The organism is Photobacterium angustum, assembly GCF_003026365.1.
Lineage (GTDB): Bacteria > Pseudomonadota > Gammaproteobacteria > Enterobacterales > Vibrionaceae > Photobacterium > Photobacterium angustum.
This window is the reverse complement of the sequence record NZ_PYOM01000004.1, coordinates 173,015-230,685: the sequence shown is the minus strand read 5'-3', so window position 1 is coordinate 230,685 and position 57,671 is coordinate 173,015. Positions and strand designations below refer to the sequence as shown.

At 37.9% G+C, this 57,671-nt stretch carries 56 protein-coding genes (1 of these 56 cut by a window edge); 25 read left to right on the top strand and 31 right to left on the bottom strand.

Translation table 11 applies throughout. The features are described 5' to 3' along the window. Window positions 1–544: 544 nt before the first annotated feature. Window positions 545–2,497: a bifunctional diguanylate cyclase/phosphodiesterase gene (locus CTN01_RS06020; protein ID WP_244156136.1), complete on the bottom strand. Its 1,953-nt coding sequence runs from the start codon at window positions 2,495–2,497 to the stop codon at window positions 545–547. 269 nt (window positions 2,498–2,766) lie between these two features. Between CTN01_RS06020 and pdxH the strand changes: the two genes are divergently transcribed. After that, entirely contained in the window at window positions 2,767–3,402 is a 636-nt protein-coding gene (gene pdxH / locus CTN01_RS06015; RefSeq protein WP_005366714.1) for a pyridoxamine 5'-phosphate oxidase, read from the top strand. 41 nt (window positions 3,403–3,443) lie between these two features. On the opposite strand, the gene CTN01_RS06010 is transcribed toward pdxH, so the two are convergent. Both CTN01_RS06010 and CTN01_RS06005 read right to left on the bottom strand, forming a co-directional pair. Then, the gene (locus CTN01_RS06010; protein WP_045128222.1) at window positions 3,444–4,160 is read right to left on the bottom strand and encodes a helix-turn-helix transcriptional regulator; all 717 of its coding nucleotides are present in this window, start codon (window positions 4,158–4,160) and stop codon (window positions 3,444–3,446) included. 373 nt (window positions 4,161–4,533) lie between these two features. Beyond that, a complete protein-coding gene (locus CTN01_RS06005; protein ID WP_045150536.1) occupies window positions 4,534–4,965 on the bottom strand; it encodes a PNPOx family protein in 432 nt (143 codons plus the stop codon). A gap of 557 nt (window positions 4,966–5,522) precedes the next feature. On the opposite strand from CTN01_RS06005, the gene CTN01_RS06000 reads away from it, so the two are divergent. Together CTN01_RS06000 and CTN01_RS05995 are read left to right on the top strand one after the other, a co-directional pair. Beyond that, window positions 5,523–6,011, top strand: coding sequence for a hypothetical protein (locus tag CTN01_RS06000; RefSeq protein ID WP_045150535.1), 489 nt, complete (start codon window positions 5,523–5,525; stop codon window positions 6,009–6,011). A gap of 112 nt (window positions 6,012–6,123) precedes the next feature. Next, on the top strand, window positions 6,124–7,389 hold the full coding sequence (locus tag CTN01_RS05995; protein WP_052666735.1) for a tetratricopeptide repeat protein: 1,266 nt from the start codon (window positions 6,124–6,126) through the stop codon (window positions 7,387–7,389). A gap of 57 nt (window positions 7,390–7,446) precedes the next feature. Here CTN01_RS05995 and CTN01_RS05990 read toward each other — a convergent pair whose 3' ends face one another. The 3 genes from CTN01_RS05990 to CTN01_RS05980 form a co-directional block, all read right to left on the bottom strand. Beyond that, window positions 7,447–7,812 carry a putative hemolysin gene (locus CTN01_RS05990; protein ID WP_005366706.1) on the bottom strand — a complete coding sequence of 122 codons (366 nt, stop codon included), beginning with the start codon at window positions 7,810–7,812 and terminating at the stop codon, window positions 7,447–7,449. Window positions 7,813–7,843: 31 nt separating this feature from the next. Continuing rightward, entirely contained in the window at window positions 7,844–8,107 is a 264-nt protein-coding gene (locus CTN01_RS05985; RefSeq protein WP_045083176.1) for a putative hemolysin, read from the bottom strand. Between the two features lie 241 nt (window positions 8,108–8,348). After that, window positions 8,349–8,720: a DUF333 domain-containing protein gene (locus CTN01_RS05980; RefSeq protein ID WP_244156135.1), complete on the bottom strand. Its 372-nt coding sequence runs from the start codon at window positions 8,718–8,720 to the stop codon at window positions 8,349–8,351. Between the two features lie 193 nt (window positions 8,721–8,913). On the opposite strand from CTN01_RS05980, the gene CTN01_RS22735 reads away from it, so the two are divergent. Continuing rightward, complete coding sequence (locus CTN01_RS22735) at window positions 8,914–9,087, top strand: hypothetical protein (protein WP_155395465.1); 174 nt, start codon at window positions 8,914–8,916, stop codon at window positions 9,085–9,087. Window positions 9,088–9,225: 138 nt separating this feature from the next. Here the strand turns inward: CTN01_RS22735 and CTN01_RS05975 are convergent, their stop codons facing one another. Next, on the bottom strand, window positions 9,226–9,681 hold the full coding sequence (locus CTN01_RS05975; RefSeq protein WP_045150534.1) for a hypothetical protein: 456 nt from the start codon (window positions 9,679–9,681) through the stop codon (window positions 9,226–9,228). 76 nt (window positions 9,682–9,757) lie between these two features. Here CTN01_RS05975 and CTN01_RS05970 point away from each other — a divergent pair, with 76 nt between their 5' ends. Together CTN01_RS05970 and CTN01_RS05965 are read left to right on the top strand one after the other, a co-directional pair. After that, complete coding sequence (locus tag CTN01_RS05970) at window positions 9,758–10,420, top strand: CatB-related O-acetyltransferase (protein ID WP_045150533.1); 663 nt, start codon at window positions 9,758–9,760, stop codon at window positions 10,418–10,420. A 428-nt stretch (window positions 10,421–10,848) separates the two neighbouring features. Then, entirely contained in the window at window positions 10,849–12,054 is a 1,206-nt protein-coding gene (locus CTN01_RS05965; RefSeq protein WP_005366694.1) for an acetate/propionate family kinase, read from the top strand. Between the two features lie 150 nt (window positions 12,055–12,204). On the opposite strand, the gene CTN01_RS05960 is transcribed toward CTN01_RS05965, so the two are convergent. From CTN01_RS05960 to CTN01_RS05905, 12 genes are all read right to left on the bottom strand, one after another. Further along, a complete protein-coding gene (locus tag CTN01_RS05960; protein WP_045128219.1) occupies window positions 12,205–13,059 on the bottom strand; it encodes a tagatose bisphosphate family class II aldolase in 855 nt (284 codons plus the stop codon). Continuing rightward, the gene (nagA, locus tag CTN01_RS05955; protein WP_045083173.1) at window positions 13,050–14,255 is read right to left on the bottom strand and encodes an N-acetylglucosamine-6-phosphate deacetylase; all 1,206 of its coding nucleotides are present in this window, start codon (window positions 14,253–14,255) and stop codon (window positions 13,050–13,052) included. Before nagA ends, CTN01_RS05960 begins: the two co-directional genes overlap by 10 nt. Continuing rightward, a complete protein-coding gene (gene agaF / locus CTN01_RS05950; protein WP_005366688.1) occupies window positions 14,245–14,685 on the bottom strand; it encodes a PTS galactosamine/N-acetylgalactosamine transporter subunit IIA in 441 nt (146 codons plus the stop codon). The genes nagA and agaF overlap by 11 nt, the downstream gene beginning before the upstream one ends. A 69-nt stretch (window positions 14,686–14,754) precedes the next feature. Then, window positions 14,755–15,639 carry a PTS N-acetylgalactosamine transporter subunit IID gene (gene agaE / locus CTN01_RS05945; RefSeq protein WP_005366686.1) on the bottom strand — a complete coding sequence of 295 codons (885 nt, stop codon included), beginning with the start codon at window positions 15,637–15,639 and terminating at the stop codon, window positions 14,755–14,757. Continuing rightward, a complete protein-coding gene (agaW, locus tag CTN01_RS05940; protein WP_005366685.1) occupies window positions 15,629–16,405 on the bottom strand; it encodes a PTS N-acetylgalactosamine transporter subunit IIC in 777 nt (258 codons plus the stop codon). Before agaW ends, agaE begins: the two co-directional genes overlap by 11 nt. Window positions 16,406–16,422: 17 nt before the next feature. Next, complete coding sequence (gene agaV / locus CTN01_RS05935) at window positions 16,423–16,896, bottom strand: PTS N-acetylgalactosamine transporter subunit IIB (protein ID WP_005366684.1); 474 nt, start codon at window positions 16,894–16,896, stop codon at window positions 16,423–16,425. 20 nt (window positions 16,897–16,916) lie between these two features. Next, a complete protein-coding gene (locus tag CTN01_RS05930) occupies window positions 16,917–18,074 on the bottom strand; it encodes an SIS domain-containing protein (RefSeq protein ID WP_005366683.1) in 1,158 nt (385 codons plus the stop codon). Continuing rightward, window positions 18,059–19,381, bottom strand: a complete 1,323-nt coding sequence (locus CTN01_RS05925; protein ID WP_005366682.1) for a D-tagatose-bisphosphate aldolase, class II, non-catalytic subunit — start codon at window positions 19,379–19,381, stop codon at window positions 18,059–18,061. The genes CTN01_RS05930 and CTN01_RS05925 overlap by 16 nt, the downstream gene beginning before the upstream one ends. A gap of 8 nt (window positions 19,382–19,389) precedes the next feature. After that, window positions 19,390–20,166: a transcriptional repressor AgaR gene (agaR, locus tag CTN01_RS05920; RefSeq protein WP_045130444.1), complete on the bottom strand. Its 777-nt coding sequence runs from the start codon at window positions 20,164–20,166 to the stop codon at window positions 19,390–19,392. Window positions 20,167–20,602: 436 nt separating this feature from the next. Next, window positions 20,603–21,379: a transcriptional repressor AgaR gene (agaR, locus tag CTN01_RS05915; protein ID WP_005366680.1), complete on the bottom strand. Its 777-nt coding sequence runs from the start codon at window positions 21,377–21,379 to the stop codon at window positions 20,603–20,605. 501 nt (window positions 21,380–21,880) lie between these two features. Beyond that, window positions 21,881–22,987: a DSD1 family PLP-dependent enzyme gene (locus tag CTN01_RS05910; protein WP_107342116.1), complete on the bottom strand. Its 1,107-nt coding sequence runs from the start codon at window positions 22,985–22,987 to the stop codon at window positions 21,881–21,883. A 353-nt stretch (window positions 22,988–23,340) separates the two neighbouring features. Beyond that, the gene (locus tag CTN01_RS05905) at window positions 23,341–23,715 is read right to left on the bottom strand and encodes a hypothetical protein (protein WP_107342115.1); all 375 of its coding nucleotides are present in this window, start codon (window positions 23,713–23,715) and stop codon (window positions 23,341–23,343) included. A 251-nt stretch (window positions 23,716–23,966) separates the two neighbouring features. Between CTN01_RS05905 and CTN01_RS05900 the strand changes: the two genes are divergently transcribed. From CTN01_RS05900 to CTN01_RS05865, 7 genes are all read left to right on the top strand, one after another. After that, entirely contained in the window at window positions 23,967–24,404 is a 438-nt protein-coding gene (locus tag CTN01_RS05900; RefSeq protein ID WP_045148590.1) for a GNAT family N-acetyltransferase, read from the top strand. Window positions 24,405–24,545: 141 nt separating this feature from the next. Next, on the top strand, window positions 24,546–25,391 hold the full coding sequence (locus CTN01_RS05895; protein ID WP_045148588.1) for an MBL fold metallo-hydrolase: 846 nt from the start codon (window positions 24,546–24,548) through the stop codon (window positions 25,389–25,391). 37 nt (window positions 25,392–25,428) lie between these two features. Further along, window positions 25,429–25,887, top strand: a complete 459-nt coding sequence (locus tag CTN01_RS05890) for a GNAT family N-acetyltransferase (protein WP_045148586.1) — start codon at window positions 25,429–25,431, stop codon at window positions 25,885–25,887. Between the two features lie 155 nt (window positions 25,888–26,042). Further along, on the top strand, window positions 26,043–26,468 hold the full coding sequence (locus CTN01_RS05885; protein ID WP_045148584.1) for a GNAT family N-acetyltransferase: 426 nt from the start codon (window positions 26,043–26,045) through the stop codon (window positions 26,466–26,468). Between the two features lie 139 nt (window positions 26,469–26,607). After that, window positions 26,608–27,072: a GNAT family N-acetyltransferase gene (locus CTN01_RS05875; protein ID WP_045148582.1), complete on the top strand. Its 465-nt coding sequence runs from the start codon at window positions 26,608–26,610 to the stop codon at window positions 27,070–27,072. A 478-nt stretch (window positions 27,073–27,550) separates the two neighbouring features. Beyond that, the gene (locus tag CTN01_RS05870) at window positions 27,551–28,927 is read left to right on the top strand and encodes an AlkA N-terminal domain-containing protein (RefSeq protein WP_045148580.1); all 1,377 of its coding nucleotides are present in this window, start codon (window positions 27,551–27,553) and stop codon (window positions 28,925–28,927) included. Window positions 28,928–29,022: 95 nt separating this feature from the next. Further along, on the top strand, window positions 29,023–29,520 hold the full coding sequence (locus tag CTN01_RS05865; RefSeq protein ID WP_045148579.1) for a methylated-DNA--[protein]-cysteine S-methyltransferase: 498 nt from the start codon (window positions 29,023–29,025) through the stop codon (window positions 29,518–29,520). A gap of 374 nt (window positions 29,521–29,894) precedes the next feature. On the opposite strand, the gene CTN01_RS05860 is transcribed toward CTN01_RS05865, so the two are convergent. After that, window positions 29,895–30,419 carry a cysteine hydrolase family protein gene (locus tag CTN01_RS05860; RefSeq protein WP_045148577.1) on the bottom strand — a complete coding sequence of 175 codons (525 nt, stop codon included), beginning with the start codon at window positions 30,417–30,419 and terminating at the stop codon, window positions 29,895–29,897. Window positions 30,420–30,530: 111 nt separating this feature from the next. On the opposite strand from CTN01_RS05860, the gene CTN01_RS05855 reads away from it, so the two are divergent. After that, window positions 30,531–31,466 (top strand): GlxA family transcriptional regulator, encoded by a 936-nt coding sequence (locus tag CTN01_RS05855; protein WP_045148575.1) that lies wholly within the window; start codon window positions 30,531–30,533, stop codon window positions 31,464–31,466. Window positions 31,467–31,881: 415 nt separating this feature from the next. Here the strand turns inward: CTN01_RS05855 and CTN01_RS05850 are convergent, their stop codons facing one another. Together CTN01_RS05850 and CTN01_RS05845 are read right to left on the bottom strand one after the other, a co-directional pair. Beyond that, the gene (locus CTN01_RS05850; RefSeq protein WP_045148573.1) at window positions 31,882–32,169 is read right to left on the bottom strand and encodes a YciI family protein; all 288 of its coding nucleotides are present in this window, start codon (window positions 32,167–32,169) and stop codon (window positions 31,882–31,884) included. An 88-nt stretch (window positions 32,170–32,257) separates the two neighbouring features. Further along, complete coding sequence (locus tag CTN01_RS05845) at window positions 32,258–32,605, bottom strand: winged helix-turn-helix transcriptional regulator (protein WP_045148571.1); 348 nt, start codon at window positions 32,603–32,605, stop codon at window positions 32,258–32,260. Between the two features lie 297 nt (window positions 32,606–32,902). Between CTN01_RS05845 and CTN01_RS05840 the strand changes: the two genes are divergently transcribed. The 3 genes from CTN01_RS05840 (at window position 32,903) to CTN01_RS05830 (ending at window position 34,952) form a co-directional block, all read left to right on the top strand. Then, window positions 32,903–33,445, top strand: coding sequence for a GNAT family N-acetyltransferase (locus CTN01_RS05840; RefSeq protein WP_107342114.1), 543 nt, complete (start codon window positions 32,903–32,905; stop codon window positions 33,443–33,445). Between the two features lie 238 nt (window positions 33,446–33,683). Beyond that, entirely contained in the window at window positions 33,684–34,220 is a 537-nt protein-coding gene (locus CTN01_RS05835; protein ID WP_045148605.1) for an AAA family ATPase, read from the top strand. A gap of 363 nt (window positions 34,221–34,583) precedes the next feature. Continuing rightward, entirely contained in the window at window positions 34,584–34,952 is a 369-nt protein-coding gene (locus tag CTN01_RS05830; protein ID WP_045148569.1) for a DUF2237 family protein, read from the top strand. 102 nt (window positions 34,953–35,054) lie between these two features. Here CTN01_RS05830 and zigA read toward each other — a convergent pair whose 3' ends face one another. Continuing rightward, window positions 35,055–36,266: a zinc metallochaperone GTPase ZigA gene (gene zigA, locus CTN01_RS05825; RefSeq protein WP_045148567.1), complete on the bottom strand. Its 1,212-nt coding sequence runs from the start codon at window positions 36,264–36,266 to the stop codon at window positions 35,055–35,057. A 406-nt stretch (window positions 36,267–36,672) separates the two neighbouring features. Between zigA and CTN01_RS05820 the strand changes: the two genes are divergently transcribed. The 3 genes from CTN01_RS05820 (at window position 36,673) to CTN01_RS05810 (ending at window position 41,982) form a co-directional block, all read left to right on the top strand. Next, complete coding sequence (locus CTN01_RS05820; RefSeq protein WP_045148565.1) at window positions 36,673–38,799, top strand: TonB-dependent receptor; 2,127 nt, start codon at window positions 36,673–36,675, stop codon at window positions 38,797–38,799. Between the two features lie 619 nt (window positions 38,800–39,418). Beyond that, window positions 39,419–40,663 (top strand): magnesium transporter, encoded by a 1,245-nt coding sequence (locus CTN01_RS05815; protein WP_107342113.1) that lies wholly within the window; start codon window positions 39,419–39,421, stop codon window positions 40,661–40,663. Between the two features lie 20 nt (window positions 40,664–40,683). Continuing rightward, complete coding sequence (locus tag CTN01_RS05810) at window positions 40,684–41,982, top strand: hypothetical protein (protein ID WP_107342112.1); 1,299 nt, start codon at window positions 40,684–40,686, stop codon at window positions 41,980–41,982. 137 nt (window positions 41,983–42,119) lie between these two features. On the opposite strand, the gene CTN01_RS05805 is transcribed toward CTN01_RS05810, so the two are convergent. The 4 genes from CTN01_RS05805 to CTN01_RS05790 form a co-directional block, all read right to left on the bottom strand. Beyond that, complete coding sequence (locus CTN01_RS05805) at window positions 42,120–44,360, bottom strand: glycoside hydrolase (protein ID WP_107188432.1); 2,241 nt, start codon at window positions 44,358–44,360, stop codon at window positions 42,120–42,122. A gap of 96 nt (window positions 44,361–44,456) precedes the next feature. Next, window positions 44,457–45,299, bottom strand: coding sequence for a DUF2861 family protein (locus CTN01_RS05800; protein WP_045148563.1), 843 nt, complete (start codon window positions 45,297–45,299; stop codon window positions 44,457–44,459). Then, window positions 45,296–45,943 (bottom strand): response regulator transcription factor, encoded by a 648-nt coding sequence (locus CTN01_RS05795; protein WP_107188431.1) that lies wholly within the window; start codon window positions 45,941–45,943, stop codon window positions 45,296–45,298. Before CTN01_RS05795 ends, CTN01_RS05800 begins: the two co-directional genes overlap by 4 nt. Beyond that, on the bottom strand, window positions 45,940–47,286 hold the full coding sequence (locus tag CTN01_RS05790; RefSeq protein ID WP_249033676.1) for an ATP-binding protein: 1,347 nt from the start codon (window positions 47,284–47,286) through the stop codon (window positions 45,940–45,942). Before CTN01_RS05790 ends, CTN01_RS05795 begins: the two co-directional genes overlap by 4 nt. A gap of 485 nt (window positions 47,287–47,771) precedes the next feature. Here CTN01_RS05790 and CTN01_RS05785 point away from each other — a divergent pair, with 485 nt between their 5' ends. After that, complete coding sequence (locus CTN01_RS05785; RefSeq protein WP_045148603.1) at window positions 47,772–48,170, top strand: RidA family protein; 399 nt, start codon at window positions 47,772–47,774, stop codon at window positions 48,168–48,170. 780 nt (window positions 48,171–48,950) lie between these two features. Here the strand turns inward: CTN01_RS05785 and CTN01_RS05780 are convergent. The 4 genes from CTN01_RS05780 to CTN01_RS05765 all read right to left on the bottom strand — a co-directional run bounded on the left by CTN01_RS05780 (window position 48,951) and on the right by CTN01_RS05765 (window position 53,102). After that, complete coding sequence (locus CTN01_RS05780; RefSeq protein WP_052957880.1) at window positions 48,951–49,850, bottom strand: C40 family peptidase; 900 nt, start codon at window positions 49,848–49,850, stop codon at window positions 48,951–48,953. Between the two features lie 123 nt (window positions 49,851–49,973). Continuing rightward, window positions 49,974–51,029, bottom strand: coding sequence for a hypothetical protein (locus tag CTN01_RS05775; RefSeq protein ID WP_080896183.1), 1,056 nt, complete (start codon window positions 51,027–51,029; stop codon window positions 49,974–49,976). Window positions 51,030–51,111: 82 nt separating this feature from the next. Then, the gene (locus CTN01_RS05770) at window positions 51,112–51,750 is read right to left on the bottom strand and encodes an outer membrane protein (protein WP_052666592.1); all 639 of its coding nucleotides are present in this window, start codon (window positions 51,748–51,750) and stop codon (window positions 51,112–51,114) included. A gap of 446 nt (window positions 51,751–52,196) precedes the next feature. Further along, a complete protein-coding gene (locus CTN01_RS05765) occupies window positions 52,197–53,102 on the bottom strand; it encodes a LysR family transcriptional regulator (RefSeq protein ID WP_045148558.1) in 906 nt (301 codons plus the stop codon). Window positions 53,103–53,216: 114 nt separating this feature from the next. Here CTN01_RS05765 and CTN01_RS05760 point away from each other — a divergent pair, with 114 nt between their 5' ends. The 4 genes from CTN01_RS05760 to CTN01_RS05745 form a co-directional block, all read left to right on the top strand. Beyond that, a complete protein-coding gene (locus tag CTN01_RS05760) occupies window positions 53,217–54,581 on the top strand; it encodes an MFS transporter (protein ID WP_107188430.1) in 1,365 nt (454 codons plus the stop codon). Next, the gene (locus CTN01_RS05755) at window positions 54,578–54,979 is read left to right on the top strand and encodes a hypothetical protein (protein WP_045128214.1); all 402 of its coding nucleotides are present in this window, start codon (window positions 54,578–54,580) and stop codon (window positions 54,977–54,979) included. Before CTN01_RS05760 ends, CTN01_RS05755 begins: the two co-directional genes overlap by 4 nt. Before the next feature lie 688 nt (window positions 54,980–55,667). Beyond that, entirely contained in the window at window positions 55,668–57,143 is a 1,476-nt protein-coding gene (locus CTN01_RS05750; protein WP_045083166.1) for a peptide MFS transporter, read from the top strand. A 457-nt stretch (window positions 57,144–57,600) separates the two neighbouring features. Then, window positions 57,601–57,671: the 5' portion of an ABC-F family ATP-binding cassette domain-containing protein gene (locus CTN01_RS05745; RefSeq protein ID WP_045148556.1), read on the top strand. 1,393 nt of this gene lie beyond the right edge of the window; the window shows 71 of its 1,464 coding nt (coding positions 1–71); it begins with the start codon at window positions 57,601–57,603; the stop codon falls past the right edge of the window.

Genomic DNA, 57,671 nt, shown 5'->3' with positions numbered 1-57,671 from the left:
CTTATTTTGATTTACAGTGTAAATATGTAAATTAGATATTTACACTGTAAATAATATGAATGATGGTTAATTGTTTATTATTTATTATTATTTGCTAGATGCTAGATGCTAGATGCTAGATGCTAGATGCTAGATGCTAGATGCTAGATGCTAGATGCTAGATGCTAGATGCTAGATGCTAGATGCTAGATGTGAAAAATGGAAGTGTTGCATTTACACTGTAAATATATAGTGAACCAATATTTAGAGATTTGCTTTAACTAAAAAAAGATATTTTGAAGTGTCTAAAAGTTTTGAAAAAAAGTGGTCAACAATTAAAATATCGATACGTACTTAGTTGAAAGTGCACTTATTTAATCTGTCCAATTCAAGCTTTGATTCGATTGATTAAAATAAGGCAGAACCTTTACCTTGTCTTATTGATATTAAAAACCATGATAGCGGCTGTATCATATGGTGAATCAGTTAGATAATAAATAGACATAAAAAAACCAGTACCTCTGTACTGGTTTTCATGAAAAACAATATTTACAGTGTAAATGAACTACACCGTTTCTAACTGTGTATGTTTTTCAGTAATAAAGCCTTGATAGCCACTTACGAATAAATCAGATAACCGTTCTAACTGTGTTTCTGTTTCAACTCGAGTTGCAATAGCCTTAATATCTAAACTATGTGCGGTTCGGCATATAGAAGATAACACCGTTGATTTTGTCTGGTCATTTAATTGATAAGTATATGCATAGTCGATTTTGACGTAATCAGGATTAATTTCTTTTAAGTAATTTAATGATTGAAAATGACGTCCATAGTTATCTATCCCCACGCCGAAGTGGTAGCGTTTTATAATGCTGCACAACAGGCTTGTTGCATCTGTGTTTCTGATACAACTGATTTCTTGTAATTCAAAAAATAATCGAGAGGCTATCTGAGTATTATTACTCAATAGTTTATCTAACCAACGAGTGAAACTAGGATCGCCAATACTGCTGTTAGTAATGTTAATTGCAAACGGACCTATTGTTCTATCTGCATTTAGTCGGTTAATGATAGTAACGATTACATGTCGATCAAACCAGCTTCCTATCTTCAAATCTTCAATAGCACCTAAAAACTGACCGGCTGAAAAAAAGTGCTTATTTTTTTGTATCGCAGTGAATACTTCATAATGATAAACACTTTTATCTTCTAATGTTGCAGGCTGAAATTTATATTGAAATAAATCTTCATTAATCGCTTGTTCCAGTAATTGTTTCCACTGTTGCTTACCTAAACTGTTATGACTATTAGGATCTTTTATTAAAGCAATAGATTTATGAGGAGTAAGCTTTGCTTGTGTTAATGCGTTATCTAATTGTGTTAATAATTGGCTCGGAGATATTTGTGCTTCGTTATAAACCAAGCCAATATCTGTGGTTGATGGGCTGACTAATTTTGAATTATTAACGATATCATCAAATATTTTAAGCACCATTTTTCCGAGTAACTCTAACTTTTCAGGAGAAAGGTTAGGGATAAGAATGGCAAATTCATCACGAGATAAGCGTGCAATCGTGGTGTAATTATAACTAATCACATCATTTAAACGTGCTGCAATTTGTTTTATAAGTTTATCACCCGCTTGATAGCCTTCCTGTTCATAATAATCACTAATTAAAGTTGTTTGAATTAGTGCTAATCCGCCTTTATGTGATTCATCCAACCAAGAGCTAATTTGGTGGATAAAGAAACTACGATTACCTAATCCAGAGATAGGATCAAGGTAAGCCTGTTCTCGCAGTTTTACTGCTTCGTTTGCTTGGCTTTTAAAATTCACATCTAACTGATAACTAAGCTTATTAAATGCTCTTACAATTGTTTTAATATCTGATTCATCAGGCAATGCTAAAGGTGCTTGATTGAGATTATCTATGTTATACGCACGGGTTGTTAGTTTGCGTAACGATGTGAAATGCTTTTTACTAATGAGATAAATAGCGCAGCCACCAGTAAGCATGAGTAATAAATGAGAAATGAGGGTGTTACTAAATAATTGCCAATATTTTGTATATACCCAGCGGGATGAAGCGCTCAGCTCTAAGATTCCGACATCAAAATCATCATTATTTATTATGCGTTTTTCATGATGCTCTGGAATTTTAATTAATGATTGAAACCATTGTGGAACATTAGTGATATCACGGTTATTATCTATTCGTATCAAAGGTGTTGAATCTGCAAATAACAACGATGCATGGTTATATTGTTGTGGTGGGAACAAATAATTTAGTGTATCAACAAGTTGTACTTCTTGTTGTCGTGAAATTATTAAACTGTCAAGAATTGATAATTTATCCGGTAATGTAGTAAGCGCACGATTTATATCTTCATGAGCTGTCGCTATATGCTGATCACTAATTACATGATAGCCAGTATACAACTGCGTACCTGCAGAAATGCTAAGTACAGAACACATTAGTGTTGTAATACTTATTATTTGTCGTTTAAAGAGTGTCATAGTCTTAGCACCAAGGTAGAGTACTAGCCCAACATAAACAGTAAAAGAGAGATATCTTATGCTGACTAAATCATTGATTTTGTATTAGTCTAATTTATCAAAAGTCGCATCATGCAACTGTACTCTTTGTTATTTATTGTTGAAATTCGATAGATGTGTCTATTTGTTTTTGCAAACAAGACTAATATTCATAAGAAAATAGTGTTTGCTTCCAAAAGGAAGTCACAATATTGTAGAGAATAAATCATTTATACTTTATGGAGATAAAAATGGAATTATCAGATATTCGTAGGGAGTATGCCAAAGGAGGGCTACGACGAGATGATTTACCGAGTGATCCACTAGTCTTATTTGAACGATGGTTAAAGCAAGCAGTAGAGGCACAATTACCGGATCCTACAGCAATGACAGTTGCTACAGTTGATGGATCTGGTCAACCTTTTCAACGTATCGTTTTACTTAAACACTTTGATGAGCATGGTTTTGTTTTTTATACCAATCTAGGTAGTCGTAAAGCTCAACAACTAGCCATTAATAATAAAATCAGCTTACATTTCCCATGGCATATGTTGGAAAGACAAGTACATATTACCGGCCATGTTGAAGCGTTATCAAAGCGTGAAGTGCTAACCTATTTTTCTTCTCGTCCAAAAGAAAGCCAAGTTGCTGCATGGGCGAGTAAGCAAAGCCAACGCTTAACAGCAAGACAAGCATTGGAAGGGAAATATTTTGAATTGAAACAAAAGTTTCTAGCTGGAGAGGTGCCAGTACCTACCTTTTGGGGAGGTTTTCGCGTTAAATTCAATTCGATTGAATTCTGGCAAGGTGGCGAACATCGTTTACATGATCGTTTTTTATATCACGATCATAGTGAAGAATGGACAATTGATCGATTAGCACCATAACAATAAAGAGCAGATAGCTACTCTTTTATTGTATGAGTTATTTAATCTTTTAAAACGATAGATAACTGGGTTTTCAACATACTTTCTGGAATGTTTGAACCATAGCCTAACTCTAATGCCAAATCTAAAAGCTCACCTTTAGAATTGGCATTAAATTTTTCTCGTAATCGCAAAACATAATTCTCAATTGTTTTTACAGAAACACCTAATGTTTTAGCGATATATTGTGGTTTCTTGCCATGCAATAGAAGAAATAACACTTCAGATTCTCGAGTATTTAATCCTATGTCTTCCTTTTTAATGCTGATTCTTAGCATAGAAGAATTTTTTTGCTGTTGAGTTATCCCTATAGCACGGCATAACCAATGTCCAACTTCTAATACAGCTGTGTCTGTTAACTCAATACCTGAAAAAATAGTTCCTATGACTTGATTATTATGATCACGCCATGGTGTTTTGGTAAAAAGGTGAGCGCGCCATTTACCATCATGATATGGATGAATATCAAGAACACGAATGGTTCTCTCTGTTTCTATTACAATTTGATCTTGTTCAACATACTTATCTGCGTAATCTGTTGTTGTCATAGGCATTTGATAATCGGTTTTACCTATACAATCTAAATGATTATCAAATCCAACCATTCTTCCATATTCAGGATTTACATAAACGAATGTTGAATTTATATCTTTACAGCCCCAGCAACCGGGCAACTGATCAAAAATTTGGGGTGAAAATGAGGCGTTTTTATTATTCATATATTGCCTAAAAATACAGTCAGCGAAGACATTTTAATCACTTTATCGTATTTGTAAATATATAGGTAATAAGATGCTTATATATTAGGCAGAAATATAAAAAAAGCCGGCCATTAAGGCCGGCAAAACAAGAATTGGCTCTAGGAGCATAATTCTGTACGACGTGTAGAAGAGATAATCAGAAAAACGAAGTGAGGGTACATTATCGTTTTCTCTGATTTATCCTTTTGGATAATGCTCGTTTTCTAGATGAAATCACCTCAAATAACGAACAAGTGTAACTATAACTAAGCTTCTATTAACAAAATAGGGGGGAAATCACCTATTGACAAAAATCTAACTATAATAACTATCTTCTAACGATATGACATATTTAAATCTGATGTCTTTGCCAGTTAAGTTTAAACCCAAATTTGATACGATTATCTGTCATTTTTAATTCATCTAATTCTATCTGCCAGATTGAAGATGGCAGATTTTTCGCAATGGGAAATTTTGCATAATAAAGCGCTAATGCTTGTTGTTCATTGCTGGAGTCGATTAAATTAATCTGACCAGAAAACTGTATACCTTGAATATCACTAACGTCACTTGGTTCGGGCGCGATAGTACCTGCAATGCGGTGGTTCTTTAGCATCAAGCTTCCATGACGTGTCTCTGGAGAAGTCATGACATACAACACCATGTTGTCACTATCGAAAACATAGTAGCAGTTAGCACTCCAAATATTATCGTTAAAACTAGCGCATAATGTCAGTAAATGGTGTTCAGCAATAAAGTGTTGAATATGCTTTAATTCGTTCATATTAGTGCCTCTATTGTTTTATTTAGTTAATGATTACCCTACTTCTTTGATAGAACAATATACACAACAGTCTTTTTCGTTCCATAGATGATTTAACTCTTTGTTTTTATAACGGAACGATGATCATGTGAGCTGAGTTAACGGTCAGTGTCAAATGGACTGGAAAGATGATCAAGGATGATCTTGTGAGTAAATCAGACAAAAATAAGTGAAATCAGCGACTTTTCCTATACCTATTTTTGAATATGAATTCAGTGAACTTTGAGATCTGTGGAAGCATGATCATGGAATAGTCCGACATAGATCATTTGTATTTAACGGCACTGTAATTCAAGAAAGAATAAATTCATCCAAGGATCTATTAGTTGATCCGTGTAGGTGAAACCTGTCGTGATCCTAAGATTATTCTTAAATGCGAACGATATATCTCATAAATGAGATCACTCAATAATGTTAATTAAATATACTCAACGTGGCTGAGTGTATTTTCATAATAAAAATAAAATGAAAGAGAATAGCTTTAACTTATTGATTTATAGTCTTGGTGGTTTTTTATTATGCGACGTATTATAAGAGTGATTGCTGCTTTATTTATATTTTCAAATATACTCATTTCGTATCTTCCTCTCGCTTATTCTGCCGAAGATAGTAGTGTTACTGAAAATATATCGAGTCATCCCTCTGAGAGCGGTCAATTAACATTGACGAAAACGGTGCAAAATATCACCCAAAATACACCAGTAAGTAAAAATAGTACGGTAGCAAATCCAGGGGATATTTTAGAATACCGTATCCAATTTACGAATACTGGCGTTGGCGATATTTTAGATATGGTACTGCATTATAGCACGCCAGAATTTACCAGTGCTCAGCAAGCTGTCACTTGTGATGCATTATTACTCCCTTCTTCATTGAGCTGTAAAATAGCAACACCTAATGGCACTAATAGTGTCGGCTATAAAGGCGATATTCTTTGGTCTTTAGAGGGCGCGCTCTCTGGCGGTGAATCAGGTTTAGTGGTGTATCGAGTAAAAATAAACAATTGAAGTGCTTGTCTATATCGCAATACTGGCAATGAAAATACTGGAACAATGATCAAGGTCTAATGCTTATAGACATTAGCTTTAGTTTATCGTGCCTTAGCCGATAATCACTCATATGCGTCCGCGACTTGAGTTAGTGATTATGTTTGATGTTACTTGGCTGTTTATTATTCCTATTATCGTTTTAGGCTGGTTGATTTCACGTTACTTTGTTACCAGAAATATGCAGCAGCAAGAGAAGCAGCAGCAAATACTGAAAGACATTAAATATAAACAAGTGTTAGAGAAGGCCAAACAGGCTGAACGAGAAGAAAAAATTTATAAAGCCAGTACAGGGCATATACCGAGTCAGTTATCTTTAGCAAAAGAATGTGAAGTGACGAATCCTGTTGCGGCAATTGAATGGTACGAAAAAGCGGCGGCGCAAGATAATGAAATGGCGCAATATGCCTTGGCACGTCTGTATCGTCGAGATCCCCTAGATCAACAAGCAATGCTAAAAGCCAATTACTGGCAAGCGTTTATTGATGTAAAGCAAAAATCACCTGAATCATTGTTTCATTTTGGCTTGTTACTGATCCAAGGTAAAGGGGTCGAAACTGATCCTACTTCGGGTATTGATTATATTCAGCAAGCAGCAATTGAAGGTTTTCTTCCTGCCTTACTGTTTCTTTCTGATTGGTATGTAGTTGAAGAAACCGATCATTACTTACCAGAACAAGCCTTTTATTGGCGGATACAAGCAGCCAAACACAATGATCTTGATGGTTTAATGAAAACGGCATTTTGCTATAAAGCTGGGTTAGGTGTTGCAAGGGATGTGGAGCGTGTCAAATACTGGTTAGAGCGAGCAGCGGAACATAATCATCCCGAAGCACAATATTTTGTTGGTAAAATGCATTTAGGTGAATGTGCAAATAATGCCGCGATTGCTTATATTTGGTTTTCAATGGCATATGCTGGCGGTTATAAAAAAGCAAGAGTAGCAAGAGATGAAGCAGCTCCTCTCATTGGTATTGAATCTATCCTAAATGTTCAAAATATAGCGAAGGAAGTCTATAAAGTATTAAAGAAACAGCCAGTTATTCCTCATTCAATTATTTCTTTATTAGACGATTGCTATGGTCGAAAAGGGTATCGTCCAACTCTCGCTGATATTGAATTACTGGGTGAGACTCAAGATCACATGAGTGATGATCAAGAAATATCAATAAAGGAAGATATAGCAATATCGATGACAGAGCCTAACACTATAGAAACGGATAACACAGAGGAAAAGCTTGCAACGAAACAGGATGATTGGACGACATCATGGGGATCATCATCGTCAGATATAATGATTCAAACAACACCGGTAGCTAACGATGAATTAACTAAGTAAAACGAAAACAGCCCAAACCATGTTGAGCTGTCTTTCTTTAATATTATGAATCAAATATTAATAAACTTTTGGGTGCTTATGGTGATGCTTTTTGCAGGTGCCATTGTAAAAGGATTTTAAGCTACACTGTGTGCCTTGTTTATTAAAGTGGCACTTGTTACCAATAGCGGTACCTTTGTGTTTTACGCAATAGTTTACCCATTTTTGCTTCTTGTCTTGTTTATGCTGTGAACACTTGCCTTCTTTATAAGCCCACTCGTCACACATTTGACCGCTAGGTAGACGGCAGTAACCTTGACCATCAACAATAACTGATTGACCACCATGGTGTTCACAATAGATAGAAGCGGGATTACCATGTGGACCGCCAGCACAAGCGGTCGCTGAAATTAATAATCCAATCAGTAATAAAAACTTTTTCATGTTAATTTTCTCTTTTTAATAATGACTGAAATTAGTACAAAATTGGTTTGTCAGCAGCAGGTTTGCACTCACCGCGTAGATATTCCCATCCATCACATTGGCTACCGTTCTTGAAATGACAGACGCCAGCTTGGCTACCATCTTGATTCGTTGTGATTTGATAATTGCCACCATGTTCAACACAGTATGTTGCTGCAGGATTTGCCATGTTTGCAGTTGGTTGAGTCGGTAGTGTTTTACAACCAACCAATGAGGCTGAAGCAATAAGAGAAAGTAGCAATACTGTCTTTTTCATAATCTAATCCTTATTTTAACGATGGCATCGTTTTGCATATCTATTCACGTGATGAATGGTTCGGCCGTATTGTGCATTTAAAACACTGTTCGAATGTCAGCGGAATGACAAAACATGACTATCAGTAAGGTTAAAGGAATGGGAAAATAAGAGGGGAACTGTTTGAATATAATAATACAGCTTAACACTTGTTAAGCTGTATTTTTAAAAAGTGATCAATCAGGGGGAAGAGATTAATCACTTAGTAAACGCGATTACCTTTTTTACGGTTACACTTGTGATTGTAGAAGTCTTCTAGATTACATGTTGTATTCCATTTTGCGAACTTACATACATCACCTGTAGCAAATCCACCTTTTTTAACACAGTGGTCGACTAATTTTTGTTTATGTGTTTTACCTGAAGGCTTACATTGGCCTTTCATAAATGCATATTCTTCACATGAGCTACCGTCGTTAAAGACACAGTAACCTTTTTCACCATCGCCACCCATTGGAGTACGAATATCAACATGACCGCCATGTTGAACACAGAAATCTGATGCTGGGTTACCAAACGCAAAAACAGAGCCTGAAAGCAGTAAACCAACAACAAGTAGTAATTTTTTCATCATTAACCTTCCGATATTAATAATAGAGCGATTGGACAATCAATTATTGTGTTGAACCGTAAACGATGGAGCATCAACCCCAGTTTTACAGTTACCACGCTGGAATGCCCGTGCGTCACATTGGCTTCCGTCCATGTTTTAAATAAGTAAGCATTGACCGTCATTATCAACACAATACGTTGCTGCAGGGTTTGCCATGTTTGCATTTGAGCGAATAGGTAATGATTTACAGCCAACAAATGCTGTTGCAGTAAGTAGAGAAAGTAAGAGTACTTTCTTTTCAAAATCTAAACCTAAACCTCGTCAAACAATAGCCTCGTTTAATAGCGAGTATTCAGCAGCTGAATGTGTTTTATTCATTGTTAATTAAAAACATTGTTCAAATGTCAGGGGAATGAAAGGTCTGGTTATCTGGCTGTGAAAAAAGTATATAGCTTGAAAGGAATTATTTATTTATCAGTAGTTTATTAGAGCAAGGGGGGAGGTGAATCTTGCTCTAATAAAATAATTAGGCGTATTTATTCATAAATGTTGTCAATATATCAAGGGCGCAGTTATCCCCTCGTTGCTCTGCCAGCAAATAATCATAAATCGCATTTTCATGATCAGCGACTAACGTAAATAAATAGCGATGTTCTGTGGCTTCATCAGCCTGTTGTTGGTAGCGCTGCTGATAGGGAGCAACCCATGGCACCATAGTATCGACTAACTCTTGCCAAGGTAATGCAAGCCATTTGTTAGCATCTGCAAGACCTTTATTTTCCATCTCTTGATCGTAATCGGGGCAAGGGTGTCCTAACGCTTCCAGTCCATCTTTTAAACATTTAGCTGTTAGTTCTTCAACCTTTATTAATGTTTGCCATTTGTTGTTATGGCTATCGTCACTATACTTTTCAGCAAAGGTCTTGAAAAAAACAATGCCATAAAGTTCACCTAAATAAGCGTTATAGAGTTGAGCAATCATTGTGGTTATATCCCAAAAGGTTAATGCATCATTAATAATACGCTTTTTACACCAATAAACACAAAGAAGGTTTGATATGGAATCCTCTATTTTTCCCTCTTGGTTAGGAGGGTATGAAATTAACCGCTATATCACTAATCCTAATATTAAAGTTGGAGATTACAGTTATTATTCTGGCTATTACCATCAGCACCATTTTGAAGATCAATGTGTTCATTATCTACTTGGTGATAAATCCACGATTGAAGTTTGGCAGTCAGGTCTGTTTGGTGATGTCGATCAATTAATTATTGGTCGTTATTGCTCTATTGCCACAGGAGTCGTGTTTATGTTGTCGGGTAATCAAGGACACCGACATGATTGGATCTCGACATTCCCATTTGATTTCCAGGAATTTGGAGATGGCGTCAAAACAGGGATCCAAAGAGCGGGCGATACGGTTGTTGGTAACGATGTTTGGTTCGGTGCTGAATGCGTTATTTTACCTGGAGTAAAAATAGCTGATGGTGCCGTGATAGGTACTCGTGCCGTTGTAACGAAAGATGTTGAACCCTATTCTGTTGTGGTGGGTAACCCATCGCGATGTGTTAAAAAACGATTTACTGAGCAGCAGATTGCTTTGTTGCTAGAGATGCAGTGGTGGAACTGGCCAAAGTCTGCATTAAAAGCAGCAATGCCGTTGATGTGTAGTACTCAAGTAGATGAGCTCTATCAATATTATTTAGATTATATAAAATAATTCTGTAAGACTTAAAATTAATTTTAATTATTTTATAAAAGTATTCGTTTTCCGACATACTCCCTTCCTGTATGCCTTTTTGTTATTAATTTCAGTCTAAGTTGAAAATATTACATTGATTTACAATTATTCAATGCTGAAAATTCATATTTTATGGTTAACTCTACTGTAAATGATCAACTAAATTTGAAATTTAGATGAATTTCTATGCTTGAAAAATCGATTTTTAGTTAAAAAATTGATCTGAACCAGTGAAAATTCAAATTTTGATGTTTTTTTAAAACAAAAGTTGAGACATTCAAATTAAATTGAGTAATATGGTTGAGCAAGCTTGTTGAGAGATACCTTTGTCGACATTTTCAGTGAGCTGGCTTCAAGGTGGATAGTGATATCCGAAATTTGCCCTTAAAAATAATGATGAGATAACCATGAGCAATTCTTTAGTTCTTGTAATCAATTCTGGTAGTTCTTCACTTAAATTTGCTTTAATTGATACTGTCAACGGTGAAGCTACGTTAAGCGGCCTTGGTGAGTGCTTCGGCCTCCCTGAAGCAGTGGTTAGCTGGAAAGTTAATGGTGAAAAACATGAGTACAAACTTGACGGTTTAGAAAATCATCACCAACAATCTATTGACCGTATTGTAGACTTAGTAGATGAACTTGGCCTAAAAGAAGATATCGTCGCTGTTGGTCACCGTGTTGTTCAAGGTGGTAACTTATTTGATCGTACTGTTAAGATCGATGAAAAAGTTATCGCTGATATCGAATCATTGAGTGATTTAGCACCGCTACACAACCCTGCACACGTTATCGGTATGCGAGCAGCAAGCAAAGCATTCCCAACACTGTCTCAGTATGCAATTTTTGACACTGCATTCCACCAAACAATGCCTGAAAAAGCATATACTTACGCAATTTCTCAAGAAGTTAGCAAAGAGTACAACATCCGTCGTTACGGCTTCCACGGCACAAGCCACTACTTCGTAACGCGTGAAGCGGCGAAAGTAGTTAATAAGCCAGTTGACGCATCAAGCTTTATTTCTGTTCACCTAGGTAACGGCGCATCAGTATGTGTGGTTAAAAACGGTGAAAGTATTGATACATCAATGGGCTTCACGCCGCTTGCTGGCTTAATGATGGGTACACGTTGTGGTGATATCGACCCAAGTGTACTTGAGTACTTATTGAAGAAAGGTTGGAGTGAAGAGCGTCTTGAGAAAGAGCTTATTAACAATTCTGGCTTCCTTGGTGTTTCAGGCTTTACTAGCGATTGCCGTGGTATTCTTGAAGCAATGGAAGATGAAAATCATCCTCACTTCCATGGTGCTAAGCTAGCATTTGAGTTATTTACTTACCGTGTAGCAAAATACATTGCATCATACATGGTTGCACTTGATGAGCTAGACGGCATCATTTTCACTGGTGGTATTGGTGAAAATGCTATGCAAATTCGTAGTGAAATCCTTCGTCTAATGAAGATCTTTGGTTACCAAGAAGATGTAGAAGGTAATACCGCTGCACGTTTTGGCGCACAGGGTATTATCAGTAAGCCAAATACACCACTAGCAATGGTTATCCCAACCAATGAAGAGTGGGTAATTGCAAACGAATCAATGGCGCTATTGCACGCATAAGTGACAATGACGTACTAGATTTCCGAGAGGAACGGCTCGGGCAATATCTCGGCTTGGAACACTGAGATATTAGGAACGGAAAGACGGCTCTTTGCTTTAGTAAAGAGCCGTTTTTTCGTTCTGATTCTCATCAGAAGGTGACATATACTCTTAGATGCGGCCTTCACTTCCACATACGCGGATCTTATTCATTACTACTTCTTTCATTGCAGCTTTACCTGGAATGATGTACTTGCGTGGATCATTTGCGTCAGGGTGATCGCCGAAGTAGTATTTTACTGCATCCGAGAAAGCGATTTTCAGTTCAGTTGCGACGTTTACTTTGCAAATACCAAGGTCGATACAGCGACGGACCATCTCATCTGGTACACCTGATGCACCGTGAAGTACCAGTGGGATATCTACAACTGAACGGATTTTATCTAGACGCTCAAAATCCAATTTAGGTTCTGCTTTGTATAGACCATGTGCAGTACCGATAGCCACCGCTAGCGAGTCAATACCTGTTCGGCGTACAAATTCTGCTGCTGATGCAGGGTTTGTCATTAGTGCATCTGCGCTGTCGACGATAAGATCATCTTCCTGACCGCCTAGACGCCCCAGCTCAGCCTCAACGCTGGCATCAAAACGGTTACAGTAATTAACGACTGATCGTACGATTTCGATGTTTTGATCAAAGGCATAGTGTGAACCATCAATCATGACTGAGCGGATACCTTGGTCCACTTTATTGTAAATATCTTGCTGATCTTCATGGTGATCAAGATGAAGTACCAAAGGGATTTTATGTTTTTGCGCTGCTGACTTACAAATATTGATCAGGTAATCAGTACCTGCATATTCGTAAGTGCCTGGCGTGCCGGCCAAAATTACAGGAGAACCCATTTCCGATGCTGTTTCAACGATAACTTGAACAGTCTCTAGGTTGTGGATATTGAATGCAGGAACAGCGTAACCGCCTTTTTGAGCACGTTTTAGCATTTCACGAGAAGAAATTAGATACATAAAGCCTCCTGACTTGGTTGCTGCGCCTTAAAGACAAGACGTCCATCAACCCAAGTTTTAACAATTGATAAATCAGATGTAATAGCAACCATAGAAGCGCGTTTACCAACTTCTAAGCTGCCTAATTGGTCTTGCAAACCTAAGGATTTGGCTGGGGTTAAAGACGCCATCAGCCATGCTTGCTCCAGTGGTAAGTCGAGCCACTGTTGAATGTTTTGTACTGCGTGAGGCATCGTGAGAGTGCTGCCGGCTAAACCGCCCGCATCGGTAGTGACCACGCCATCTTTCATATACACAGTGTATTCACCGAGAACGTATTCACCATTTGGCATCCCTGTCGCACTCATTGCATCAGTGATTAGCGTGAGGCGATTGCCACAACAGCGATGGGCCACATCAATAGCTGCAGGGTGAACATGGTGGCCGTCAGCAATCATTTCGACATAGCTGTTGTAGTGCAGCAGACCTGCACCAACTACACCAGGGTCACGATGATGAAGGCCACGCATGCCGTTGAAACAATGCACAATGCCATTTGCGCCAGCGTCTAATGCTTGTTGAACTTGGGCGTAGCTAGCATCGGTATGCCCAAGCATGACCTTGATACCTTGCTGGCGTAAGTATCGAATCGCTTCGATTGCCCCCGCTTTTTCAGGTGCCAGAGCAACCGTAACTAGGTGGTTATCAGCGTATGAGATCCAGTTATCTAACTCTTCAACGGATAAGTCACGAAACCAAGCGGTAGGGTGGGCACCTTTGTTTTTTTCAGTAAAGTACGGCCCCTCTAAATAGGCGCCTAGGATTTCTGCACCATCAACACCTTGCTTCATACTTTTAGCCACTTGCTTTAGGGCTGAGCGAATTTTGGTAACGGGTGCTGTTACGGTAGTTGCCACAAAACCAGTAACACCAAGGCTGGCAAAGTATTGCGACATGGTATTTAAGCTAGCGTGACAGGCATCCATCACATCGCAGCCTTGCGCGCCATGGACATGAGTATCAATCATGCCCGGCATCAGACTCACTTCGCCTAAATCGATAAAGTCGCTGTGCTGTTGGTGGTTAAATGGCTCGATTGCGGTGATAGTGCCATTGTCACAGATCGTCACTAATGCATTGTTAAGCCAAGTATCACCGTGTAACACGTGCTTAGCACGATAGCTTTGATGAGTAGATGAGAGTTGATTAGATACCATCCTCTTCAACCTCTTCCTGGTGTGTTTCTTTCGCTGACATTTCAGCCGCCAGTGAAGTGATCCCGCGGTGGCCACATTTCACAGCTTGGTCACGGAATTCGATAAGCTTGAGTTCGTCGCGTTCAAGCAACATTTCTGCCGCCATTTGTAGGTTCGTACCTGTTACAACTTCGATATCGTCGCGCTCTTGGCTTAGGAGAGATGCAGTACGGAAAGGCGTACCACCCAATAGATCCGTTAGACATACAATGCCTTCACCAGAATCAATTTCTGCGATCGCTTCACGCATTTGTGCTTCAAATTGAAGAGTTGTCGCCTCTTCTGGGAAGTCGATAAATTTGAATTGTGGTTGCTCACCAATAACCTGAAAAATCGCTTTTGCGACGCCTGAAGCAAAACCACCGTGACCAGATAAAATAACAGCAATCATTTGTGTGTCCTTCTTGGGGCTGACGCATCAGCCCCGTTTCTCATTGTTATAGTTTGAAAAGCGTAGGGGTTACAGAAAGCCCATGAAGCGACCCACAATACCCAGTACTACTGTGATACCGATAAGTTTTAATGGGCTCCAACCACGTTTAACTAGTGCGTACATAGCTAAGGTGTAAACCAGTGGTAGGAACGCAGGCATCAGTTTGTCGATTACGTCTGCTTGTAGTTTGACTACTGCGTCACCTGCGGTGATTTCAGCGGTTGTTGATAAGCGAACGTAAGTTGCAACTAGAGCTCCGATTACCGTCATACCCACCATTGAAGCCGCGTGACCTACTTTCTTGGTGTTGGCTTTAATCACCGGAATTGCCGCTACCCCCATTCGGTATGCATAATGTGCAAGACCAAAGCGCAGAGCGAAGTGCACCACGTTAAACAGCACGATAAAGAACACTGCACCCATGATTGAGCCTTGCAGGGCAAGGTCAGCACCGATACCACCACAGATAGGGAGAAGGGTAAGCCAGAACATCGCATCACCGATGCCGCCCATTGGTGCACCAACGGCAATCTTGGTACTTTGGATACTGTTGATGTTCTGTTTAGAACGTTCCATTGCCAACACAATGCCCATAACAAATGTCACTAAGAATGGGTGTGTGTTGAAGAAACCCATATGGCCTTGCATCGATTTTGCAAGGTCAGCTTTATTGGTGTGGATCTTCTTCAGCGCTGGTAATAGGCCGTATAGCCAACCAGATGCCTGCATACGTTCGTAGTTGAATGATGCCTGGAGCAGAAGTGAGCGCCATGCCATGCGGTTAATGTCCGCTTTGGTTAGATCTGCGCCAATCTCTTTGTTTTCGTACTCATCTGAACTCACACCGGGAGCAGGCTGCACCTCAGCGTTATGTTTACTAAGGTCTAGTTCGTTGCTTACATTAGATTCCATCTTCAAAGTCCTCAGCTGGTGCAGTTACAGGAGTTGTTTCTGTTTTACGCATAAAGTCGATAAGTGCCATTGCTGTAGCAGCGGCCGCAATCGCAAGAACTGGAAGTTTTAGCCATGCTGCTGCAACGAAACCTAGAATGAAGTAAGGGATGTAAGCGTTCTTCATCATGATCTTCATCAGTACCGCGAAACCGATAGCTGGCATGATGCCGCCGGCAACGCCTAGACCATCAATGAGGTCTTTAGGTAGTACTTCGACGATTTTTCCTGCGTGTTCAGCGCCTAAATACACAGGTAAGAATGCTGATAGGAAGTAGAAAGAACCGAGAACAGCAAGTGCCAAGTAATTAACGCGTTCGATACCATCGGTATCGGCGTTTTGTGCGAATTCATCACACTTAGACATAACCGCTGACATAGCCGAGAACAGAAGGGTGATACCCATTTGTACAGCAACAGCGAAAGGCACTGCGACACCAACTGCGACGTTAGGATCGACTTTTGTCGTGATAGCGAAAGCCGTACCAACGATAGTGCCGATGATTACGTTTGGTGGCTGAGCCCCTGCGAGTGGCGCTAGACCCATCCAAATCAGTTCTAGCGTACCACCCACTAAAATACCGGTTTGCAAATCACCTAAAATCAAACCAACGAGCGGACCAAGTACCACTGGGCGGTGGAAGTGTGTAAGACCATTAAATAAATCTAGGCCAGCAAAGAAGGCTAGGATGCCGAGCATCAACGCCTGTAAGAGTCCTATTTCCATGATTGATGTCCTTATGTTTAGATAAGAGTAAAGAGGTCTGTTCCACTTTCAGTTGGCACACCTTGAATAGTGCATGTCACGCCCAGTGCTTTTAGTCGTTCAAATTCCGCCACATCATCAGCACCGACTGAGACTGTTTTAGCTATTTGGTTTTTATCTTCTGCGTAGTGCATGTTACCGACGTTGATATTGCTAATTGGCACCCCACCTTCAACCAATTGACGGAAGTCTTTTGGCGTGCGGCAAACCAGTAAAATGCGTTGACGATCTGCCGCTTTGTGGATGGTTTCGATGGTCTTTTGCACTGTCCAGAAACGAATTGCGATGCCGTCAGCAAGAACCATTTCCATCAAGTTTTGTTGAATCGTGTCTTCAGCGACTTCGTTGTTAACCACAACGATAATGTTGGCATCAGCAAAACCTACCCACTGCACACCGACTTGGCCGTGAACTAGACGCTCGTCGATACGACTTAAAACGATATTTGGCATGATGAACTCCTCTAAAATTATTATTTGTTGTATGGGTAGATAGTGACGCCTTGCACCACTCGATTTACTTCACCAGTTGGACAAGGATTATCTGGGCCCAAACCTAATTGAATTGATTTTTCAAATGCCAACATCTGGCAGAAAATGATGTACGGGAAGCAGAGCCATTGGTCACCAAGGTCAAGCTGACCAAGCTCAAATACCGCTTCTTCATTCAATGGCTGTTCAGAGATTGCGATGTGTGCCAGTGCTTGTTTATCGCGACGGATTTCATTAAACAGGTCCATATCGTATTGGCGCGTGTAGGCTTCACTTGAAAGCAATTGGATCACCAGTGCACTTTGATCGATGGTAAATTTTGGACCATGGCGAAAACCAAGAGATGAATCGTAAGCTGTCATTACTTGCCCAGCACTTAGCTCAAGGGACTTAAGTGATGCTTCACGTGCTAAACCTGCAAAACCGCCACTACCCAGTACTATTAGGCGTTGGAAAGGTTGACTTGCTAGCTCTTTAATTGCCGTTTGCCATTGTTCAAGTTTGCCTTCGCAAAGTGCTGCAGTAGCTTCGATTTGCTTGTACCATTCAACCGGTGTTTGCCCACCCAGTAGCGTTAGCGTTGACATCAACATGCAGCTAAAGCTTGACGTCATAGCAAAGCTTTTATCGTTTGAGCCTTCTGGCATTAACATGCAGTAAGCGTTATTTGCTGTTTGTGCATAACTAGACAGCGCGCCATCTGCATTACAAGTCAAAAATAAGTGGTGGCAATCAGGTACGAGTTGATCAACCAAGGCAACGGCTGCCACGCTCTCAGGGCTGTTACCTGAACGGGCGTAAGAGACCAGTAGTGTTGGACGGCTTGGATCAAGATATTTTGTTGGGTTTGACACTAAGTCTGTGGTTGGAATTGATTCAACACGAAAGCCAAGACCTTCATTAATAAATGGTGCTGCAGCATCACCAACGAATGCAGAGGTACCTGCACCCGTTAGAATGATGCGAAGATCTGAACGCGCAAGAAGCGGGTTAAGAAAAGCACTCACAGCATCATATTGTTGTTCTAAAATGCCAGATAGTACACGCCATAAACGTGGTTGGTGACTTATCTCTTGGGCAGTGTGAACGCCGTTATGTTCTTCTAACCATGGCTGTTTATAGCCTAAAAATGATCGCATTTGATAGTCTCCTTAGATACCGCTGTATTTGCGTAACAAGCTTTCGAGTAAACTTGCGTTACCTCCATAATCTTGTGCATCACAATTTCAGCGGGTTGATTTGGAATTTGGTGTTGAGAAATCGCCTTAGCTTGATTTGGTAAATATTGGCTAAGGAGAGTCATAGGCAGCGGTTTAGCAGTTAAGTTGTCAAACAGTGTTTGTTGCGCAGCTTGTACTTCTGGACGAGTCCAGTAGTAACGAATGCGATCGCTTAAGCTATAGCTGCAATCTAAGAATTGTTGATGCCCTAGACTGGCATAGTGTGAGCGCCAATAGTTTGGTTGCTCATGCATCACTTGTTCGATGGTTTCACGTAGATGAGATGCTTTGTGCGTGCCTAGCCACTCTTTTTCCGCGCGGTCTAGGCCATAAAGCGCTTCACGCAGAGCAAATGTTAGAGCTGGGCCGACCTTTAAGATGGCAAAATGGTCACGAACTAATTCATGGTAAGCCACAGGATTTTGGTAATCGGTAGAGTGCGCTTCAAACACAAGATTTGGCTGACTCTTGATGAGGTTGCTCAGTGATTGCGCGGCAATACTGTCATAGTGGTGAACGCTGTGATGGTCAAATTCCACACCTGGTTGAACAACAAGGCCGATAACGCGAGGCCACACATAACCAAGCCCCATATCGCTAAACGCTTGATGGTGAGCTTCAAGTGTCATGATGGCTTCTTCAGGTTTAGTGACTTCAACCTCTTCTTCATCTAAAGATTCGAGTGAACCACCTGGGGTTGGGACTTCAGTCCCCACAACATAAACAGGTGATTCACCGCCTACGATCTTCCATGCATTTTCTGCAACCAAACATAATTTGGCGGCGCGCTCTGCCATGATGGTTTCACTTAGCGGGGTTTGATCGTCAGCACATGACATTGAGCAATCTAGGTGGATTTTCTTAAAACCAGCCAAGACATAGTCATTGATCATCTGTTCTGAATATTCCATTGCTTGGTTTGCTGGTAAATGTTGCCAGCAGTTAGGACCTAAGTGGTCGCCACCTAAAACAATATTTTCAACAGGGAATTTCAAATGCTCAGCCAAGGTAAACACATGTTCGGCGAAGTCTTTTGGTGTCATACCTGTGTAGCCACCAAACTGATTCACTTGGTTTGATGTGGCTTCAATTAAAACAAGTTGATTGTCTTGTGCCGCTTGTTTAATTGCAGCTTCAAGTACAAGTGGGTGCGCAGAACAAACGGAGTAAATGCCAGTAGCATTTCCTTGTTTGTGTCGCTCGATAAGAGAAAGTAGCGCTTTCATTGTTAATCCTAATTTATAGTTCGGTCTGCAAGAATGACGGTAACGCCCATGTCAGTTAAAGCTTGGTGAGTAGCATGTGGAATATTGCTGTCTGTAACTAAAATATCGATTTGGTGTGCCGCTCGGATCATGCAAAAACTCTTGCGTCCGAACTTGCTTGAATCTGCGACAGCAATCACTTGGCGAGCGACGTCGCACATAGCGCGGTTCATTTGTGCCTCATGGTTGTCTGGCGTGGTAATACCCGCTTGTAGATCAAATCCATCAACACCTAGAAACAGTTTATCGAATAGATAAGCACGAACTTGCTCTTCACCTTGATGGCCAGTTAAAGAACATGATGTGCGACGTAAATTGCCGCCAACTACGTGTAGATCAACACTATCGTTGTTGCTCAACTGATAAGCGGTGTTGAGCGCATTTGTCATAACCACCAAATGCTGTTTGTTATTGAGATACTTTGGCATCAGACCTATGGTGGTGCCTGAATCTAAAATGATGGTGTCGCCATCGTTAACGAGCTTTGCAGCAGCTTCGGCAATGTATTGTTTAGCACTGCGATTAAGTTGATCCTTACGGTGTAAAGGTTGTTCGAAAGCAAAGTTCGGGTTTAATGTCGCGCCACCGTAACAACGAAATACACAGCCTTCCTTTTCCAGTAAGTTGAGATCATGACGAATAGTGACAGCTGAGACGTCGTATTGCTGAGTAAACTCATCTACTTTGCCTGAGCCATGGTTGCGAATGTGCGCCATGATTTGCTGTCTTCTCTCTGCACTGGTCATTAACTTATTTCCCTTTCATTACATTTCAATTCAAGGAGTGAAGTGTTTCGATTTCTTTTGATTTGGATTAAAGCAGTAAATAATGGATAAAAATGAAAGGTGGATCACAAACGTTTTTCTTTCGGTTTGTTGGTTTTTGGTCTTTCGTTTGGGTGAGAGTGAAAGCTTTTCTTTCACTTTGAAGAGAGGGGGGTTGTGTTGCGAACCTGTTTTGCATAGGGGGTATGAAGAGAAACAGTGAAAGCGAATTGAAATCATTAGAACTAGAATGGTTTCGATAACCAAATCGACGAAGATCACAAAAATCAAACTTGTGGTAATTTTCAAAAGTGTAGAAAGATAAAGAACAGTCCAAATTGAACTGCTCTTAGCAAGTGAGAGAGTGGATTAATATGCTGGTGGAGGCTTTTTTTTGCAGTCAGTTTGATGACATGTATTAGGTACTAGCATCGACAATATGGACATCAACGCCCATTTCGGTCAGTTGCTCGACATAGTCTTGGGGAATGCCACTATCGGTAATTAAGATATTCAATTGCTCAGGGCGGGCAATTAAGCAAAAGCTTTGGCGATTAAACTTAGAGGAGTCAGTGACCGCAATAACGGTTTGTGCCGCTTCGACCATTTTGCGGTTAATGTTAGCTTCGCCTTGATGAGGCGTGGTAATACCGTCAACTTTATCAAAACCATCAACCCCTAAAAATAGTTTGTTGAAGCGAAAGCCAGCTAAGAATTCTTCCCCACTAGTGCCATGCAATGAATAGGAGTTATGCCGCATTACTCCTCCGCTGACCATAACTTCGATGTTCTCTTGGTTAGCGAGGTGATAGGCGATATTAATACCGTTAGTCATAACAACAAGGTTATGTTTAGGGTTGAGGTAATGGGTGATTTGTTCTGTGGTTGAGCCAGAATCAATGATGATTTTGTCGCCGCTTTGTACCAAAGATGCGGCGTATTCGCCGAGTTTCTCTTTGATATCACAATTTAGCTGCTTTTTATCATTCAGTGGGCGTTCGAAGGCAAACTGGTTGTTGAGTAAGGCTCCGCCATAACAACGAGTCACGCAGCCTTTCTTTTCCAAGTGGTTTAGGTCATTGCGAATCGTCACCTCTGAAACATCGTAAAGTTCAGAAAAATAATTAACTTCACCTTTTTGGTGAATTTGAATGTAGTGAAAGATCTCTTCACGTCTTTGGGCTGTGGTGGTCACAGTGAATTCTCGGTATTGATTAACAACATATCACGTTTTAATTAGAAAATTTTCGTCAAGGTAGAACCAAACATACTCATAAGTACCAGAATAGCAAAAGTAATTGTACATCTGTTTGTTGAAAATGAATGGGTGTTAATATCATGTTAACACGTGAGTTCAACCTGCATATTCTTTAGTTTGATGAAAGTTTGTGGGCTGAATTTACAGCGATCTTCTAAAGCTCGTCATATCTTTATCTATTGTTACGGTTCCAGTCATGGCTTTTGAGTAAAGAAGGGTTATTGACAGCCATCATGTCAGGAAGCCTAGACTGAGATAAGGCGGGATAAAATAGACGATTTAAGTGTCCCGTTTAGGGGGATGTGCGAGGTGCATAATTACAATTACTTCGCATTTTTACATCAAAGAAATTTGCGATAGAACTGATTTCTCACCTGTTTCATAGTGTACAACGCAGCGTTAGTGAAACGCTGCGTTTTTTGATTTTTTTATATCGTTTTAATCAGAACGACCACGCCCAATAATTGGGAATTGCGCTATGACTTCACTTCCTCTTACGGCATACAAGGTGTTGAAGTTGTTCAGCGTTGTATCACAATGACTTGGAAGTAATATGAGTTGTTGTCCTATTTGTAGTGGTTCATGGTCATCGATGAGGTTAATAATACCGTGTTCATCTCCTCCCGTTTTGTAGCTAAGCATGTTGTCACTTTCGACTTTAGGCATGCCAAGATCAATTGAAAGACATTTCATACCTGCATCAATGATCGCTCGCTGTGGGGTTGGGTGGCTAATAACAGTACTTAATACTTTTAGAGCGACATCAAATTGGTTATTTTGATACTGATCCTTTTCATCACCGATAGCTTGATAAGTGGTATCCATGAACAAATATGAGCCTGCTTGAATTTCACTAAATCCTAGCCCTTGATAGGCTTCATATGTGCCCGTACCGCCACCACTCACAATCTCTGGTGCTAACCCTTTAGGTGTTAATACGGTATTAATGTAATTAAAGAGATCTTCAACGACTGTTCTTGCTTGAGTATTTCGCTCTTGATAACCTTTTATATGCTGTAAGTGGCCACTGTATGCCTGTAATCCAACATAGCTTACACCGTCAGAACAATTAATTGTTTCTATTAATGAAATTAAGTCATCACCGATCTCAACCCCACAACGTTGTTGACCACTTTCTACTTCAATCATTAATTCAATACAAATTCCCGCATCTGTTGCTGCTTGTGAGATATCGATGATGTGCTGCTTATGATCAATTACCTGAATAAAGCGATAGTCGGGATATTGCTGATAAAGTTTGACTAAACGTTGAATCTTATTTTTTCCGGCTATAGGGGCTGTTATTAGAATATCGTTAATCCCCCCGGCAGCCATCACTTCGGCTTCCCCAAGTTTCGCAGTACATATTCCTTGTGCTCCAGCATCAATCTGCATTTGCGCGATCGTAGGGCTTTTATGTGCTTTAGTGTGCGGTCTTAGATTTAACTGTAGAGCATCAATACGTTGTTGCATCTCGTGTATATTGTTTTTCATTTTGTCGAAATCAACGATCAAAGCAGGTGTGGGGAGTTGAGCGATATTCATAGTTAACTTTTCTCTATTTTTATTTTTAAGGGAAGCTGTCTTATCCTCGTCCTATCTGGCGAGAATTGAATTTTGTTATTTATTTCATCAGCTTAGTCTTTTGGGCTTATTGAAAATAATATGGCAAAGAGATATATACTTGGCGGAAAGCACCACCAACTTTACCAATATGTGACATTACTATATTGGTAAAAAGTGAAATTACTATATTGGGTTTACACAAAGGTGTACGTGAAAATAGCTTTTTTCTTAAATGAACGTCTTTTATGGTTAACACTTACTAGTTAAGAAATTGATAAGTGTTAACCTAAAATAGCAGTCTTTTATAAGGAAAAGGATTAATCGACATAGTCTTATTTAGTCGGTTTGTTTATATATTTCACAGTTAGATTATCTGCTTTTAATTTTATACTATGATCATGCTCTTGTATTACCGTTAGTTTGTCTGTTCTCACAAGAACTGTTTGTTTACTCATGTTTGATACAGGAAAACTTGCTTCAACATTCCCTTTGTAAACCACTCCATTCGGTTCGTCTTGCGCTGAATCACCGACAAAGTTAATTACTGTATCGCTATTAACTTGCATGACGACATCACCGCTATAACTTTGGTAATCTTTATGCTGTTGTCCATGTTTGGAAGTTATAGTGAATGGATTGATGGTTCCTGCAAAAGCCATCACACTTGCGAAAAAAAAAGAGCAAATTAATACTATCTTGGTTTTCATTTTCTATCCTTATCGTTATTTTATTTAAATAGTAAAACATTCGTATATTTCGGTTCTGTCGCAAAGGTAATTAAAGGTATGACAGACATAACCTACAGATATTTTTTTAGACTTCGAGTGTATTGAATCGTTCAAAGGCCGTCTGAACTTAAATACCTATCTGCTCTTGATAGCGATAATGTATTTATGAGTATATTTTTGCCTGAAAGTAAGAATACTTATTAATACTCTGTTAGGAGGGTGGAGGAAACATGGATATTTCCCTTAGACGGGCGAGTGAGGCAGATATTCCTTTCTTGCTTTCATTACGAGATAAAACGATGAGGCGGTATCTAGAAGAATTAGGTATGCCAACGAGTACTGAAGAATATGAAAAGCGAATACGCTTTGAGTTTTCTCATGCACAGATCGTTGAATTGGATGGTAAGGCTATTGGATTGTTCAAAGCCACATACACCGAAGAACTTAACTATTGGTATTTGGTTCAAATTCAGATTTCTCCAGAGTTTCAAGGTTTGAAAATAGGCAGTAAGCTAATTCTCGACCTAATTGCTGAGGCGGAAACAACGAAATCTAAAGTTGGGTTAAGAGTGATTGAAACGAATCCAGCTAAGCAACTGTATTTGAGATTGGGCTTTGAAATCGTAAAAAGCTCTGGGGCAGAGCAGTTGTTGGAACTACAAGCCTAACGGTTTAAGAGTGATTCGGATACGCGTAGTGTTTTTACAATACATTGAATTTAGTTATGAAGGGGGCTGGGATTGTGTTACTTATTCTTAACAGACCGCTAAGCGTAAATACTCAAATATATATTTATAGGTAGCCCCTTTATGATACTGACATCTTTAATTGATAATACAAGATTGAAAAATCGAACAGATCTTGCGGTAGAAAGGGGGCTCTCTATTCACGCAAGTACAATGGGAAAAAGTATATTATTTGACGCTGGAAGCAGCGAAGCCTTCTGTGACAATGCTACTTTATTGAATATTGATATTAATAATGTAGACGCCGCCGTTATTTCACATCGTCATCATGACCATTGTAATGGAATCACTCACTTTTTAGATCGCAATTCGAAAGCTCAGGTGTATTTTCGTGAATGTGAAGAAACAAATTATGTTTTCAAAACATTTGGTTTTAAAACTAATGTCGGTATAGATAAACAGTTATTAGTTAAGGGAGTTAATAGACTAACCTTTGTTAATCAGATGGTTGAAATCTCTCCAAATATTTTCATTATCACTGATATAAGTAATAAATTTGCTAAGCCAAAAGGTAATAAATACCTTTTCACGGAATCAGATGACTGTTGTATGCCTGATAGTTTTGACCATGAATTATTACTTGTAGTAAAAGAAAATGATGGGCTTATCGTATTCACTGGCTGTGCTCACAGTGGTGTTCTAAATATGATAGATACTGCCGTCAATTATTTCCCAAATATAAAAATCAAAGCAGTTGTTGGTGGTTTTCACTTAGTTGGATTACCACTGTTTAAAAGTATTGGTGGGACTAAAAAGCAAATCGAAGAAATTGGTGAAGCAATCTTGGACTTCCCTGTAGATAAGCTTTACACCGGTCATTGTACGGGCATAAAAGCTTATAAAATTTTAAAAGGTGCACTTGGCGATCGCCTGGAGTATTTCGCTACCGGTCATAGCATTACTATCTAGCGCTATAAGTCATTATCAATTTAGGAAGTACATAAGAATGTTCATAAGAAAGGCAGAGCGTCATGAACTAGATACTATTTACGCAATCGGCTTTGATGTTTGGGGTGATGGTTTATCCTATGAGAAATATGTCGCTGGGTGTCGTGGTAGCAACAAGTATCAAGCTGGAACTTGGTATGTACTCATCGATAATGATCAAATTTTATCGTCCCTCATCGTGTATCAGAACATATTTGGTCTCAAAGAGGGGTGCGCTGGAATTGGTTCTGTTGCAACACCGAATAGTCTTCGTGGACGAGGTTATGCCTTCGATTTAATCAATTCTGTAAAGAAAGAGTTGTTTATTAATCATAATGTTAAAGCTATTTTCTTACACAGTGATATTCCCCCTAAGTTCTATCAAAGGCTCGGCTTCACAACTATTAAAGGCTCTGATTGCATGTATATATCAATGGACACTTATGATTTTGATGGCTCACTACCTGCTTACTTTTAATTTTTTGCTTTAAATATAACAAACAATTCAAGATTGATTCGACAAAGCTTGGCATTTTTACCATGCGTTAAATTAGGTGTTTAAGGCGGTATGCGGCGGCTCAGGCATTGCGTTACTAATACCTAAACGCAGCGTTAGGTTTCGGAAGATGATATATGGAAATCAAAGAATACAGTGATGACTTCTTGGAAGCGGTAAGCGAGCTGTATTTGAGTGCTAGGGTTTCCACATTCACTTGGCTCGAAATAAGTGACTATCAGCTTTCAGACTTTAGCCGTGACACGGAAGGTGAACGTGTTTTGGTCGCTGTTTCTGGTGGTGAGGTATTAGGGTTTATTTCAATCTGGGAACCAGAAAATTTTATACATCACTTATATATTTCGAATAATCACCAAGGGAAAAATATAGGTACTCGGTTGTTAGAAAAGGCTAAGTATTTATATAGCAGTTTGAGTCTAAAGTGTATGATGGAAAACGAAAGAGCGATTGGTTTCTATTCATCCAATGGTTTCATAAAGGTCCAAAAGGGCGCTGACAGCTTGGGCTACTACTATCTCATGGAGTTCAGCGTACAAACCTAACAATCTGTTTAGGAGTGATTCGCAACGCGTGGCATTTTTACTATGCGTTAAATTTAGTCATTAGGGTAGTATGCGGCGGCTTTTTTATTGCGTTATTCACCCCTTAGCAAGGCGTTAACTTTATTACGGAGGAAGTACGATGTTAACAATTAGAGAGTACGTTGAATCGGATGCTCAAGCACTTTGGGATATTCACTTTTACACGATTCGTAATGTTAATCTTCGTGACTACTCCCAAGAACAAGTAGAAGCATGGGCTCCAGATTGTCTTGATTTCTCTATTTGGAAAAAGCGAATGTCAGGTTTATCACCAATTGTTGCTGAGATAGATAATATCATTGTTGGTTATACTGATTTACAATCAAACGGGTTAATTGACCATTTCTTTTGCCATCATGAATATCAAGGGCAGGGAGTGGGTAAAGCTTTAATGTCTCATGTACTTAGCTTGGCAGAAGAACGTGAACTTAAACGTTTGTATTCAGAAGTAAGTATTACAGCTAGACCGTTTTATGAATGCTTTGGGTTTAAAGTAGTTAAAGCGCAAGAAATGGAAGTTCGAGGTCAAAAACTAAGAAACTTCGTTATGGAAAAATACAATTAACATATAAGGATATGTGTTGCGAATATCATAAAGGGTGATACTGACCTTCTTATCTTTAGCATAATTTTCTTAATAACTATCGGCCCAAATAGAAAAAATCTGCTAAAACGTTACTGTCCACATTCGAGCTAGATTCCATGGCTAGCTCAAATTTACCCCTTTATTATTTTCAACGTGACTGCTCGACAGATGAGAACCTATTGGTTTGATAAAACAATATTACACGTGTGAAGAACCACAGCCTTTTCCTTTTTATATTCGATAGGTAGTCTCTGCATCTTTGGCGTGCTAAGTACCTGTTGATGGCGTTGTGGGAAGAGCCGTTTATCTAGATTAAAGAGAGTCGAATTGGATAAAAATAAACCCCTTTTTATGATTAATCTAACCTTCAGATCCGAAAATGGCTAGCGCATGGGGTTATTAACGTTAAACTTTTGCTTAACGAAGCTAAAACCATGGCCAATGGAAAGAACAAAATATGTCGGAAAATATCGATAATAACTGCATGTTAACCAAGGAACAGTGCCATTTGGCTCGATATGCGCGAGACGCGCGCTTTGATGGTAAGTTTTTCACTGCGGTAAAAACGACCGGGATTTTTTGTCGCCCTATCTGCCCAGCAACACCACCTAAAGAAGAGAATGTTGAATACTTTTCTCATCAAGTTCAGGCATTAAAAGCAGGCTATCGGCCTTGCTTACGATGTCGGCCAGATAGCGCCCCTTTTTCACCTGCATGGAAAGGCGTTGAAACCACCTTTCTTCGAGCTATGCAACTTATCGATAGTGGTGCATTGAGCGCAGGTTCGATTACTGATCTCGCTGCGCGTTTGGGTATATCTGACCGATACTTACGAGCTTTATTCAACACCTACATCGGTGTGTCACCTAAGCAATATAGCCTTTACAGCCAGTTGATGTTTGCTAAGCATTTACTGCATACCAGCAGTATGAGTATTACGGATGTTGGCTTTGCGAGTGGCTTTAATAGCACGCGTCGTTTCAACGATGCATTTCAAAAAGAGCTGAAGATCTCACCCAGTCAGATTCGACGAGCCAAACCTACTGACAATTTGAGTAATCGTATCCAACTTGCCTTTCATGGACCATTCGACTGGAACCATTTGTTGGATTTCTATCGACGAAGAATGATTGAGGGTATAGAAGAAGTAGGCGAAGACTATTATCAACGCACGGTGAAGGTTAATGGTTCGAAGGGGGGGTTTAAGGCGACCTTAGCCAAAAAAAATCGATTGGATATCGAGTTTGAGTTGGACGACATAAATCAGCTGAAAAGTTTGATCTCCAATATTCGACGCATGTTCGACCTCGATGTCGACATTGCTAAAATTGAAGCTTTCTTTAAGACGATAGAGCCTAACTTAGTGGTCAGAAGTGGTATTCGTATTCCTGGTGTATGGAGTGCTTGGGAAGCGGGAGTGAGAGCGATCCTCGGACAGCAAGTGTCTGTCAACGCAGCGATTGGTCAGCTTAATCTATTGGTTAGAGAACTTTCTGATACGGATAAGAAAACCTACTTCCCGACACCAAAACAAATTGCTGAGGCTGATGTAAGTTTCCTGAGAATACCGGGAAGTCGTAAGGAGACCTTAAAGCGTTTTGCTGAATATATGGTCGACAATCAAGCTGAGCACCCTTCCAAATGGATTGACCTAAAAGGCATTGGCCCTTGGACTATCCAATACGCGCTACTTCGAGGATTAAGTGAACCGAACCATTTATTGGTGGGGGATTTAGTGGTGAAGAAGTTCATTGAGCATCGCCCTGATATTAATGTGGAAAGTGTTTCACCTTGGGGAAGCTATGCCACCTTCCACTGCTGGAATCAGTCTTAATTTGTTCACTTGTTTGTACAGAAGTGGCGGTCAACTTACAGGCCGATGAATACTGCAATTTATTTAACACAAGCGATTTAAAACTAGGAGAAATCATGGCGAACCGTTTTACTTATTATGACAGCCCGCTAGGTACCGTTACTTTACAGGCTAACGACCAAGGCTTGCTCGGCGTTTGGTTTGAAACAAACACTACGAGGCCAGAGGAATTGGGTATAAAGGAAGATAGTTTCCCGATTTTCCAGTTGGTCATAGAGCAGCTCGATCGTTATTTTACGGGCGAGGTCATCCAGTTTAATGTCCCGATCGCAGCTAAAGGCACCACGTTTCAGCAATCAGTTTGGCAAGCATTGACGACCATTCCTTACGGAGATACATGGAGTTATGCTCAACTAGCTGAGGCGATAGGTAACCCGAAAGCGGTTAGAGCAGTGGGCTTAGCCAATGGAAAGAACCCAGTATCAGTGATTGTGCCGTGCCACCGAGTGATCGGTAAGAATGGTAAATTAACCGGGTACGCGGGTGGAATAGAGAGAAAACAGTCCTTATTAGAGATAGAGGGAACTGGCGAAGACTCAGCACCTAAAACCTGACCTCCAGTAGTTGAGTTGAGCGTTGTTTACTTTTCCTCAAATTAACCAGTCTTAATAGATCAAAAGGTCTAATAAACTTTTATCCAAAACTAGCAAGCTATCTTGGCTAGCTCAAATCTTCCCTTTTCCCGTTTATTGCGATTACTCAGCAGCAGATTACTTTGCTGAGTTTGCGATACAGGAAGTTATAGCAGATACCAGAACGGCACTACACGGAACCTCTCAAAAGTTATCAGGGCACTAGGTTAATTCTACCAACTAATGAATAACCATGCAGTAATGTACAAGGAAGGTCGCCAGCAGTTACGGAGAAATGCCAATCAGATTATGAGTGGCATCATATTGAACAGATTGTCTTGTGAAACTATCGTAATTTATGCGAATGCGTTTTCAATACTCACCATTGGGATACCACGAACTTGCATAGAATTTACAGCTAATGCATGAGCAATAGAATCAACTGTACAACAACACTCCTCAATGACTTTCGGGGTGTATTTTTCTGCTGCTGGAGACAGCGCAGTATGTGTAACACAGTTATGAGTCATCATTCCCGTTAATACGATCTCTTTTACTCCCATGCCCTGAAGTAATTCTTCGAAATTGGTTTTCTCGAAACAATCAGCATGACGCTTAACAACAACTGGTGAGTTAGGTGCTGCTGCCATAATATCTTTATGAATGTTAGCGCCTTCTGATTCATCATAGAAAAATAGACCTTCACCTAGTTCAGGAGATACTAGATGTTGAATATGAATAATCGGGATGTTCTTCGCATTTGCAATGGCCATAGCTTCTAGGATTTTTGCAGTTGTAGTTTCAGGTTGATAAAGAGGGTATTTACCGTCAGCGAAATAGTCATTTTGGATGTCGATTACAATTAGTGCTTGTTTAGTCATGATGTTTCCTTTGAGTGTCTCGTTTTGATGCGTTTATTATGTTGAATTTGAACTTCTAGGACGAGAGGCTAAAATGACACATTAGAAGGCAAATACGACAACGATCTTGAGATGAAAATAGTTAAAATAGAGATCATTAATTACCCGACAGCCAGTCAATCCGCAGTACATGGCTTTGCTGAAACGATGATGCTTGCGAACACAATCTGTCAGCAGTTTGATGCATCCATTAGATTCGATGTGGGTATAAATACGTTGGAACAACTTGATATTGAAAGACATGCTAAGGTTGTGGTGTTGCCTCCCTGCATCAACGACGATTTCTACACCCAACACAATACGTTTTTAAATCAATATCTTTTAAAAATGCAGCAACAAGGCGCTATATTAGCTTCAGCTTGTGTTGGTGCATTTATTCTTGCAAGAGGCGGTTTTCTGGATAACAAGTTTTGTACGACACATTGGCGACTAGGTGAGTCTTTTCGCTCGGCTTTTCCCAGAGCAAAACTCAACGACAATGCGATCATTGTAAATGAAGGTAACATCATTACCGCAGGCGGCCGTATGGCATGGCTTGATTTGGTATTTGAGATAATTTCGTTATTCTCTTCACCCACAATTGCTCTAAGTCTATCAAAAGAAATGGTGGTTGATAGCGGCTTTCGTGAGCAGCGGTTTTACCATCAATTTATACCAAAACTTGACCACGGTGATGAATTGGTTCTTAGGGTTCAAAGTCATTTGGACGAACACTACGCCAAACCTTTTTCTGTAAAAAACATAGCAGAGAGTTACTTTGTTAGCCCTCGAACTCTACAAAGGCGGTTTATAAAAGCCGTTGACTCTACCATAGTCCAGTACTTGCAAAAATTGCGATTACATAATGCATGTCAACTGATTGAACTAACTAAAAAAGGAATCTCTGAAATCTCTTATGATGTGGGGTATCAAGATGTTAGCGCTTTTAGGAAGGTCTTTATGAGGGAGTATGGCCTTACTCCAACAGAGTTCAGAAAACGGTTTAGTACTGATTCAACAGCCGAATAACTTCTCATTAAATTAGCATTTAAAATATGTGGGAGTTCAAAGTCATGGTAACAGCTTTTGTCTAAAAGCTTGCATGGTCGGCATCTCACATAGAGGTGCGATTGTCGTTTTGTAATACCAGAAGTTATCCGACGTGTAGATCGCTGCCGAAGGCCCAAACTCATTACTGTCCAACAATGAGCTAGCTATCTTAACTAGCTCATATATGTCCATTGTGAGTTTCACATAGTCAGGCGTTTGATTCTGCTAGAGGCGGTTACCCTAAATAAACTAATACAAAGATCGTTAGGATGTTTAAGTCGCTTTAGGACAAAACTGAGTCAACGAAGATCATACTGTCTCGAAGATAAACACAAATAAGTTTGCTGTAGATCCATTATGCTGATATTTATTCTATTTAGGTTTATCTAAAGGATTATTTAATTAAAAAAGCAAGTTTTGGAACTGTCTTACTTGGTACAAACTTGGTAATTTCGTAATTGGCTAGATTGTGAATTTTAAAAGGGTCATTGTTTAAGATTACTTCTAGCTCATCAAGGTTTTCAGCCTTCGCGAGTATAACGCCACCATTTCGAGGAACTTTTCTACCAGAAGCAAGGAAAATACCTAACTTGTAGTACTTATCCAAGTACTGAATATGAGCCTCGAGGTGCTTATCAACTTCAGACATTTTACTAATATAAGTTAAAGATACAATGAACATAGTTAGTCCTTGTGTAAGATATTTTTTGTATTAATTACAGTATTGATATAGTTTCAGTTGAAGTGCAACAAGACACGTTGAACTTTTATTATTCCGATTCTATTTTTTGAAGTTGACTAACCCATTGTTCAGAAAGATCTTTTAATGGGTAGAGTGATGTAATGATTTGTTTTCCTAAATCCGTTACTTGATAACCACATTCTCCGCGCTCGAGTAATTTTGCCTGTCTTAAATCTCGAATTCTTGAGTTTAAAACGGCAGGAGAAATTGATTCACAACGATTCTGTAACTCACGAAACGTGCATGGACCACCTGAACATAGCTGCCAAAGAACTCCCATAGCCCACCGGCGCCCCAGTAAATCAAATAATGTCATGATTGGATTACCGGATTCTGAACCACGAACTGATTTTCCTGGATTGTTAAAATGAGTCATTTTGATTTTTATGCTATTAAAAACAGAGCGAAAGTATAATCGAATAAAGAATGGAGCGCTATGCTTTTAATAGCGCGGATTTGGAATTTTTTGAGAAATGACTACTTTTCGTCGTGAGTAAACTAAGGGGACTTTTAATTGGCGTAATGATAAAGTTGTTTGGTGCTCACATTTACAGTTGGCACTTCGCAGATCAGAAGTGCCCCATACCTTGATAGTTGGACTTTGACGTTGACTTAGAGTTTCTAATCAGAAAAAGTATATTTTTTAAAAAACTTATATGGAAGCAGGTACCTTATGGCTATCAATATCGAGACAAAGCGGTTAATCATGAGGCAACTATCCGGCGAGGATTGGTCTTTATACTACGAGCTTCAGACTGATCCCGTGATAATTGATTTGTGTTTTGACCAGCGGAGTGAAACTGATATTAAAACTGGTTTTGAGTCTAGGCTGCCAAACTGGACAACAGATTCAGAACATTGGCTATGTTTAGTAATTATAGAAAAAGAATCTGGAAATAAGGTTGGAATAACAGGTTTTAACTTGGCCGACGGTATAGCGGAAATTGGTTATCTACTATTACCTTGTTTCCATGGTATAGGCTATGCGACAGAATCCCTAGAAGCTTTATTAGCTTGGACACAGAATATTGATGAAGTAAATGGCTATAATGCCGTAGTTACCAAAGGTAATATTGCATCAGAAAGAGTCTTAGAGAAATGTGGATTCAATTTATCAAAAATTGAACAAAACGCTTATGAAATTCGAGGACAGCTGTATGATGATCATATCTACACTTTACAGCTAAAGAGCCACAGGAAATTGACTGTAAAGTAATAACAAAAACTATTCCGTATTTTCCTATCTTAACAAAGAACATAATTCATATATGTCCAAAAACTTTCACAGACTGAGTATTCCCCTTCGAAGTTTTTTCAGTACAGATCGAGCAAACTCAGTCTGAAGGTTTTCAGGGTGTTGATTTTTATGAAAATAAAAATGATTACAAAATTGTTTGATTATAAAGTACGGATGTACCCCTTATAAAAAGTGTTAGCTATATATGGAGTATGATTTGAGTAATCGAGTTATTTTTACAGGTGGGCCTGGCTCAGGTAAGACCTCAGTTATCGATCTGTTATGCCAAATGGGATACCAAAGTGCACCAGAAGTTGGGCGTAAAGTAATTCAAGCCCAAGTAAAATCGCAAGGTAGTGCATTACCGTGGTTAGATAAGGTTGCATTCCGAGATGAAATGGTTCTTGAAGAAATCAACAATTACGAGAACTTTGGTGGTACTGAAATTAAGTTTTACGACCGAAGTATTATTGACTCGTATGGTTACAGTAAGCTTGAGTGCATACCTATTTCGGAACTTTTGTTAGCTAAATGTCGTGAATTAGATTATTACCGTAAAGTTTTCATTTTTCCTCCTTGGGAAGAAATTTATGAAAATGATGCTGAGCGAAAACAAGATTTCAATGAAGCTGTCGCAACATATCATAAAATGGTGAATGCATATAAAAAGTTTAGTTATGACTTAATCGAAATTCCAAAGGTATCAGTTAAAGAAAGGGCGCAGTTTATCATTAGTAAATTAAGTGACGGTTAACAGACTATTTTTGTTTTAAGGTATTTGTTCTAATTCGGCGCAAGTCTTTTAGAGTCCTCTCTCTAAACAACTTCTATCGAAAAACGAGCTAGCTATTTGGGCTCGCTTATATTCTACTGCGTTCAGTGCTGTTGCCTATTGTTTCAAACTACTGTGTCTCATTTAACTCAGTTTTCGTTAAGAAACTATATTACGCCCATTGAATAATCGTTTAGGTAGCGGTGAAAATATTAAGGCACCAGAAGCGGCTTGACTAGCCTTTATCCTATCGTACGTATGTTCAAAATAATCACGGCTTCAGCGCCTTATACCATATGAACTTTACTACACTTTTAGTCGAGTAACCTCATACTAGGAATCATAATGAACACCACAAACAATGTACTTGGCGAGTCATTAGAGCTTTGCAGTTGCAAACCCAAAACTGGATATTTTAGAGATGGCTACTGTCGAACCGCTGGCATCGACATGGGTAAACATACTATCTGCGCCGTCATGACTGAAGACTTCCTTACTTTCACCGAAGCCTGTGGTAATGATCTCTCTACTCCTAGGCCAGAGTTTGACTTCCCAGGGTTAAAACCGGGTGATCGCTGGTGTCTATGCGCATTGCGTTGGAAAGAAGCTTGGCTGGCTGGGTGTGCTCCTCTCGTCGTTTTAGAAAGTTGTGAAGAGAGTGCCCTTGAGAGTGTGCCACTCGAGGTATTGAAAATGTACGCCACTACCTCATAGTAACTTGTAAGATAGTGGCGATTCTATTATGAACGTCTAAGAGTGGTATTGCTGGTTTAAACGTCCTAAATACATTTATGATTAATGATCACAACCCTTATTTTACCTAGCTTCCCAACTTGGGAAGGGATCTTCTAGAGAAAGCCAGTAACTTCGGCCTTTCTCGACCTCCTCTTGAGTTAAAAGACATTCATTTAGCGCAGATCTGAATTTAGCTTCATCCAGCCCCTGACCGATAAACACTAGCTCCTGCCTCATGTCCCCAAATGGTTCTTCCCAGTGCTCATAGATAGCGTCCAAATATTCCACATCAGAAGGCCAACGATCTTTTGGCACTGCCTTCCAGAAGGTTCCAGCTAATCCATATCGAGCGATACCACCAGCTTGGCTCCACTGGCCTACGAGATCAGGCTTAGTGGCTAACCAGAAGTAGCCCTTTGAGCGAATAAGTTTGCCAAAGCCTTCAGTGTTATGCAGAAGATCATAAAATTTTTTCGGGTTAAACGGGCGCCTTGCGGTGAAGTGAAAGCTAGCAATGCCATATTCTTGAGTTTCTGGGACATGCTCACCTCGCATCTCCTTCAACCATCCAGGTGCTTGTTGGGCTTTAGAGAAGTCAAACGACTCAGTGTTAAGCACATAATCAAGCTCGACTTTTCCATTGGCGATTGGGATAATCTTGGCGTGTGTATTGAGAGTCTTTAGAATGGCTACTAGCCTTTCTACCTCTTCCTGCGGTGTCAGATCTGTCTTGCTAATTAAGATCACATCAGCAAATTCCACTTGATCAACTAAGAGATCAGCAACGCTGCGGTCATCATCCTCTCCTAAAGATTCTCTCGTATCACTTAGCTGTTTTGCCTCATCATAGTCTCGTAAGAAGTTAATTGAATCGACCACGGTCACCATGGTATCGAGTCTTGCTACATCATTAAGAGAAATGCCACTGTCATCAGCAAAGGTGAAGGTTTCTGCTACGGGCAATGGCTCTGATATACCTGTTGACTCAATGACGAGGTAGTCAAAGTGTCCATCTTTTGCCAGTTTTGTCACTTCAACTAATAAGTCTTCTCGCAATGTACAGCAGATGCAGCCGTTACTCATCTCGATAAGCTTTTCCTCGCTTCTGTTAAGCGAGACCTCATTTTTAACTATGGCTGCATCTATGTTGATCTCACTCATATCATTCACTATAACTGCGACCTTTTTGTCTTGCCGATTATTCAATATATGACTGAGAACTGTAGTTTTTCCCGCCCCCAAGAAGCCCGACAGCACGGTCACGGGAAGTTGGTTTAGTGTTAAATTACTCATAAAATACAAACCCTATTGTTATGTTATAACATAACAATATTCTAGCGTTTGATTGAAAATTTGTCTGCAAGTTGATTCTAAAGGAGTGAGGTTTTTGTCGTACTGGAGACTATGTTTATTATAAAGGCTTGGGAAGAACCAATAGCTATTTGTAGTTTTTACTTTTAAAAACTAAGTTTCCATTTAATTTTTCTTAACAAATTATCACTTACATGAAACAAAAAATATAATGTAATTTTTTATTGAAAAACAATAGGTAAAGCCTATAAATCTTACTTTTATTAATGATTTACCTTCCCTTAGTTGTTTAAAATTAAACCGCAATAATAGCCTATTAAGTGATAATCATTTGCATTATCATTCGCGCCGCTATGATTTTTGGATAACTTTTAAGGTTGTATCTCCAATGAGTACAAAAACACTCTCGGCTATCACTTTAGCATTAACGTTTAATGCTTCTTCCTATGCATTTGCAGACACGTCAAATGAACAAGATGTTGAACAACTCGATACCATGGTTGTAACGGCTTCAAGAATAAAACAGCAAGCAGAAAAAATCCCGGGTGCAGTAACTGTGATTACGGCTAAAGAGATTGAGCAACAAAAAGCAGTCTCTGATGATTTGACTTCGATCATCGCGACGATGGTGCCAAGCATGACACCAAGTCGTCAAAAAATGTCGAATCAAGGCGAAAGCTTACGAGGTCGAAATGCGTTGATATTAGTTGATGGTGTTCCTCAAAATAACCCTTTACGAAACGGTAATCGCTATAGCTACACCATTGATCCATCAATGGTTGAGAAGATCGAAGTGATTGCAGGTGCCAGTGCAGCCCAAGGTATGGGGGCAACTGGCGGGATCATTAATTATGTGACTAAGTCTGCGAAGCCCGGCGACCATTGGAAACAAACTATCGGCACGCGTGTAACAACCAACCTTCATGATGACGGTACCGGTGGTAAAGTTTATTACGCGCTAAGCCAGTTCGATAATATCTATGACTTCTACTTGTCAGGTTCTTGGGATCGACAAGGGCTATATTATGACGGTAATAATAACCCCGTTGGTATGAACTCTATCCAAGGTGAAACGCAAGATAGCACTGCGAGCGATATTTACTTTAAAGGTGGGTATAACTTTGGTGACGACTTAGATCAGCGGATTGAAATGACGGTTAATCGCTATGACATTGGCAGTAATGATAATTATGTTGCGATTAAGGGAGATTTTGATCAAGGCATCCCCGGCACAGTGGAGAAAGGGCATCCAGTAGGGGATTCTGTGAGGAATGAAGTCGCACTATATAACTTGAAGTATGAGCACAATGATTTTGCGAACGGAATTTTAACCGCTCAAGTCTTCTATCAAAACTATGATGCTGTATTTGGTGATGCTAATTGGGGGGCGACAAGTACGGTTCAAAACGATCAGGGTATTATCTCTTCTGATAAATCAGGGTTTAAACTTTCTTATGAACGCTATGACTTATTAGATTTAGACGACTCATGGGTGTTTGGCTTAGACGGGCTTCAGGATAAAACCGTTCAGAAGTTAGTACATACAGATCTGAATGTAACTCCTAATATGGAATACCAAAGTCTTGCGCCGTTTATACAAGCAGACTTTCTTGCCACTGAAGATTTACGCTTATCAATGGGGGCACGTTATGAAACTATGCGTGTTAAATCTTCAGATGCCAAAACACTTTGGGGATATGGTTATAATGATGTCATCGGTGGTACGAATGATTACAGTGAAACAGTATTTAACCTTGGTGCAATTTATTCATTAACGGATCAAGTCAATCTATTTGCAGCTTTTAACCAAGGGTTTGGTTTACCTGATTATGGACGAGTGCTTCGTGGTAATTGGGGGGATGATCCGGCAGTTAACAAACCTATTGATTTTAACGATCTTGCATCAGCTAAACCTGTTGTCACAGATAACTATGAGATAGGTGCAAACTATACTGGAGAAAAATTAAAATTAAGTGCGAGTACTTACTTATCAATCGCTAAGAACGGTGCAAACCTCGTTCTACGTGGTGATAACTATGATGTTGATCGTCAAAAAACACAGATCTTTGGTTATGAGTTATCTTCTCACTATCAACTCTTTGATGATACTGCGTTACAGTTAATGTACTCCCATGTTGAAGGCCGTGTTGATACTAATGAAGACGGACATTTAGATTCAGATATGGATCTGAAAAATTTAACACCTGACCGTATTTTATTGGCCGTTGATCAACGCGTGAATGACAAGTTATCTGGTCGTCTGCAATATAATTATCTTTTTGACGCGACCAAAGAAGACAATGCAGTAGGTCAAGCGCAACACTTTGATGGCTATGGCCTTACCGATTTATCGGCAAGGTACGATTTAGGTAAGCAGGGGCGTGTATCCCTTGGTGTTGAAAATATCTTTAATAAACAATATGTGAATTACTTCAGTCAAATACGAGCAAGTGACGATTATTACTTCTCCGGTCGAGGCAGAACATTTAGTTTAAATTACGAACTCGATTTTTAAATATCGATGATGAGTATTAAAAAGAGAACGTGATAGAACTTTTTTCTCAATAACCATCTAACTTATGAGCTAATTGGAACATTGACCAGTTAGCTCATTTTTAAATATATATAAAATGAGAGGTTATTCAGGGTTCGTTTACTTAATGGAAAATAAACGCAGAATGAACCTCTACGAGCTTATTTTTCTCTTGTTGAGCGTGTATGTTTAATATAGAAAAACATAAGATATGAAGACTAAATTATTATTGTATTCTTTTCCTTATATAAACTAGGGTGAAATACCTTGAAACATCTGATAGGAGAATTTATATACCCTTGCTGTTGACTAGGAAGAGTAAGCTATCTACTATGCCCCCAGTTTTTAAACAAAGGAGAACATCATGGACAACGACAGTCGGAGGTGGATTACTAACACAATTGCGAGGATATTTTTGAAGTAACTTGGATTAGACTTTATTATTTTTTCCCTCCTCTTTATCCTTTCTCGCTTTTTAATGTTCTATTTTTATCAACGAAAATAGTATGTTACCACGTTAGTAATCACCTGGATATTTCGTATTTATCTATTGCTTTTTAGAAGCAAGAGATTGTTATATTTAATTGAAAGGTGCATTAACATGACCAAAACAATAAATAATTTCGCTTATCAACAATCTATAAATATAGCGAATAGCACAACACCCGTTGATATATCTCTTTTTTTACGCTGGGTTGAAGAAAAAAATATTGCTAATTTAAACGCATTATTTAGTGCGGAGTATATTCAGCAAACACTGTGCTTTATTAAGCAAATATCAACTAAGTCACTTAATATGCTTATTTCTCTTAATGGTTTTGAGTATAAGCAGGATATTGAATGGTTTGTGAAAGCAAAGCATCCCGTTATTCATGCCACTAATTCAGCAGCTATGATTGTATTTCCACAACAGTTAACTGTAGAGAAAACACGACAAGCCTTGCGTCGTCAATCTGTTGAGTTTGGTTGTATTGCTATTACAGATAATCATGGTCGTTTTGTCGGTTTAGTTAAATTAGATGAACTCATAACGGCACACCCTCACAGTACGTTGTTAGATATCGTCCAGAGCGCGATTTGCTGTCATTTTAGTGCTTCGCAAGAGCATGCTGTCGCATTACTGAAACAGAGTCGTTTTGATGTGCTTCCCATCCTTAATGGGATGGGAGTTCCAGTTGGTTTGCTATCAGCAAAATCAGCCATTGATATCATTACCGATGAGCAAACCGAAGATCTGGAGCGATTAATGGGAATACAACAAGATAGTCATTCCAGTGATTATATGAGCCTCTCTGTGATGGAGCATGTAAGTAAACGTATTGTATGGGTTGTGGGTCTTGCCGTATTAGGCCTGTTATCTGGCATGGTCATACATAGCTACGAAGATACCATTGAAGCGATTACTGTATTGGCGCTTTACATGCCAATGATTGCTGATTCAGGTGGTAACTCAGGAACACAATCAGCCTCTGTGATGGTGCGCTCTCTCGCGTTGGGAAATATTAAGCTGCGAGATTGGCTTTATGTTTTGTGGAAAGAGACCCGTATTGCCATTGTGATCGGCGGTGTGTTGGCTATTCTAACGCTCGGTAAAGTCCTCTTTCTGTCTCAAGGTATTGAACTGCCAGCGGGAATAACGCTAACAATGTTAGGTAGTGCCATTGGTTTAGCTCTTTTTTTTCAAATTTTATCATCTACTGTCATTGGTGCGATGCTGCCGTTGATCAGTAAGCGCTTTGATCTCGATCCTGCTGTTGTAGCTAGCCCTGCTATCACGACCATTGTTGATATCAGTGGATTACTGATTTATTTCTTCTGTACCACTCGATTACTCGGTTTATCTTGAAAAAAGAGTAAGGGGTAATCATGAATATTGAATGGAAAAAAAATAATGCGCTAGTGGTTTCTCAGATGTTAGAGAATGGAGCGTCTGGGACTGTTGATATTAAGATTTATATGGATGGTCAGCGTTTTTCAAGCAATGATTTTGAAGAGGGTATTAAAAAAGATCTGTACCGTACAATACATATTTATCACAGTGCTGGTGGTTTGCTTGAAGTCGAAGTTGAATTAAAAGCGATTGCAATGGAGATGAGCCAATGGTGCCCTGAGATAGAAAATCAATTATTAGAATGGCTAAATACCTTTCATAGGGCAGTACGCGCTACATGTTTATCGGTGTCTTGTGAGCAAGATTATCCAAATGTAGCATCATTATGTTGGCATATTGAACATATCAATCAACAATTTGCACTGCTTTTTGAGCGTTGTGCACCTGCTCGTTTATTGCAAAAGCGCTTCTTAGTCATCGCATGTCAAGAGATCTTAAAACTCTACGAAAGGTTGAGAGAGAGTGGTGCCGAATCACCATTACAGCTTGTTTTGTCGTGTCTTGATCGATTGTTAATTGAACGTAATCGTATTTCTGGATGGCGTCCGATTGAACAAAGAAAAAAGGCATATCATGGTTCGGGTTATCACGATGAGATCGAGGAGTTTGCTGCTAATTGGACGATTTGTCAGCATGAATATTTGCACTCTTATCGTAATGCTTCGTTAAACCATTTATTGACTATAGCGTTAAGTAGTATGCTTGCGATGTCAGTAGTATTGACGTTCAAGGATCACTTGATGAAGTTAAGTGATCATTTAACATTAAGTATTCTTATACTGATTTGCTTGCTTTATGGCGGCCGTGATGTTGCTAAGGAATTGCTTAAAACGAAGATCAACAAGCAACTTAAAAAGTTAAACTTTTATCAAAGATATAAACTGATTCGAACAAAACATCGACGAGCAGTGGGAAAACGTAAAACGCGTATAAAGTCATATCATATTGAAGGTATGAGACCTTTTGAGCCATCTAAATTGTGCCTGCAACGAACAGATAGCATTGTCTTTAAAAAGAAAGCGAACAAAGCGGCCGTTTCCATGTATACCGAGACTCACCTATCTCTCAGTTGCTTGGAAAAATACCGTAAAGCGAATCATTTTAGAGTGCTGAACCAAGAAGGAGAAAGTAAGCGTTCAGTAATACATGATAATAGAGACTTACTGATTAAAATTGAAATAAAGCAATCAGGTAGAAGTACTATCACAAAATCATTCCGATGTACTAATGAAGTCAATCCTCGTTGGCTGGAAGTAAGAAGTGAGTGTGAATGATATTTTTCTACATATCTACCATTAAGGAGTTAATTTGATAGGGAAAGTTATACTTATCCCTATCAAATTATCGGATGTGATTGTTAAAAAGTTAATAGAATAATTTTATTAAAAAATCATGATATTCATATTTGTTATCACTCAACTTCAAGCGGAGTCCACAAAAGAGGTTTCTTGTTATGAAGTACAGCTAAGATAGACAGAGGCTTTATATTGTGGTTATCGACAATAATTGGAGCATCTGTAAAATTTGCAATTATTCGACTTCCATCCGAATAAGACGTCTGTTGAACAAGGCCATCTTGAGTTAGCCAATTAAAATCTATTAACTGTTTATTCCATAATACTTCGTGTATCGGTTTGTAGCCTAGCTCATAGTGCTTCAACTGCTTCAATCTCTCACTATCTGGTGAGATCATCTCATCTCTACTTAAGTGAACCATTGCAGGTGTATTATAGAGCATTGCAGTTAGATCACGTTCGATCTTTACATTACTAAATTTTAAACTATCAGAATGCCAGTGATGGCTATTGATTACCTCATCATGGAATACTACCTGATAGAGTGGAATGCGGTATTTAGGTGAAAAAAGTAATGTTTTGTATGGCTCTTTAACTTCTGATTTCTTAAAGAAAAACTCTGGCTTATGATTAGGATACCAACGACCAAGAAAATAAGGTGAGCGTCGATTTTTATACATATCTTTATCTTGCCAGCCAAATCCAACGGTTTCTAAACCATGAGCAAATACAATACCATCGGTTGTGAGAGAATTACCATCTTCTGAGCCTAATACAATATTATGTTTATCGACTATGGTCTGCATTCTTTTATTAAAGCCGTTAAGTATATCTGACTCGCTAGACATTAAATGGTAATCCTCTCTCGCCATTGCAGTACCATCCACATCTAGGAAAAGACTATTGAAGTGACCTATACGAATAATGTCAGATATTCTCTTTTGAACATATTCCATTTCACATAGCGGGTTTAGGTAATTACCATTGCCACGAAACCCTGTTTTTTTAGATCCATCAGCAAGCTCAATGGCACATTCCTTTCGAATTTGATTAGGAATTTGAGCTGTTAACCAACCTTCATTGGAACTAAGTGGAATAGCAGTATTGTAAGAGTCATAAGTCCCTATTAAATAACCTGCTTTTTTAGCTTTTTCTATTGCTTTAGGTTGGTAAAATGCTGGCATCCAATTATCAAACCCTAACCACAAACGCGTTAAGCCTGCTTTCAAAAAGTTATTTACAATATCAGATGAAATAGCTTGTCCCCATTTATCTGGTTCAGTCAAAAATTGACTTGCATTTTTTTCAAGCCAATTTTTTTTATTTTGAGAGGCATTAAATTGGTCTTCAATCGTATTATTTTCCTTAGATGGTAATGGCGCAGAGTACTTTTTACTAAGTGCAAGGTTAATTGAGTCAACCATTAATTGCTTTTGATAATGATTAAGCCAATCTTTACCTTTGACTAAATTTTTTAGTTCTTTTACTTCAGGATTCTCAATCTCAAGTTGCGATTTATTAAATAACCAGTTATGTAACCCCCACCAATCTTTTACATCTTGTACACTTATTCCATCGTAACCAAAAAGATAAACTTGATTAGCTCCAATAAACTTATTTATATCCGGATTTTGCTTTTCTTTATCAATTAAAGTTGATGCATAACCGTGTTCTAAACGCCATTTTCTATAATTCTTTGCACCACTCAGCCAACTTTTTCCTCGAGAGATTGAGACAGTGAAAGGTTTAGTGTAATTAAGGTAAGTAAATTGGTGTGAGCTAGACATATCTAACTTATTACCTTCGTTACTAAACACTAGTGAATTATTTGTTGGAGTAACCATATGCCAGCTAATATACTCACTGCCTTGCTTAGCAGTCCAAAAAGGCATCTTTAAATCTTGAGTTGTATTTGAATTATTATGGTTTTCTGTTAGATATTTAATCCAAGTTTTATTAGATGTTGGAACTCTCATGCCTTCGCTAAAAGGCAAGTATAACTCTTTAGTTTTAATTTCCTCTAAGTTAAACCATGTAAGTGTTAGAGGTTTATTTCTTTCTATTTTATTTTCAGGATCTAGCTTAAAAGATAATGTTAAGTTAGTATTCAATTTAGCATTAACTTTTATGTTACTTGGTTTTAAAATCCAAGAAGCTTCAGATTTTGAGATATTAACGATATTGCTTGCTTTTTGTGGGATACCATTAACGTTAAGAGCCTGTTGATTTATTATACTTTCTTCCCACTTTATTGCGAGAGAATTTGGTTCTATATCAACAGATTTTAATTGAATAGCCTGTGTGGGCATGGCTGATAAACTTGATGAAATAGAGGTTGCTATAAAAACCCCTATCATATAAGAATATTTTACTCTATGTAATGACACGTTTTTATTCCATAATAAATATAACATGTCATCTAGTAGAAACGATAAGTGAATTTAAATTGTCACCTATCTGTCTAAATTTATGAATGGAACTGCAACCCTATGAATATATTGAACTTTAATTCCTGGTTGATACTCATAAGCCATAGTCGTAGCTCTAAGATTATATGCGCCTAACGGGGGATGAAATTCTTTTTTAATCGTGATCTCTTTTCCTTGTTTTTTTATAACTATATTTTTACCTAGCTGATTATAATTAGCATCAAACCATTGAAGGAAAATACTAGGAACTGCACAGTTATTATTTAATTTTGGAAAGTTTAATTTTAGCTTATTACTATTTAATTGCTCAGGAATAAGCCAATCTTTAGTGTTATAGTTAGATATAATCATAGGAATTTCACTATTATTAGAGACTAACTTATAGACACCATTTTTAGGTTGGCTAACAAGATCTTTTGTTTCCCATTCTTGATAGGTAAGATTTTTATTCCATTTCCCCTTAAGGATTATCTCACCACTAGAGTCAAAAAGAATAAAGTTATTATTATTTCCTACTTGTTCTGCCGATATTTTTATTTGATAACCACTACTTGAGTGATTTATTCGGCTAATTATTGATAATGTTAGTTGAGTATATCCACTATTAACATTTTGGTTGAATAGGTGACCACAATTTGATTTTGATAATATGGCCTCTTTAACAGGTAACCATATTTTAGGCTTAATATTATTTTGACTTATCGCTAATAATAACTCTTGCCATGCTTGTTGAGGCATATCATTAAGTAAAGTATCCATTGTTGATCGCATTGGTGTATTACGAAATAATGAGTAGTCTTCAGGTTGACAAAAAGCGTTAATTGAAAAAGTTAACAGCGTAAGAGAAATACATTTATTTAACCTCATAAATGCTCCATTAAGCGATATCCGATACCACGATGTGTCTCAATGTCTAGACAAGGTAATTTGTTTCGTAGTCGTAATATATGATTATCTACTGTACGTGTTGAAGGAAATGCTTGATACCCCCAAATTTTATTAAGTAATTCATCTCGATGAAAAACACGTCCTTGATTTTGTACCAATAATAAGAGAAGTTGAAACTCTTTCGGCTTTAGAATTATTTGTTCATCTATATCACGCACTTCTCGCATAGATGTATCAATTGAAAGTGATTTATAGACAATAGCACTTGAACCTATAGGGCGTAAATGAGTAATGATGCGTGCTAATAGTTCTTCTTGAGAAAAAGGCTTTATCATATAGTCTTTTGCACCGCACATTAACCCTTCAATTCTATCTTCAATATCGACCTTAGCTGTCAAAACAATAACAGGTAATGCTTTTTTTTGTAGCCACCGAGGAAGGTGGCTAAGACTATCACCATCTTGAAGTTGTCGATCGAGAATCACGATGTCAGCATTTATCCATTTTTTTTCAGTATCTTGGGCACTTTCAACCCACGTACAATGATAACCGTTAGATTGTAAAAATGCTTGAAGACCTTGTCCTAGGAGTTGGTCATCCTCTACTAATAGAATTTTATTCATAATGGGAGCTCTAAGATTAAACGGGTAGGGTGTCTTTTTAAAATAACTTTTCCTCCAATATGTTCCATTAAATGGCTAACCAAACTCAGGCCAATTCCCATATTGTTTTTATTCAAAACTTGATTTGAGCTTTTTCGTTGCCAAAAGTAGGGAAAGTTTCCAGAATCCTTAACAATAACCATTAGACGATCTTGAGTTGTAACCTCAATTATTATTGGTGACTTTCCATGCTGTTTAGCATTTATTATAAGGTTGTTTAGACAGATCGTTAGCCAATAATAAGGAAGCTTAAGCGTTTTTTCTTCATCTAAATTGAAATTAATATTATGTTGTTCACAATTGTACTCCAGCCAATCTTTTATATTTGCCTTTTGATATGTGTACTTTTGATTATACTTAGAACTTAGATAACTTTTGCTTGCATCAGTAAGTTGAGAAAGACGTTCATAATCTTCAATCAGTCTCCATAAAGCATTTTGCGAATTATCATTCAGACTATCAAACTCTTGTCGGAAAAGTCCCACTGTCATTCCTAGGCTTGCAATAGGCGTACGAAGCTCATGTGTCAATAACTGTAAAATAAAACGCTTGTCTCGACTCTGTTTACGTTTTAGATATAGTGTGCGTCCTAACAATATGATTAAGAAAAATGAAAGAATCGTGGAAAATAAAACAATGATATTATTTTCAGGTTTGTTGTTTGCTATGCAAAGGTTACTGTATCGAAAGTTACATTGATTCGCATTGATAGATATTTCAAGTTTTTTTGCAAATGGTTGCCACTTATTATTTGGGATACGTTTCCACCCACTACCTCCGTTAAGCCAGAGAGCATCTGGTTCTAACCAAGCACGATAACCTGAAAGAAGAGCATCTCTCCCTTTTTTTGAAATTTTTTTGAATATGTCATTAAGGGGGTGGGATGGATTATCACCAGAAAATAAAGTATTAACCTTATTATCGTATGTTTTAACGTTCTCAAAATAGCGATCAGCAAATGTTCCACCTGCTGGGTGAATTTTCTCATGTGCTAAAAACCATGAGTAAGGTATAGGAATATTTTTACAACGATAAAGTTCAAATTCAATAGCACTTCCTAGTAAGGGATTATAAACGTCCGGAGCCTTACATTCTTGAATTACTTGTGATAATTGTTCTAGATCATGCCATGAAAAATGCTCGAAATCTGGATACTGAGCATTTGTAATAAGTAGTTGGTTAGGATATTGAGCGATTGAGTTTTGAGTTATTACAAGATCACTTTCATTCCATAGTCCATTGTAAAAATCTAGCCATGACTCTAACGTAGATGGTTCATGAGTACTACTCGAGAATAAGCTCACTGAAAGGAATATCGGATAAAGTAACGTCATCTTATAATTAGGTTAAAGTACATACTATTCTAAATATAGCTTAATTTAAGTTGTTAGTGTAACCTCAATGTAAACAAAATTTTTTAATTATAATTTTTTGAATGAATATAATATTTTCTCCTATATGTAGAAATAAAAGGCTTCCTGATTTTTATATATATTTTTTAACCCTAATGAGCTTTCTAATAGAAAACCAATAGCATTTTTTATAATCAATGTTTTATAAGGTGTTATTGTTAATTATTATATTCATCTTATATTCAGATTAATATTTGTTATATTTATAACCTGTTTAATTCATTTATTAATTAATTAATGATTACATTTTAAGGAAAGCATTTATGAAAAAATTTCTTTCAATCACTATTACATTAGCGATTGCTTCTATGAGTCAATTCTCATTTGCAAATAACCTTACACAAATAAAGCATCATGATAATAAAGCTCTCACCACTATGGATCCTCAAGTTATCCATACAGATAAAGCTCCTGCTGCCATAGGTCCATATGTTCAAGGAGTTGATCTTGGTAGTATGGTTTTAACTTCAGGCCAAATTCCTATAAATCCAATCACAGGTGAAGTACCTGTAGATGTTGAAAAACAAGCATATCAGTCCTTAGAAAATGTTAAAGCTATCGTTGAAGGCTCTGGTTTGAAATTTTCTGATATTGTAAAGATGACAATTTTCGTAAAAGATATGAATGATTTCGAAGCTATTAATAAAGTCTATGGAAAGTTCTTCGATACATTAAATGCCTCATATCCAGCAAGATCTTTTATTGAGGTTTCTCGTCTACCAAAGGATGTGAAAATTGAAATTGAGGCCATTGCGGTTCGTAGTAAACGTACTTAAATCGACTCACTTCTAAAACATTAATATTGTTTATAAATGCAGTGCTAATCAATTAAGTGTTGCATTTATTTCATGATCGCTTATCCCTAAGGATTAAAATGCACTTATGAATTTTATGATTTTAATTACTGTTGAACGTGAAAGTGGGTTCAAATCGAGCCGAGTTCCATTAACTTGATTTCCACGCTTTTGATAGAAAGTATGTAAGACTTTGAATTCCTATAGGCTTGTTTATCATTTGACTGAGCAGATAGAATTTGAGGACTTGCTTAGTATGAACAAAATTTTGTTGTGATGGAATCAAGAAAAGGTGTGTAGCTCTCTTGGGACGTATTTGAATAAGAGGTTATCCGTATCTTTAGCTATTACCTCATAACATTATGTTAGAGCTAACATTATAACGACATCATCTTTTTCGGCGCAGTAGTCCTCATTGATTTTGATATGGTTAAACTCAATCAGACGGAGAGTAGTATCACATTACGAAATTATATTAGTTAAAGATAGAGAACTTATTTCGAGATGCTTATGTTTTTATCTATCTTGTATGAAATGAGAGAATAAATTCTGCTTATAGAAAATATTATACTTGAAAATATTTGTGACTAATTCCAAAATTAGATAAAGCTATGCTCACTGATGAGTATAGACATTTCACGTTATTATTTTATCTTAAAAAATGAAAAGAGAGATGGCTTATATTAAATAAAAAATAGCCAACAATAATTTAAATGCAGGCTATCTTTAGTTATCTATCCACTAAATCTCTTTTTGAGCTATTTATGACTTAGAGGGGTTAATTAGTCTTCTAGCACCCAGATAAAGCTTTTTCCAATAGGGAGCATTTAAATTACTGATTTGAAGGTAGGGCGCATTATGACCTAAATTATTTGATACGGTTGCATCAATAAACTCGAGACGTCCATTATTATTAGCTAAAAACATTCCAACATGGGTTACTTTTGTTTCACCAAAAAAGAGAAGGTCACCGGGTTTAAGAGATGCTTTTGATACTTTCCTAAAACCATCCCACTCTGATTGTGGCTTAGAATCTCTGGGTAGAGATACTCCCATTGTTTTATACATTTGTTGAACAAAACCTGAACAATCAAATCCAAAGCTAGATCTGCCCCCCCATGTATATGGAGCTCCAATGAAAGCTTGGGATAAGTTAATCATTTCTGCCATGTTAAGCTTATCAAGACCAACACGTATATCTCCTCGTTGAATCCAAGCTGTTTTACCATCAAGAAGTCGGACTTTTATCCATCTTTGTTCTGTTTTGTCTGTATTGTCTATTGATGTTAACTTTACACCAAAAGGTAGTTTTAATAATGGTTTATACTCCCCTGTACTAGGAGAGCGGTAAATAAGTGGTTCTCTACTTAGCGTAGTAATTATATTACCACTCTCAAAATAGTTGTTAACATCAATAATCTCATCACTTTTGACCCATCCTTGATAGTCATCATTTGACTGTATTAAAAACCAGTTACTATCTTTCTTGATGATTTTGACTTTTTCTGCATATATAGCTTGAGAGACAATTGAACTATTTTCATTCGCAGCCTCATGCATGTTTGCAACTGGAACATTTATTCGTTCTGTTGCAGCAGATATATTGGGGAAAAAGATAATAGAAGTACTTAAAGAGAGGAAAACTTTTAAAAGTTTATTCATATTTTTATTTTTAAAACCAAATATAGTAGCACGCTCAAATATACCTATTTAAGCGTGCGTAATTTTCATCAAATAATTAAGGGTAAAATGCTATATAATATGATTTTTTAATTACTTATGTAATTAATATTCGTAAAAATAACCATTATTAGATCCTTTCTTATCATTATCCGAGCCCCAGAATATACCGTCCTTCATATTATAACCAGTAATCCCCTCGACTTTGTCATGTGGAAAATCGCGAAGTTTCTTTATATCAATTTTTTCTGGGCTACTAATATTTTGAATAAATTGATCATCTTCCAAGTGGAATGGATGAGTGGCTTGATAAATCGTTGAATGAGGTTGTTTAGCACTATCATCACCAGGATCAGAAGAAGCCACACCATATAAAGTATGTTCTTCTGTATTATAGAATAGATCTGAGATGCTTCGTTTTGTATCCCATTCTGATGGTGCATTAATTTGACCAACGAGTTTTAGATCAAGTGCCGTCCTACCATTTGTTAGGGAGTCTTCTAGTGGATCTATTTTAGTTGAATATAATTTTCCTGATTTTCTATCACCAAGAAGTATATTATAAGTTCCCTGAACAACAGTCGATGCTGCGCAAGCTAACCCTTCAAAGCTTGCATCAGCAAAGTCATCTGGATTTATGCCTTGAGTATAGGTTTTTACTATTGTCAATCCTGAGTCTAGTGCCTTAGGAGTAGGATCTCGTTCAATAAGGAATATACGACCAAATTTACCCTGATGGTAACCACTCTCAGCCGCTAGATAATAAGTATTATCTAATTTACAAATAGCTTCAAGGTCGTTAGTTATTCCATCTTCATCATCGTTTAATCCCGTGATCTCTGAATTAGGAATCTCTACCACTACTTGATTGCGCACAGTACCAAACCTTGGTAGATCAACTTCACCATCCATATTTTTATAATCAAAAACAGCTAAAGAACTATCACCTAGATGGTTTTTGGTTACTTCGTTATTATCCAATGCAAGTCCACTAATTGGAAAAAAACTAGTTTTTTGAGTATCAAATGAGCCATGGGATTCTGAATGAGAGTGATCTTCATCCCCACCTCCACTTCCACTTCCACATCCGATCAAACTAGTACCTAATGAACTTAAAATCAAAAGGCTTAATAGTTTCTTTGAGTATTTTTTATATTTCATATTTATTTCCGTGTATACTCAAAACTAGATAACTAAAAGCTTTGAGTTCTTTATTTCTATTAGGTTTTTTTAAAATGTAGTATTAAAAACTATATTTGGTACCAATGGTGAGCATATCAACAGAGGCTATTTCGTTGTAATTATCTTTAGTTACATTTCTATCGGTTAATTTGTTTGGCGTAGAGGCAAATACATGGCTATATTCGGCATTAATTTCTAAATTTTCAGTAATGTTGTAACCAACTCCGAACGCTGCTTTTGGCTTAATTTCTTTGTTATTATCATTTAAATTTTTCTTTGTATCGCCAGTTGTTTTTTGGTTTACATATGCAATGCCGGCTTTTCCGAATAAACTCCATTGCGGGTTGAATTTATATTTTACAACACTCAAAAGATCGAAATTATAACCTTTGTATTTGCTGTTTTGATCATCTAATTTATAAGAGTTCTCAGCGTATGTGTCGAAACCAAACTCAGCACCGTACTCTAATTTTTCTTGTTCCCATAGATAGCCGATATCTAGACCTGCAGCTAATCCCCCTAACTCTTCTTTTAATTTATATTTTGCATTCTCATGCCCAATACTCACAGTGTCCATACGACCAGCACCGACATTTACACCGATATAAGGTCCAGCTTTTGCTAATGCAACATTACTCATGAGAGTGCTTGAAATTAGTATTGCCGCTGTAGTGGCTTTACATGTCATATCATTACTCATTCTTAATTCGTTTAAAGTTCATTTATTAAACAATAACGAATAAGACCATTTGTAACCTATATGTCACTTTTTGTAACTTATTGATACTTCTACGGTATATATGATGCTATTTACCATAAGGTCCTGAAATTCATTTCTCATCCCGATTACGATGTTGCTAAATGGTCGACTCAGAAGGAATAGATGCTCATTTAGTAACATCTATCGCTCTATTAGAGTATAGGGGCAGCCATAAGAGTGGAGAAAAGTAGGGTTATTAGCCTAGAGTCAATCTATAACTTGAGGTTGATGAGGGTTTAATGATACCTGTGACCATTAAAGCTGGCATAGATTAGCTTATTATTAATAGGTACGGTTTTCCCCATATTCAGTTATCAATATTTTTATTAAGCCACGACATCGACAATAACTTTTGCAAGATAGCTGTGTCACTTTAGTTACGAGCATTATCGGATTGGTTCTTCAATAGGACTCTTATCAAATTGGCTTACTAAAAAATCAATCAAAGTTCGTTGTGCTGGCCCCATGAGTCTATTACGTGTAAATAGCAGAGAGATCTGTTGTGGCGGTGGACTATATTGTGAGAGTATTTCAATTAACTCTCCCTTTTTAACTAGATGGTTTGTTTGGAAATCTGGTAACTGAAGAATCCCTTGATCTTGCAAGCAGAACTCTCGTAAAACGTCAGAATCATTCGACTCTATTTCACCATTTACTTTTATTTGAATGACTTTGTCGTTCATCTGATAAGTCCAGCGCCTTGGTGTTTGTCTGTCGCTATTAATCAAACATGTATGTTGCTTAAGATCTTGAGGTATATGTACCTCACCATTGCGTTGAATATAATTTGCAGTGGCAACAGTTTTTATTTTGTATTCCCCTAATGAGCGTGCAATTAATTCTGAATCAACTAATTCACCAACTCGAAGCGCTAAGTCATACCCCTCTTCGATCAGGTTTACATGTCTGTTCGTTAGAAAAAGGGAAAGTTTCACCTCAGGATGTTGTTTTCTGAACAGTGATAATATGGACGGTAAAGTATACTTACCAAGAATCAATGGTGCTGTAATCCGTAATTCTCCTTTCAGTGTTGCTGTTGCTGGTGTCACGCCTTTTAACTCTTCAACGTTCTGACTTATCAACGCCATTTTGGCTAAGTATGCTCGCCCTTCAGTGGTTAAACCTATACTGCGCGTTGTGCGTTGTAACAAACGTACGCCTAACCATTTTTCTAACTCACTCACCTGTCGACTAACAGCCGATGGCACTAAGTTCATAGCATGGGCTGCGCCTGAAAAGCTTTTATGTTCAACAACTAGCTGAAAAGTTTCTATTGATTTAAGCAGATCCATACCATCTCATTATTCAAAAAAAATCACTAATTTTGTGAATTTTAGGTTATTTATTACATCTGGTGAACTATTTAATCTGTTGGTATATATCACTTCAAGAAGAAAGGTATCGATGTGAGTTATCGCTACAAAATAGCATCAGTTTTTTTAATTAGTTTTTTCCTCGACTGTATCAATATTTTTATGTCGGCTATTGCGCTTCCCTCAATTGCGAACACGTTCAATACTGGTACTGTAAATGTCGCATGGGTTGCAAATTCGTACATTCTCGGAATGACGTTAGTTATTCCTATGAGTACTTGGTTAGCCAGTCGTTATAGCTCTAGAAACGTTTTAAGTTTTTCTATGGCCTTATTTGGATGCTCAGTATTTTTCTGTGGTTTATCAACGAGTTTATATGAATTGATAGGTTGGCGATTTATACAAGGTATTGGAGGAGGGTTAATGATTCCAATCGGTCAGTCATTAACGTTTAGTCTTTTCCAACAAAAACAACGAGCTAAGGTATCAACTTTTATTATGATGGTCGCATTAATCGCGCCAGCCATATCACCTACGATAGGGGGACTGATCGTTGAACATTTATCCTGGCATTGGGTATTTTTTAGCAGTGCACCACTCTCAATCATCGTATCCATACTGGCATGGCATTGGGTTGATAATGATAATAAAGCAGACAGTGAACGACCTGATATTAAGGGCCTATTTCTAGTCAGTACTGCTTTGATTGCACTATTAGTTGGTATGTCAATTTATTCGAATAGTCAGTATGGGATAAAAGCAGAACTCATTGGAACCTTTGCTATTGTTGCTGCTTTAATATTGGTGGGTATTTATATCGAACATGATAAAAACCACCACGATCCAATAATTAATTTAAGTTTATTCAAAAATAATAAGCTGACATTATCGATTATTATTTATTACGCCATTCCTGGCGTATTTACTGGCATCAATCTACTTAATATTTTCTTTTTACAAGACGTTTTACATTTTAGTGCAGATAAGACCGGTATGTTTATGATTTTATACGGTATTGGTGCATTTATTGCCATTATTGCTTGTGGAAAAACTTACAATCATATTGGGCCGAAAAAACTGTTTGTTATCAGTTTACTTATACACAGTGCAGGTGTTGCGAGTCTACTGTGGGTCCATTTAGGCTCACCAATATATGTAATTATTTTGGCATACATATTAATGGGGTTGGGAGGAGGCCTAGGGGCAAACTGTGCTCAGACCACAGCATTGATGGACTTTGATGAACATCAGATGCTTAAAGGCAGTGTCATTTGGAATATTAATCGACAGATTTCATTCTGTGTAGGTGCTGCTTTTTTTACTATGTTATTTAATTTGTTTTGTATGAATGCCCATTTCCAAAATGCTGATGCTTACCATCTTACATATTTGATCGCGGTTTTAATTGGTATTTTCACACTTATATTTATTGTAAAAAGACAAAAGGTAACATTATGAATAAAGCAATCATGCTTGCATCAGAAAATATACACACGCTTCATAAATGGATACAACAAGTTTTCACCGATAGAAATGGAAAAGGACTTGAGGTGATGGAGGAGTTAATATCTTCTTTTGAGCCAGAGTTTACAATGATTACTCAGCAAGGGAAGGTAATTGGACTCCCTGAAGTAAAACAACTGTTCACCAGTTCTCTTGGAAAGCGACCTAAACTTGAAATAATGATTGAAGATATTGTTCCTATTTTTGACGATAAAGGGATTGTTACGATTCGCTATTGTGAAATTCATCACGAGTGCCACCAATATAAAAAACGAATTTCAACAGCAATAATTGATACATCAAGTGAAAAACTGCGTTGGTTGTACTTACATGAAACGCCAATATCTGAATGATGATTTGTTATAGATAATTATTTTAATAGAGTAAATTAAATACTTAGATATTTAACTTACACTTTTTAATTCCAAACTAATTTATAATAGTATTATCTTGTTTATAAATATTAAGGCCCCCTTTATAAGGGGCTTTTTTATGTGTAAGTTAAAATTTGCAGGTAGATAATATATAGATACCAATGGGGGTTTATGTTGCAAAAGTGTTGCATTTACAGTCATATAAATTACATATAAATCTAAATGAGAAATATTTATCTTATTTAGTTGAGATTTTAAGGCGAAAAATTCTTTAAATTGGATTTTCCTCACTATTTTTTATAAATGTTAATGGCAATCTAACTTCGCATGCTTAATTGGTATGCGTAAGGGCATTTACGTTTATGGATGTATATAACTTAAGGTAATAAGTAAAGATTCACCTTTTGATTTTTTTGGATGGTGAAATTTCTTAATACTTTGGTTTTATATATTTTTTGAAATTGAAATTATTGTATTTAATGAAGCTTTATTGCTTTTATTTATATCATGATTTTTATCATTCAGACGTCTCTGTAGTTAAATTTATACACTGAAACTTGAGAGAGATGAAAACGTAAGTGATGCAAGTAATGCTATTAATTCTGAGGTGTTAACATTTTAAAGAGATTAATAGCACTAGGGAAAGCACTTATAAAATGAGACGATTATGTGGAATAAATTAAATAAATCGATGATGTTTTGCCAAGCAATGTTTGGCTTATCGTTCTATGGAGTCATGATCATATTGACTCGCTTTTTCTTAGAAGATCTTAATTATAGCGAAGCCGATACAATGATGGTTGTTGGCGCGTTTTCTTCTATTGGTCCACTTTTTGCGATTGCTGGTGGGTTTATTGCTGATAAATTGTTGGGCTCTTATCGATCACTAACGATCGCATATGGGGCATTTGCCCTTGGTTACGCCTTATTAGTAATAGGTGCGTCATCGGCAAATATTCCATTAAGTTTGGTCGGTATCGCTTTAGCAAGTTATGCCCGAGGCATGATGGCACCTTCTTATCCTAGCCTTTATAAGCGTACTTTTAAATCTGAAGCTGATTTTGAAAACTGTTACCCACTAAACTACTCAGTCAACAATCTTGGCGCTCTACTGGGTCAATACCTTTTCCCTTTATTTGTATTTGGTATTGGTTTTAATGGTAGTTTCGGTCTGTCATGTATACTTGCAGCTGTGGCTTTTATTGTACTACTTGTCATGCATAAGCCATTATCTAAACTCTCTTCTGATAATGAACAAGAAAATACTGTCAGTACAAAAAATATAATGTCTTTCATCGTTATTTCAATTGCAATGATAGCGCTTGTTTTCTTCATGTTTTCTAACATGGATGTAGGGCAGTATATTGTGTATATCATTGGTGGTGCAGCACTTTTGTACCTGTTTGTACTTATGTTTCGTGGTACAAAGTCGGAAGGGCTTCGTATTGGTACCATGTTTATTATGACGTTACTAACAACGTGTTTCTTTGTTTACTACGGTCAAATGATGACATCAATGACCATGGTAACAATTAACACTATGCGTGGTGATTTATTTGGTTTCATCCCCATTGCACCAGAATCGGCAATGGCTATGAATCCGCTATGGTGTATCGTTGGTGGCCCACTTGTTACATGGTTCTTCACTTCAATGGAGAAGAAAGGGCGTCCAATCTCTGCTGGCACTAAAATTGCGATTGCATTTGTTCTGGTTGCAATATCTTTTGGCATCTTAACATTAGCAGTAACAAATGTAGGTCAAGATGCAATCATTAGCCCTAACGTATTCTTCTCTGTATATGCCTTTATGTCTATTGGCGAAGTCATTGTGGGAAGCTTTGTAGTCGCGTTTGTTTTATCTGTAGCGCCTAAAGCCATTGAAAATTTCTCAGTGAGCCTCTTTTATATCGCTCAAGCACTAAGTGGTATTCTGGGTGCTGTTGTTTCAACGAGTGTGGCACTAGAAAAAGGACAACAAGTCACCCAGCAAGTGGTACAGAACCTATATGGTAACTATTTCCAATTGTTAACAATCCTTGCTGTGGTAATGGTTTTGATTGCACTGATATGTTCGGCAATTATCCGTAAAATGCTAAAGTCTGCAGATGAGCATCATGCCATTGAATTACAAGCAGCTAATTAGTATTTAGATGAATGTAAGTGATTAATAATTAGTGATTGTTTAATTACTTTTTTAAACGAGCTGTGGCTTAGTATTACGAGTCACAGTTCAATTTTTAAGAGTTATTTGTAAATCACTGTTTCACTACAGATATACATTTATTAATTAAAATAATCGTATATCTAGTTTTTTGAAATTACTAAATAATGCATAATTTTATGTTGTAATCAAAAATAAGATCCATTATCTTAAAAGAGTAAATTCCCCGCATCTAAATAGGAAGCTAAGCCAAGTGAACAAATAACGCCTGTATTCATTTTAAATAACATAATCATTTAATACTGAACACAGGGTTAGTAGGCTTAGCTTAGTAATCTATAAAATCTCGTATTTCAATTATTTATACTTTTACTACGTATAGAAAAATTGTCATATCACCTAAGTTAAGCTGAATTATGCCCTGTCTCTAGGAGGATATATGCATATTCGATTTAATAATTTAGGGTTGTCCAATAATTCAAAAGTGCTATTCAATAATTTTACTACTCA

Bases quoted from the DNA above. Each gene is read 5' to 3' on its own strand.
- CTN01_RS05755 (WP_045128214.1), top strand. From the start codon at position 54,578: ATGAATAAAGCAATCATGCTTGCATCAGAAAATATACACACGCTTCAT.
- agaR (WP_045130444.1), bottom strand. From the start codon at position 20,166: ATGACCAGTGCAGAGAGAAGACAGCAAATCATGGCGCACATTCGCAAC.
- CTN01_RS05770 (WP_052666592.1), bottom strand. From the start codon at position 51,750: ATGAGTAATGATATGACATGTAAAGCCACTACAGCGGCAATACTAATT.
- CTN01_RS06020 (WP_244156136.1), bottom strand. From the start codon at position 2,497: ATGACACTCTTTAAACGACAAATAATAAGTATTACAACACTAATGTGT.
- agaV (WP_005366684.1), bottom strand. From the start codon at position 16,896: ATGCCAAATATCGTTTTAAGTCGTATCGACGAGCGTCTAGTTCACGGC.
- CTN01_RS05970 (WP_045150533.1), top strand. From the start codon at position 9,758: ATGGAATCCTCTATTTTTCCCTCTTGGTTAGGAGGGTATGAAATTAAC.
- CTN01_RS05960 (WP_045128219.1), bottom strand. From the start codon at position 13,059: ATGTATCTAATTTCTTCTCGTGAAATGCTAAAACGTGCTCAAAAAGGC.
- CTN01_RS05830 (WP_045148569.1), top strand. From the start codon at position 34,584: ATGAACACCACAAACAATGTACTTGGCGAGTCATTAGAGCTTTGCAGT.
- CTN01_RS05930 (WP_005366683.1), bottom strand. From the start codon at position 18,074: ATGCGATCATTTTTAGGCTATAAACAGCCATGGTTAGAAGAACATAAC.
- CTN01_RS05845 (WP_045148571.1), bottom strand. From the start codon at position 32,605: ATGACTCATTTTAACAATCCAGGAAAATCAGTTCGTGGTTCAGAATCC.
- CTN01_RS05805 (WP_107188432.1), bottom strand. From the start codon at position 44,360: ATGATAGGGGTTTTTATAGCAACCTCTATTTCATCAAGTTTATCAGCC.
- CTN01_RS05750 (WP_045083166.1), top strand. From the start codon at position 55,668: ATGTGGAATAAATTAAATAAATCGATGATGTTTTGCCAAGCAATGTTT.
- CTN01_RS05775 (WP_080896183.1), bottom strand. From the start codon at position 51,029: ATGAAATATAAAAAATACTCAAAGAAACTATTAAGCCTTTTGATTTTA.
- CTN01_RS22735 (WP_155395465.1), top strand. From the start codon at position 8,914: ATGTTTGCATTTGAGCGAATAGGTAATGATTTACAGCCAACAAATGCT.
- agaE (WP_005366686.1), bottom strand. From the start codon at position 15,639: ATGGAATCTAATGTAAGCAACGAACTAGACCTTAGTAAACATAACGCT.
- CTN01_RS05890 (WP_045148586.1), top strand. From the start codon at position 25,429: ATGTTCATAAGAAAGGCAGAGCGTCATGAACTAGATACTATTTACGCA.
- agaW (WP_005366685.1), bottom strand. From the start codon at position 16,405: ATGGAAATAGGACTCTTACAGGCGTTGATGCTCGGCATCCTAGCCTTC.
- CTN01_RS05895 (WP_045148588.1), top strand. From the start codon at position 24,546: ATGATACTGACATCTTTAATTGATAATACAAGATTGAAAAATCGAACA.
- CTN01_RS05905 (WP_107342115.1), bottom strand. From the start codon at position 23,715: ATGAAAACCAAGATAGTATTAATTTGCTCTTTTTTTTTCGCAAGTGTG.
- CTN01_RS06005 (WP_045150536.1), bottom strand. From the start codon at position 4,965: ATGAACGAATTAAAGCATATTCAACACTTTATTGCTGAACACCATTTA.
- agaF (WP_005366688.1), bottom strand. From the start codon at position 14,685: ATGATTGCTGTTATTTTATCTGGTCACGGTGGTTTTGCTTCAGGCGTC.
- CTN01_RS05780 (WP_052957880.1), bottom strand. From the start codon at position 49,850: ATGAATAAACTTTTAAAAGTTTTCCTCTCTTTAAGTACTTCTATTATC.
- CTN01_RS05870 (WP_045148580.1), top strand. From the start codon at position 27,551: ATGTCGGAAAATATCGATAATAACTGCATGTTAACCAAGGAACAGTGC.
- CTN01_RS05980 (WP_244156135.1), bottom strand. From the start codon at position 8,720: ATGATGAAAAAATTACTACTTGTTGTTGGTTTACTGCTTTCAGGCTCT.
- CTN01_RS05820 (WP_045148565.1), top strand. From the start codon at position 36,673: ATGAGTACAAAAACACTCTCGGCTATCACTTTAGCATTAACGTTTAAT.
- CTN01_RS05990 (WP_005366706.1), bottom strand. From the start codon at position 7,812: ATGAAAAAGTTTTTATTACTGATTGGATTATTAATTTCAGCGACCGCT.
- CTN01_RS05795 (WP_107188431.1), bottom strand. From the start codon at position 45,943: ATGAATAAAATTCTATTAGTAGAGGATGACCAACTCCTAGGACAAGGT.
- CTN01_RS06000 (WP_045150535.1), top strand. From the start codon at position 5,523: ATGCGACGTATTATAAGAGTGATTGCTGCTTTATTTATATTTTCAAAT.
- pdxH (WP_005366714.1), top strand. From the start codon at position 2,767: ATGGAATTATCAGATATTCGTAGGGAGTATGCCAAAGGAGGGCTACGA.
- CTN01_RS06010 (WP_045128222.1), bottom strand. From the start codon at position 4,160: ATGAATAATAAAAACGCCTCATTTTCACCCCAAATTTTTGATCAGTTG.
- zigA (WP_045148567.1), bottom strand. From the start codon at position 36,266: ATGAGTAATTTAACACTAAACCAACTTCCCGTGACCGTGCTGTCGGGC.
- CTN01_RS05965 (WP_005366694.1), top strand. From the start codon at position 10,849: ATGAGCAATTCTTTAGTTCTTGTAATCAATTCTGGTAGTTCTTCACTT.
- CTN01_RS05800 (WP_045148563.1), bottom strand. From the start codon at position 45,299: ATGAGGTTAAATAAATGTATTTCTCTTACGCTGTTAACTTTTTCAATT.
- CTN01_RS05865 (WP_045148579.1), top strand. From the start codon at position 29,023: ATGGCGAACCGTTTTACTTATTATGACAGCCCGCTAGGTACCGTTACT.
- CTN01_RS05785 (WP_045148603.1), top strand. From the start codon at position 47,772: ATGGATCCTCAAGTTATCCATACAGATAAAGCTCCTGCTGCCATAGGT.
- CTN01_RS05815 (WP_107342113.1), top strand. From the start codon at position 39,419: ATGACCAAAACAATAAATAATTTCGCTTATCAACAATCTATAAATATA.
- CTN01_RS05985 (WP_045083176.1), bottom strand. From the start codon at position 8,107: ATGAAAAAGACAGTATTGCTACTTTCTCTTATTGCTTCAGCCTCATTG.
- CTN01_RS05885 (WP_045148584.1), top strand. From the start codon at position 26,043: ATGGAAATCAAAGAATACAGTGATGACTTCTTGGAAGCGGTAAGCGAG.
- CTN01_RS05840 (WP_107342114.1), top strand. From the start codon at position 32,903: ATGGCTATCAATATCGAGACAAAGCGGTTAATCATGAGGCAACTATCC.
- nagA (WP_045083173.1), bottom strand. From the start codon at position 14,255: ATGGTATCTAATCAACTCTCATCTACTCATCAAAGCTATCGTGCTAAG.
- CTN01_RS05900 (WP_045148590.1), top strand. From the start codon at position 23,967: ATGGATATTTCCCTTAGACGGGCGAGTGAGGCAGATATTCCTTTCTTG.
- CTN01_RS05875 (WP_045148582.1), top strand. From the start codon at position 26,608: ATGTTAACAATTAGAGAGTACGTTGAATCGGATGCTCAAGCACTTTGG.
- CTN01_RS05975 (WP_045150534.1), bottom strand. From the start codon at position 9,681: ATGATTGCTCAACTCTATAACGCTTATTTAGGTGAACTTTATGGCATT.
- CTN01_RS05995 (WP_052666735.1), top strand. From the start codon at position 6,124: ATGCGTCCGCGACTTGAGTTAGTGATTATGTTTGATGTTACTTGGCTG.
- CTN01_RS05810 (WP_107342112.1), top strand. From the start codon at position 40,684: ATGAATATTGAATGGAAAAAAAATAATGCGCTAGTGGTTTCTCAGATG.
- CTN01_RS05850 (WP_045148573.1), bottom strand. From the start codon at position 32,169: ATGTTCATTGTATCTTTAACTTATATTAGTAAAATGTCTGAAGTTGAT.
- CTN01_RS05925 (WP_005366682.1), bottom strand. From the start codon at position 19,381: ATGAAAGCGCTACTTTCTCTTATCGAGCGACACAAACAAGGAAATGCT.
- CTN01_RS05765 (WP_045148558.1), bottom strand. From the start codon at position 53,102: ATGGATCTGCTTAAATCAATAGAAACTTTTCAGCTAGTTGTTGAACAT.
- CTN01_RS05855 (WP_045148575.1), top strand. From the start codon at position 30,531: ATGAAAATAGTTAAAATAGAGATCATTAATTACCCGACAGCCAGTCAA.
- CTN01_RS05910 (WP_107342116.1), bottom strand. From the start codon at position 22,987: ATGAATATCGCTCAACTCCCCACACCTGCTTTGATCGTTGATTTCGAC.
- CTN01_RS05860 (WP_045148577.1), bottom strand. From the start codon at position 30,419: ATGACTAAACAAGCACTAATTGTAATCGACATCCAAAATGACTATTTC.